Genomic DNA, 57,671 nt, shown 5'->3' with positions numbered 1-57,671 from the left:
AAAAAGAGAATGCGTTATCTATCTTTAACGACAGCGCAATACGTAACTTCAGTTACACCCTTAATGTGAAGAACAGCTACGGTGAAGCGGTGGATATCACTCTGCTCGACCAGATCCCAGTCAGTGCTAATAGTGATATTACGGTAGAAAAAATGCAGTACGGGCAGGCGCAGTTTGATGCGAAAACGGGTGAACTTACCTGGACGCTGAAACTGTCAGGCAAAGAGAACGTGAGTCTGCCATTCTCTTACAGCGTGAAGTATCCGAAAGGTATGCACCCTTCGGGAATGTGACCTTCGCCAGATGGCTGAATGTGCCATCTGGCAAAAGATTAATGACGGCGTTGCCAAATCCACAGCGCCGTTATTGCCAGCGCAAACAGTGCACCAAAGCCAATGCCTATGGGCACTACGGGGATGCCTACCATTACTGCCAGCGAGTAAATTCCCAACATCAGCAGCATGGCGCTGTTTTCGCCGAGATTTTGTACTGCAATCGCATTCCCCGCCCCGACGCTTTTTTTGCCTCGCTCCTGTAATAATGCATTGAGCGGTACGACAAAAAAGCCCCCAAGTACGCCAATCAACATCAGCAAGGCATAGGCTGGCAGCAGTTCGTGTTGCAGGGAGAAAATCAGCACCACCACGCCAATCAAAATGCCGGCTGGCATGCAGCGTGATACGGTTTCCAGGGTGACCAGTTTTGCTGCCGCCCCCGCACCAACCACGATGCCAATCGCCACCATCGCGTTGAGGTAGGTCGGGGTCGCGTTATCGGTAATGCCCAGCGCCACCGGCACCCACAGCACCAACAGGAAACGCAACGTAACCCCCGCGCCCCAGAATAAACTGGTTCCCACCAGCGAAAATCGTGTTTCACCGTTGTGCCATAATACAGCGCAAGCAGAGATAAAGCTGCGGGCCATGTTGATGAGATTCCACGACTGTCCCGGACGCGCCGCCGCCAGTTTCGGAATGTAGAGATTTGCGGCTACCGCGCCAGCATAAGCCAGCGCACAGGCCGCCAGCGCAGCAAGAACATGCCAGTCCGCCAGCACGCCACCGGCTACGGAACCGAGTAAAATCGCCGCAATGGTGGAGGCTTCCATCAAGCCGTTAGCTTTCACTAACTGATTACCGGTAGTTAACTCGCCAAGAATACCGTATTTCGCCGGAGAATAAGCCGCTGCACCGACGCCCACCAGCGTATAACCGAGAAACGGATTAATGCCAAAACAAATACTGGCAGCACCCAGCAACTTAAGGCCGTTGGCAAACATCATTACCCGGCCTTTCGCAAAGCTATCCGCCACCTGACCGACAAACGGCGCAAAAAGAATGTAAGCGCCCACAAACACCATTTGCAGGATTGGCTGACTCCAGTCCGGGTAGAACTGCGCTTTCAGTAGCGCCAGAGTGGCAAACAGCAGCGCGTTATCGCCAAACGCAGAGAGAAACTGCGCGGCAATAACTGCTTTCATTCCCTTCGACCATAGCGAAGTGTTAGTGTGCACTGACTCACTCATCGTGTTTTTCCGCTTCGTCTACCCAACTTTTCAACGTGACAAAGTCAGGCTTGCCGCTGCCCAGTAATGGCATCTGTTTCAGATAGCGAATGTCACGCGGTACGGCAAGTTCCGGTACGCCGTGCTCGCGGGCATATTGCTGTAGTTTATCGCGCGTCAGTTCGCTGTCTGTAGTGAACAATACCAGCGCCTCGCCTTTACTGCCGTCGCTCTTAATCGCGGTGGCATGGACTTTATCTGGAGAAACACCAAGTGCCAGTTGTTCCACCATTTCCAGTGAAACCATCTCTCCGGCAATTTTGGCGAAGCGTTTTGCCCGCCCCTGAATCTGCACAAATCCCTGTTCATCAAAACGCACGATATCGCCAGTGTCATACCAGCCGCGCTCCATCTCACCGTGGATGTTCTCAGCCGTTGGCACTTCCAGCACGCCTGGTTTCTCCACCCGCAGGTAGCCGTTCATTATGTTCGGCCCTTTTAGTTGCAGGCGACCACCTTCTTCAATCCCCGGAATCGCCAGCAGACGTGCATCCATCCCCGGCAAAATACGCCCGACGGTGCCGGGTTTCGCTGCCATCGGTACGTTGATGGACACCACTGGCGCACATTCAGTCACGCCGTAGCCTTCAAGAATACGCAGACCAAATTTATCCTGCCAAAGTCGTTTGGTGCTTTCTTGTAGTTTCTCCGCGCCAGCCACCACATAGCGTAGACGATAGAAGTCATACGGGTTGGCGAAGCGCGCGTAATGACCAAGGAAGGTCGAAGTGCCGAAAAGCACCGTACAACTGCGGTCGTACACCAGTTCAGGCACAATGCGGTAATGTAATGGACTGGGGTAAAGGAAGACTTCTGCGCCCGTCAGCAGGGGCGTAAACAAGCCAACAGTTAAACCAAAGGAGTGAAACAGCGGTAACGCCGACATAAAGCGATCGTTGGTGGTGAAATCGGCAATCGTTTTAATCTGCTCGACGTTCGCCAGAATGCTTTTATGGCTATGGACGACGCCTTTCGGATGGCCTTCAGAACCGGAGGTAAAGAGGATCAGCGCCTCTTCTTCTGGCTGCTGTTTTACCTGTGCCAGACGCGGCATCAACAGATGGGCGAAGATCCACACTTTGTCGGCAGTGGTGACATCCGCTTTTAAATCTTCCAGATACACCCAGCGTACCTGAGTCAGCTGCTCCGGCAGATGCCAGAGTTTGCCTTTGTCGAGGAACTGGCGGGAAGTGAATATAGTTTTGATTTCAGCCGCCGTAATGGCGCTGGTCAGCCCTTTTACCCCGGCGGTGTAGTTCATCATTGCCGGAATACGGCGGCGGGCGATGGCCCCAAAAATCACTGCCGCACTAATGCCCGCATTGGGCAGCATTAAGCCGATTCTTTCCCCTTCAACGCTATATTTTTCGAGGATGCGACCAACAAACAGTGTTTTAGTGAGCAACTTGCGATAGGTATCCGGGGTAAAGTTGACGTCTTCGACACACTTTTTCCTGGCCCCAAAACGGTACATTGCGCTCAGTAGTGATTCGTACAGCGTTTCACGTGGGCGTACCGCCATACGCGCTTCCATCATAATTTGGTGCAGCATTTCCCCCGCGATTTTACGGCGGTCACGGGCGCGCGGCGCATCTGGCATCGGCACCTGCGTGGGAGGCAAAATATGCAGATGAATTTGCGGGAACAAGCGCCGTTTAACCAGACCTTTCAGGCGACTGAAGTGCGTAAGCTCCGCCCCTTCAATTCGCACCGGAATAACCGTCGCGCCTGACTTCGCCGCCACAAAACCGGCGCCATCGTAAATTTTCATCAGCGAACCGGTGGTCGTGATACGCCCCTCCGGGAAAATCACTACCGGACGGCCTTGTTCCACCAAACGAACCAGATGTTTGATTGCCATCGGCTGTGTCGGATCGAGAGGAACGAAGTCGATAAATGATTTCAACCAACGCATATACCACTGCTGGCTGATGGAGGTGTAAACAGCAAACACTGGGCGAACAGGTAAAAATAGCGCCAGCAGAATGCCATCAATAAAAGAGACGTGATTGGGCGTGATAAGAACGCGCTCGCCCTTCAGCGCCTGGGTGTCACCTGTCACGCGAACGCGGTACAGAGCAAGGCACAAATTTCGAAAAAAGCTAAAAAGCATTTCAACTCCCTTTGCTCATTATTCATTAAATGCGAATGCGGTGAGATTACACGAGATGAAGGGCTCGAGCGACAGTAAAGTCGGTGCGAAAAAAAACCTGCGCATCCGCGCAGGTTGGTGCAAGAGACAGGGTACGAAGAGCGTACCGAATAATCTCACCAATCAATACCTCTGGGATCTTGATTGTGGTCCGCACGACGACGCTTCGCCAGCGAGAAAAAGCAAAGGAATGAAGGGAAATGCAACGAGGTGTGTAAATTGTCGGTTACTGTTACAGATTTGCGACAGGCAAAAAAAACCTGCGCATCTGCGCAGGCTGGTGTAATTCATGTGCTCAACCCGAAGTTGACTTCACCTATCAATACCTCTGGGATCACCACTTTATCAACCTGTAGACAAATGCCACCAGCAGTCAATCGCAACAGCGTTTCGCAAAGTGTAACCAAAGGTTTGCAATCTCTTTTTTTCCTTACGTATTCTCGTTTCGCGCACACTTCCCACGCTGAAATCACAACGCCCCTTGAACCAACGGGCGTTTTCCGTAACACTGACAGAATGTAAGCGTTTACCCACAAAGGTATTTTCATGGCGACCATTAAGGATGTAGCCCGACTGGCAGGCGTTTCAGTCGCCACCGTTTCCCGCGTCATTAATAACTCTCCAAAAGCCAGCGAAGCTTCTCGTCTGGCTGTGCATAGCGCAATGGAATCTCTGAGTTATCACCCGAACGCTAACGCCCGCGCGTTGGCGCAACAGACCACTGAAACGGTTGGCCTGGTCGTTGGTGATGTTTCCGATCCGTTTTTCGGTGCAATGGTGAAAGCGGTCGAACAGGTGGCTTACCATACCGGTAATTTCTTATTAATTGGCAACGGTTACCACAACGAACAAAAAGAGCGCCAGGCCATTGAGCAGTTGATTCGCCATCGCTGCGCCGCGCTGGTCGTCCATGCCAAAATGATCCCGGATGCCGATTTGTCCTCATTGATGAAGCAAATACCCGGCATGGTGTTAATCAACCGGATCCTTCCGGGTTTTGAGAGTCGTTGTATCGCTCTGGACGATCGCTACGGTGCCTGGCTGGCGACGCGCCATTTAATTCAGCAAGGTCATACGCGCATTGGTTATCTCTGCTCTAACCACTCTATTTCTGATGCCGAAGATCGTCTGCGAGGGTATTACGATGCCCTTGCCGAAAGCGGTATTCCGGCTAATGATCGGCTGGTGACTTTCGGCGAACCGGACGAAAGCGGTGGCGAACAGGCGATGACTGAACTGTTGGGAAGAGGCAGAAATTTCACCGCCGTGGCTTGTTATAACGACTCGATGGCGGCAGGCGCGATGGGCGTGCTCAATGACAATGGGATTGATGTACCGGGTGAAATTTCGCTGATTGGTTTTGATGATGTGCTGGTGTCACGTTATGTACGCCCACGGCTGACCACGGTCCGTTACCCAATAGTGACAATGGCGACCCAGGCTGCAGAGCTGGCATTGGCGCTGGCGGATAATCGCCCACTGCCAGAAATCACCAACGTCTTTAGTCCTACGCTGGTACGTCGCCATTCAGTTTCAACACCGTCGCTGGATGCAAGTCATAACGCAGCCAGCGACTAGCCGCGATTAAAGCAACTCGAGCGCCAGTAATTCCTCAATGGTCTGGCGGCGGCGAATCAACCGCGCCTGACCATTATCAAACAGAACTTCTGGCAACAGTGGGCGACTATTGTAGTTAGATGACATTGACGCACCATATGCGCCGGTATCATGCAGCACCAGATAATCGCCAGCCTTCACTTCCGGTAAGGCACGGGTTTCGACATTCCCCCCTTCCTGCTGGGTAAAGACATCGCCCGATTCACATAATGGCCCTGCGACAACGGTTTCCACCGTTGGCGCATGTTCAAGAGAGCGACCATCAGCCGCCAGCGCGCTAATATGGTGATAACTGCCATACATTGCCGGGCGCATCAGATCGTTAAATCCAGCGTCAACCAGCACAAAGTGGCGACTCCCCATTTGTTTGACGCTCCGCACCTGGGTAATTAACACACCAGACTGCGCTACCAGGAAGCGACCCGGTTCGATTTCCAGTTTCACAGGGTGACCGAGATGGCGGGCGATTTGCTCACGCGCGGCATGCCACAGACCATAATAATGTTCAGTATCAACCGCCTCTTCTCCCTGCTGATACGGAACAGAAAGCCCGCCCCCCGCAGAAATAGCCTGTAAATCCTGACCGAATTCGATGACCTGATGCACCATCGCGCCACACACCTGCTCCAGATGCGCATAATCAACACCAGAACCGATATGCATGTGAATGCCAACCAATTGCAGATAATGACGTTGTATGACTTCCAGCGCGGCCGGAAGATCGGTATACCAGATGCCGTGCTTGCTGTTTTCGCCACCGGTATTGGTTTTTTGGCTGTGTCCGTGACCAAACCCCGGGTTAACGCGCAGCCATACCCGATGTCCTGGCGAAACCTGACCCAGTTGCTCGAGCATATCAACAGACCCCGCATTCACCGGAATTTGCAATTCACTGACGCGCTCAAGCGTTGCCTGATCGATAACATCCGCGGTAAAGACGATGTCATCGGGATGCGTTTGTGAATTATATCCCGCCGCCAGCGCACGCTCGATTTCCCCCAATGAGACGGAATCTACTTTCACACCCTGCTCACGCATTAAGCGCAAAATATGAATATTGGAACAGGCTTTCTGCGCGAATCGCACCACATCAAACTGTTTCAGCGCTGCAATCTGCCGACGAATAATTTGCGCATCGTAGACCCACACCGGGCAGCCAAATTCTGAGGGCAAACGCAGTAGATTTTCGGCGGTGAGATCGGTATCGGTGCTGAACAGTGAATGTGGCATAACAAACTCCAGATAAGTGCTTTTTTATGATTACGCCACATCATAAAAAGAATAAAAAATATCGATTTATGTCGAGTCTATGCAAAAATGATATGGATTACCGGATTGCGAGAGAACGCCAATGGCCGCCGTTAACTTACGTCATATTGAAATTTTTCATGCGGTTATGACCGCCGGCAGCCTGACTGAGGCGGCACAACTGCTGCATACTTCACAGCCAACCGTCAGCCGCGAACTGGCGCGCTTTGAAAAGGTGATCGGGTTGAAACTGTTTGAACGCGTACGCGGTCGATTACACCCTACCGTTCAAGGGCTGCGTCTGTTTGAAGAGGTGCAGCGCTCCTGGTACGGGCTGGATCGCATCGTCAGCGCCGCCGAAAGTCTGCGCGAGTTTCGCCAGGGAGAACTGTCTATTGCCTGCCTGCCGGTCTTTTCGCAGTCTTTTTTGCCGCCGCTGCTACAACCGTTTCTGGCCCGTTATCCTGAAGTCAGCTTAAACATTGTCCCGCAGGAATCACCGCTACTTGAAGAGTGGCTTTCGGCACAGCGTCATGATCTCGGACTCACCGAAACGCTGCATACACCTGCGGGTACGGAACGCACCGAATTACTGTCTTTAGATGAAGTGTGTGTTTTACCGCCAGGTCATCCGCTGGCGGTAAAAAAGGTATTAACACCGGAAGATTTTCAGGGTGAGAACTACATCAGCCTTTCCCGTACAGACAGCTATCGCCAGCTGTTGGATCAGTTGTTTAGTGAGAATCAGGTTAAACGACGCATGATAGTAGAAACCCATAGCGCCGCGTCAGTTTGCGCGATGGTACGGGCGGGGGCGGGAGTTTCGGTAGTTAACCCGCTCACCGCTCTGGATTATGCGGCAAGCGGATTGGTGGTTCGGCGGTTCAGTATTGCGGTTCCCTTCACCGTCAGCCTGATTCGCCCCCTGCACCGCCCGTCATCAGCACTGGTGCAGGCATTCAGCAAGCATTTACAAACCGGTTTACCAAAACTGGTAGCCGCTCTTGAGGCTATTTTGTAGCGAATTACGACAGCATAAAGGCTACTGCATCCTCGGCATGAATAGCCGCAGTATCAAACACAGGCAGAACACTGCGCTCTTCTGGCACCAGTAAACCAATTTCCGTACAGCCAAAAATGACGCCCTGCGCGCCCTGTTCTGCGAGGCGAGCAATCACTTGCGCATAATAAGTGCGCGATGTTTCGCTAAATTGCCCCAGACACAGTTCTTCAAAAATAATCCGATTAATTTTCGCCCGTTCATCTGCTTCAGGGATCAGACAGTCGATGGAAAATTGCGCCGCCAGTCGCCCACGATAAAAATCCTGTTCCATGGTGTAGCGTGTCCCCAGCAGCGCCACGCGAGTCATTCCGGCACGGGTAATTGCACGTCCGGTGGCATCCGCAATATGTAAGAAAGGCAGTGAACAACGGGATTCGATAGCATCCGCTACTTTGTGCATCGTATTGGTACATAGCACAATGCCTTCAGCCCCCGCCCGCTGTAAGCCAAGCGCCGCTTCAGCCAGAATTTCTCCTGCTTTGTCCCACTCCCCGCGACGTTGACACTCTTCTATTTCATGAAAATCAACGCTATGTAGCAGCACTTGCGCAGAGTGAAGCCCACCAAGTCGCTGTTTAATGCCTTCATTTATCAGACGATAGTAAGGAATAGTGGATTCCCAGCTCATACCCCCTAGCAGACCAATTGTTTTCATTCCTTTCTCCTGACTTGTGAGTTAATGCAGCAAGGCTGAATAAGGAACTCAACGGCCTGGCGCCCGATCTCTATTAGCGAAAAAAAGGCCGGATGTACAGCACATCCGGCCAGAGACATCAGATGCCGATATTTCTCAATTTCTCGCCTGCCATCAGTTTGCGTTCGATATGCTCCAGCGTAACATTCTTGGTTTCCGGAATGAGCCAGAAGGTAATACCCACAAACGCAATGTTCAGCGCGGTGTAGAGCCAGAACGTACCGGCAGCACCAATGCTGTCGAGCAGCGTCAGGAAGGTCGCGCCGATAATCATGTTCGACACCCAGTTCGTGGTGGTCGAACAGGTAATACCAAAATCGCGGCATTTCAGCGGCTGAATTTCAGAGCACAGGATCCACACCACTGGCGCGGCGCTCATCGCATAACCGGCAATACACATCATCGTCATGCCAACAGAGAGCCAGGACAGGCCACTGGAAGCCGTACCGTTATCAAACTGCATCAGGCAATAGCCCAGCACCAGGGTGCCTAGCGCCATCACGCTGAAACCAATTTTCAGTGCCGGCTTACGCCCGGCTTTATCTACCGTAAACACCGCAATAAAAGTAGCAAACATAAAGGTTAGCCCTACGACCAGAGTCGCAATCATCTGCTGTTCGGTCGTCGTAAAGCCCGCCATTTTGAAGATGCGCGGCGCGTAGTACATGATGATGTTCATACCGGTAAATTGTTGCATCGCCTGCAACAACATACCGAGGAATACCGCACGACGTACGTTACGGTTGATTTTAAACAGCGCCCAACCGCCCTGTTTTAACTTCAGGCTTTCACGAATTTCGTTAAGTTCTTCTCGCGCTTTTTCTGATGTATCGCGCAGCATACGCAGCACTTCTTCCGCCTCGATATGACGCCCTTTCTCCGCCAGCCAGCGCGGGCTATTTGGCAGGAAAACAACCAGAATAATCAGCAGGACTGCCGGTAAGGCAAGAACACCTAACATTGCACGCCAGTTACCGCTATAGCTGAATGCAGTGTCGGATAAAAACGCCAGCACGATGCCCAGCGTTACCATCAACTGGTACATACTGATCATCTTGCCACGTACGTTTTCACTCGCCATTTCAGAGAGGTACAGTGGAGCTGTATAAGAGGCAATCCCCACGGCAATACCAAGCACCACACGAGCGGCGATTAACATTTCTACGCTGGTCGCAAAAGCCGACCCTATCGAACCGAGCACAAACAGGATAGCCCCTGCCATCAAACTGTATTTACGTCCCAGGCGGAACGACAGCCAACCATTGAACAGCGCACCAATTGCCGCGCCGAGCATCATGCTACTGACCACCCATTCCTGCAATCGACTGGTTAGCACAAAGTGATCGGTAATGAACGGCAACGCTCCGGCGATGACCCCGATATCAAGACCGAATAACAATCCTGCGACCGCAGCAGCTACCGAAACAAACATATTCATACGACGCGTATCTCGCAGAGGACGCGGTGTTAAAGCAGATTCCGTATTGATAGTCACCATTTTTTTCCTGCCAGCAGAGAATAAGACATAGTGAAAAAATACGTGAACAACTCATTCTGGTGTCAGGTCGGAATTAGTATAAATATGGATTAAATTGCTACGACATGCGGTTATGTGATGGACATTCCAATTTTCAAATTAAGTAAAATTATTAACATTATTATTAACTACCTAATTTTAAAGTAGATAAAACTCATAAAGTTCATTAATTGATAATTGATATGGATTATTTCATAACCGAGATATGGATTATGATGATCTGCAGGTATAAAAAACCCTGCCATACGGCAGGGTCATAAAAGTGAATTGAATAACTTAACGCGCCAGCCAGCCGCCATCTACAGCGATGGTATAACCATTCACATAGTCTGAAGCACTGGAGGCAAGGAACACCACTGGCCCCATCAGATCGCTCGGCAATCCCCAACGCCCTGCCGGGATGCGGTCAAGAATTTCCGCACTACGCTGTTCATCAGCCCGCAGTTGTTGGGTATTGTTGGTCGCCATATAGCCCGGAGCAATCGCATTAACGTTGATGTTATGTTTTGCCCATTCGTTCGCCATCAGACGGGTCACGCCCATCACGCCGCTTTTTGATGCGGTATACGAAGGTACGCGGATCCCGCCCTGGAATGAGAGCATGGACGCGATATTGATAATCTTGCCGCCGTTGCCCTGTGCGATGAAGTGTTTCGCCGCCGCCTGGGACATGAAGAATACACTTTTGATGTTCAGGTTCATCACATCGTCCCAGTCTTTTTCACTGAAATCGAGTGCATCTTCACGGCGAATCAATCCGGCGTTATTCACCAGGATATCAATATGGCCGAACTCTGCTACCGCACGATCCAGCAGTGCAGGAATGCCATCAATCTGACGTAGATCGGCGTTCAGGCTTAAAAAGCGACGCCCCAGCGCCGTGACCTGTTCAATGGTTTCTGTCGGTTCAACGATATTAATGCCGACGATATCACAGCCCGCTTGCGCCAGTCCCAGCGCCATCCCCTGCCCCAGTCCAGTGTCACAACCAGTGACTACCGCGACTTTACCATCAAGAGAAAATTCTTTTAAAATCATGATAATACCTTATTCATTTTGCCCGCAACTAGCGCAGGTCTTTAACGGCAACGTGGTCCATATCATCGAAGACCTGGTTTTCACCGACCATGCCCCAGATAAAGGTATAAGCTTTGGTCCCTACGCCGGAGTGGATAGACCAACTCGGGGAAATGACGGCCTGCTCGTTATGCATCACAATGTGACGCGTTTCTTGCGGTTGCCCCATCATGTGGAAAACGCAGGCGTCATCATCCATGTTGAAATAGAAGTAAACTTCCATCCGACGCTCGTGGGTGTGGCATGGCATGGTATTCCACAGGTTTCCCGGAGCCAGCTCCGTTAGCCCCATGCTCAACTGGCAGGTTTCCAGCACATCTGGCACAAAATATTTGTTAATTGTGCGACGATTACTGGTGATGTTATCGCCCAGCGTAACCGGAGCGACTTCAGCCGGGGTCACTTTTTTAGTGGGATACGTCGTATGAGCAGGTGCGCAGTTGTAATAAAACTTCGCCGGAGTGGCACTATCAATGCTGGCAAAGACCACTTCTTTTGCACCTTTGCCAACATAGAGAGCGTCGCGGTGATCGATTTCGTAGCATTGACCATCGACGGTAATCGTACCAGCGCCGCCAATATTAATAACGCCCAGCTCGCGACGCTCCAGGAAGTAGCTCACGCCCAGTTGTTTTCCAACTTCCCCGCCAACAGAAACCGTTTTTGCTACCGGCATAATGCCGCCAACAATAATGCGGTCAATGTGGCTGTAAACCATCGTGTACTCATCCGCGACGAATACCTTTTCAACCAAAAATTCATTGCGCAGCCCCTGTGTATCCAGCGTTTTTGCATGCGCACTGTGGATGCTCTGTCTTACGTCCACATCAACCTCCGATAATCATTGAACTGTAAAATTACAACGATTGTGAAACATCGTTTCGTTTTATTCTTTAAAGGATGATATGCCTGCACAGTGCGCTTTTCAATCAAAAATAAAACATTGTTTCATTTTTCGATAAGGGATTGAGAAAAGTGTCGCGTCGATCACGAATAAGTCAGGTGAAGGAAAAACTCAGAGTCTATGGGGTATGTGCGCAGACGTGCCAACCATCATCATGAAATGGCTTGATGGCGGCAGATGTTTAACGAATAGAAAGGAATTTAGATCGGGTCGTCACGTTCAATAGTTAACGCCACGCCCTGACCACCGCCAATACAAAGTGTAGCCAGCCCTTTACGCGCGTTGCGTTTTACCATTTCATGGACCAAAGAAACCAGAATACGGCAACCGGATGCGCCAATCGGGTGACCCAACGCAATTGCGCCACCGTTAACATTGACCCGACGTTCATCCCATTCGAGCATTTTGCCAACGGAAAGCGCCTGCGCGGCAAACGCTTCATTAGCCTCAATAAGATCGACATCAGAAAGCTGCCAGCCCACACGCTCGAGGCAACGGCGAGTCGCATATACCGGAGCAATCCCCATCAGCGCAGGATCAACACCAACACTGGCAAAGGCGCGAATACGTGCCAGCACGGGTAAATTCAATGCTCGCGCTTTGGCTTCGCTCATCATCATTACTGCAGCAGCACCATCATTAATAGATGAAGCATTACCCGCAGTAACAGAACCGTGGCTATCAAATGATGGGTTTAAGCTCGCCAGCCCTTCTGCACTGGCATCGGTACGCGGCTGTTCATCGGTATCAACAATCAGCAGCTGCCCATTGTTTTGCGTTCTCACCGGGACAATCTCATCGTTGAATCGTCCAGCGTCAATGGCCGCCCGCGCTTTTTGTTGTGAACTAAGTGCATAGGCATCTTGTAATTGACGGCTGATACCATATTCACGCGCCAGATTTTCGGCAGTGACACCAATATGGTAATCATTGAATGCATCCCATAAGCCATCATGCACCAAACTATCAACCAGTTGGCTATCGCCAAGCTGTGCTCCGGTACGGCTATCAGTCAGGACATGTGGTGCGCGACTCATGTTTTCCTGACCACCGGCGATGACAATATCAGCCTCGCCACACTGGATCGCTTGTGTGGCAAGATGCAGTGCTTTTAACCCGGAACCACAAACATCATTAATCGTAATTGCCGAAACACTGTTGGGTAGACCACCTTTAATGGCCGATTGCCGTGCTGGATTCTGCCCAGCCCCTGCGGTCAGAACCTGCCCCAGAATCACTTCATCCACCGCATGTGCAGGAACGCCAGTGCGTTCTAATAACGCTTTCACGACCAGGCTACCAAGTTCTACGGCAGAATGGCCAGCCAACGCTCCACGAAAGCAGCCGATAGGTGTTCGTAACGCACCGACAATCACAACGTCTTTCATCACAACCTCGCACAGATTAACAGCGCAATAGTAAATGATTGTTAATAAAAATTATTTTAAATGTTTAAAAATAGTGATTTTTATCACAAAGGAAATTCACCGGAATGAGGGATGGATACCCAACTGGCACGCAAGGTTTGCATCTACTAACCCATGAATCCATGAGCTGATATAGCGTTAATCTCCCATGTTTGACCTGGTTTATGGTAAATTGCCCTCCATTTTTCTTAATTTGTAGATGATACGTTCAAATAATGTCTAAAATTTGGTCAAAAGAAGAAACTCTCTGGAGCTTCGCACTTTACGGCACAGCCGTTGGCGCAGGCACGCTCTTTCTCCCTATTCAGCTAGGTTCAGCGGGAGCGGTAGTCCTGTTTATTACAGCACTGGTCGCATGGCCTTTAACATATTGGCCACATAAGGCCCTGTGCCAGTTCATCCTTTCTTCAAAAACATCCGCAGGCGAAGGGATTACTGGCGCAGTAACTCATTACTATGGCAAGAAGATCGGCAATCTGATTACCACTCTTTACTTCATTGCTTTTTTTGTCGTCGTGTTGATATATGCAGTGGCGATCACCAATTCGCTGACAGAACAACTGGCAAAGCATATGGTCATCGACCTGCGCATTCGTATGCTGGTGAGTCTGGGTGTTGTGTTAATTCTGAATCTCATCTTTCTGATGGGGCGCCATGCCACAATTCGGGTAATGGGATTTTTGGTGTTTCCACTAATTGCCTATTTCTTATTTCTTTCTTTCTACCTCGTCGGTAGCTGGCAACCCGCTCTATTAACTACCCAGGTAGAGTTCAATCAGAATACCCTTCACCAGATATGGATATCGATTCCCGTGATGGTTTTCGCCTTTAGCCATACGCCCATTATTTCTACGTTTGCTATTGATAGACGTGAAAAATATGGCGAACACGCTATGGATAAATGCAAAAAAATTATGAAAATCGCTTATCTCATCATTTGTGTGAGCGTGCTTTTCTTCGTCTTTAGCTGCCTGTTATCAATACCACCATCTTATATTGAAACAGCTAAAGAAGAGGGTGTTACCATTTTATCGGCACTTTCTATGCTGCCAAATGCCCCTGCATGGTTGTCGATTTCGGGAATAATTGTCGCGGTTGTAGCAATGTCTAAATCATTTTTAGGTACCTACTTTGGTGTTATTGAAGGTGCAACGGAATTAGTCAAAACAACGCTACAGCAGGCAGGGGTTAAAAAAAGCCGTGCATTTAACCGCGCGCTATCAATTATGTTAGTATCACTGATTACTTTCATCGTTTGCTGCATAAACCCTAATGCGATTTCGATGATTTATGCGATCAGTGGTCCACTTATTGCCATGATTCTTTTTATCATGCCAACGCTGTCAACATATCTCATCCCGGCACTTAAGCCCTGGCGCTCCATCGGAAATCTAATTACGTTGATCGTCGGTATCCTGTGCGTATCGGTAATGTTCTTTAGCTAATCACTGATGTGAATGGTTCAAAATAACCACTATTTTGAACCATTCCAATTCTTACAATGCGCATCTTGCATTGTTCACCCTCCCCAAATGCTCCATAACTTAAACGAACATTATCAAGCTGTTATCCTAAATAAAAATCTGAACATCTTAATTAAGACTATTTAAGATGCATCACTTAGATTTACAAGATATCTTCTGGTCATTCGAAAACAATTCGCAGTATAGATATTCTTAATACATTAGGCACTTGTCTGATTTGCAATAAGGTCAACATGATTAACTGAGTGAAATCCAATCACATTTAAAGCTTAATGATGCACGCTTAAATATGTCATTAAGAATAATATCAAATACGGATTAAACACAATTTTTCACAAAAAGCTTACTAAATCAGAGTGTATTGACATCATCAATAACCAATGAAATTATGCAATTATCTATGAATAGGGAGGTTATTAACATGAGGCTTTGTAGTCGCTATAAAAGTCTTACATGCAATAGTTGCTCAATGCATTGCCAAATAATGCCAGAAAAATCACCACGTTTGCAGTATTGTGCAAATGCATGTTTTTGTATGTGGCCCGAAGAGAGTTCGTATTTTAATCGTGGCGTGGTTGAAGGTATATTAAGTAAAAACCACAATGCGCGATTAAGCGGATATATTTTTGTAGATTTTTCAGTAAGCTTTTTACGCCTTTTTTTAGAGAGTGACTGGATCGACTATCTTACGAGTACTGAGATGGGAATAGTGTTAGTAAGCGATCGAAATATGCAATCTCTTGCTAATTACTGGAGGAAACACAACTCCTCGATATCAGCCATTATATATAATGATGATGGACTGGATATTGCCAACGAAAAGATCAGGCAACTATTCATTGGTCGTTATTTGTCATTTACCAGAGGCAATACGTTAACTCAAATGGAGTTCACCATTATGGGACATATGGTTTCTGGTTATAATCCATATCAGATTGCAGAGGTTCTTGATATGGATATCCGTAGCATCTACGCCTACAAGCAAAGAATTGAAAAAAGGATGGGTGGTAAAATAAACGAATTATTTATCCGTTCACACTCCGTTCAGCACTGAAACGTAACTGTCAATAATAATAAGCATTGTATATACGGGCACTTATAAAGATGCCCGTATTTTATCACATGAACTTTTAATTCGGTTTATTTGAGCGCTTATTTAATTATGTCACCTTACGCACCACCGCAAAAATGAAAAGATATTGCGAGAAGAAGGCATAAAGACAACGGTTAAGAGTGTTAAATTTGTTAATTCACATGGAATTTTAAGTTGCACTGATATGCTATAATTATAGTTTGCATGATAAATATAAAATTAATATATATTTATTCCATGAATACTAATATACTTATCAAACTATATTATTTCAATTTACTTAATTTTATGTTTCATTGACGTATGTACTGGATTATTAACGATAATATTGAGTTCTGGCCAGAGCACAGAAAATTAATTTCGGTACATGACGCCGAGCTTAACGCCGTTCTGACAACGCCAGCAAGCAGGTGCTTATCGCTGCTACTTGAAGCCTTTCCTGATGTGGTTGCACAACAGGATTTTTTCTCCAGAGTCTGGGAAGAAGAAGGCATGCGAGTACCGGTCAACACGTTATATCAAAATATATCGATTATCAGACGCGGGTTTCGCACGGTTGGTGAAACCAACCATTCGCTTATTGCAACCGTACCGAGAAAAGGTTTTAAGCTCAGTAATGATGTAAACATAGAAAACCATGTAATAATCCCTTCTGCAGATGCACAAAAGACCATATCTCCCCAATGCTTGAACGTTAAAGATGAGTTTAAAGAGACAAGTGGTCATCCAGATAATTATCTCAGAAATATAGTCAGGCTATCTAAAAATTATTTACCCATGCTAAGTGCATTTTCCGTAGGTTTGCTTACCGCATTTTTTCTCTGGCACAATAGTCAGCCCAAATCATTCTTTAAAGATTACAAAACTGTTGCACAAATAAATGGTTGTCATTTCAATGTTACAGAAGATAGCATTGATGGGTTGAAAGATCTCGATCAATATAAGAACCGTATATTAGGATCTGGAATTGATTGTAAAAAGTACCCCTGGCTATATTTCCCTCTCGATAAATCATCTCCCGGATTGATTGTTATGGCATGCAAAAAAAACCATAGTAATAACACAGTTGCAGACTGTTTAACTCTATCGTATCGCGGAGTTAACCATGATTCGTTATAAAAAAACGCTGTTTATTATTTTATGCTTTCTCAGTGGCTTCATTTTTTTTTATTGCCTATCATTATTCCAAAGAACAAATAGTATACAATGAGAAATGCACGGCCAATTGGATTATATTTAATGACCAGGGAAGGGCTAATCTCACTATTGACTTTATGTATAATAAAAATAAAAAGACAGGAACTGTTGCGCTTAGCGGCACCTGGAAACAAAACACGAACACTTATAAATCATTTCGCCGAGATATTGAATATACGTGGATCGAAAATTATGACACTTTGCATCTTACCTCTACCAAAATAAATAAATTTGATATTATCGATCAAATTTCAGATGATAATCTGGCACAACTCCTGCCTGATTTTTATATATTCCCGGGAAAAATGATAAGCTATAATGTTCAAAAACAGAACAATCATGATTTTCTTTTAAGCATTGGCAATAGAGCAATTATGTATTGCGCAAGGTAACAAAACAACTTGATGCTGCATCTGTAATTAAAAGTCAAAACAACAAATATAACATTTCAGGCATTGGAATATAATCTTTATATATTCTTTTAGCCATCTTCATCTCTGACGGTTCATGCGGCAATCCCCTCCCCCATTCAAATTACATCCGTCATTAAAAAATCCTTCCGCACTCCACTATGACAATAATGGTGTAAAAATAAACGCTGGTTCGCACAGAGATGTTTAATAGAGCACATAAACATAATAGCTATTAATAAATAAAATTACTCTTGCAATAATTCTTTCACACCAGATTGTCAGTCGACGAATAACTATTCCTCACAGCCTATCATTTTATCTTAAATGAACAATTACATTAAATTAAGAAATGTGATAAGCGGAACTTTATCAATGATTTTCAATAGGTTATATACTTACATGATTAACAAATCATTAATTAAGAATATTTCAGATTACAATCATATCAAGCTAATATAAATTAACTTAAACAATCATGATGAATTTCGTTAAATGAAATATATGAATATCAGTTATATCTGTTACTCATGCAGGATGCCAAAAACCACAAACTTAATAGAGGTGAGCTAATGGATTTAGAAAATAAGTTTTCATATCATTTCCCTGATGGAATCATACTTACAGAGGATGGCATTCTTACAAAAGGGAATGAGGAATTTTACATCCCGCCGAAAGAACTCGGTGTATTATTTGTATTGCTTGAATCGGCGGGAAATGTTGTATCCAAAGATGCGATCATCGAATCTGTATGGAAAAATGTAATTGTAAGTGACGAATCCCTTACACGATGCATCTATTCATTAAGATGTATTTTTGAAAGAATTGGCTACAACCGTTGCATTGAAACCATATATAGAAAAGGTTATCGATTCAGTGGGCAAGTATTCAAGATAAAAGAAAATCAAGATAATGCTCCAGGCAGCACTATTGCTTTATTTCCATTTACAATATCTCACAGTAGTCAGGATCCATTAGCGCTTAATCAGGAACTTGTACAACTAATCTCAAATAAAAAAACCGATGATCTCTATATATATCCAATGGCTGCAACCCAGTATTGCATAGATAATAAATCTCAGACAGCCTTCCTGGCCAGGTTCAAACCCGATTATTTTGTCACAGGAAGAATCAGCAAATATGATGCTTCAAATAGTTTATATATTGAAGTAATCGATGCAAAAAGTTTTTATCTTATTGCCAGTACACATCTTCAGGCAGATGACATACAAAAAATCTCACACTTTATAATTAGCAACTTATATCTGGCAATGAAGAAACCTAAAGTAGAACCAGGTTTTATGTCCCGACACGTACCTTCTGATGAAAATATTTTATCAGCCGAAATGTCTGCCGGGAAAAATGAACTGAATGAATTCACGCCTGAAAGCATTGCCAATGCAATAACTATATTTGAAAGTGTTAAAAATAAATCTAATGCTCAGTCAATAACCAATGAATGCTATTGCCTGTTGGCTGAATGTCATATGTCTATGGCACTTCATGGTCTATACGAACTTAAACATGCAACTCAAAAAGCATTGGCCTTTATAGATAAGGTATCTGATAAAAATATTTTCGATGGGAATATTTTAGGAATTATGGGACTGATAACCGGTCTTTCCGGACAAACGACTGCATCACGCATTTTTTTTGACCATGCACAGACACAAGTATTAGATGTAGCCTCCTTGTATTACTATAAGACACTGGTAAATATATATAACGAAAGAATTGAAGATGCTATCGCTTGTATAGACCAGTCACTGCTACTTGAACCCAAAAGACATAAAGCCGCTATAATAAAAAAATGCATTGATGTATATGTTTCTACAACACACAATGAAAGAAATGCGTTCTCTTATCACGGAACAGAGAAAGAATATCATTTAGTTATTATCAATAACATTCAAAAATTGAAGCAATTGACAAAAGTTAACAGCATTATTGATTTTAATGCTCAATATGAGGTCGCTTGATCTGCAATAAATATCATAAGCAGAATAGTGCTCTATATTTTGAGCTATACACTCTATTTTTATAGGGGATATTGGATTTATCTACATCTGACGTGAACGTATCAACAATAACGGAAGAATTCGATGACTACGGAAAAAACTGAGAAAGAGAAAAAGTAAGAAACTGGAGCGGGCGAAGGGAATCGAACCCTCGTATAGAGCTTGGGAAGCTCTCGTTCTACCATTGAACTACGCCCGCTTCGAGATGCGTAAGGCATTATAAACCTTACGCTCTCCTAAGCAAGTGCCTTGCTACTGACTGCTGATTAATTCGCCATCAGCACTTTGGCTTGCTACCCTGTGGCGGCAAGTAGCGCAAAGGATCTATTGCCGTAGCACGGTAGCGAATCTGGAAATGTAGCCGCACGGATTCCGCATCAGTACTTCCCATAGTTGCTATCTTTTGCCCAGCCTTAACACTTTGCCCATTGTTCACCAACATCGTGTCGTTATGGGCATAAGCAGTAATGTAATCTTCACTGTGTTTAATCATTATAAGATTACCGTAACCACGCAGCTGATTACCCACATATACCACTTTCCCGGCACCTGCAGCGTATATTGGCGTCCCGCGTGCCGCCGCAATATCAATCCCTTTATTGCCGCCATCTGCCATTGAGTAAGGCATAATAACCTTTCCGCTCGTTGGCCATAACCAGCAACGTTGCCCAACCGGCGGCCATGAAGATTTCGAAACGGCCGAAGACGGTGTCACTGACGCTGTTTTTGTCGTCGATTTGCCGGTGGTTTTACGCGTGCTGTTACTGCTTTTTTTCGCCCCACCCAGTTTCAGCTTTTGGCCGATTTCTATGGTATAGGGGGGGGAGATGTCGTTGAGTCGGGCTAGCTCTTTTACGCTGGTTCCCGTGGTGCGTGAAATACGATAAAGCGTATCCCCCCGTTTCACGGTGTAAACGGAGCCGGAATACGTTCCTGTATCTGATGATTTGCTACCCGAGCAGCCAGCCAGAAGCAGCCCTACCGATAACAGCATCACGATACCCAGAGTTTTTTTATTCAGGCGTCCTGCGCTCAAAATCTTTCCTCGCTAAAAAACAAGACGCTATATCATAGCAGCCCCCCGTCAGATCCCCAATCCATTGCGTGGGAACAGGCATGTACGAATCAATAACTGTTAAAGAATCAATTAGCACCGTTGGCAAACATCGGAACCATCCTGATTGACCTCTAATACTCATTTATCACAATGATTTTTATCACGCTCATATTGATAAACTGCACTCACTTTCTTTGCTGATAAAAATGCATCATCCGTAGCGTTTTTTTTAACGACATCACACTTCCCCCCTCCCCTCGTGTTTATAGTCGTTTCTGGCGTAATTCTTGCCTGCAAAGACTTAATCATTGCCATAAGAACCAAATGTTCAAATCAAGGGGATTTCTATGGAAGCGCGGGAAGCAACCGCTACAGGTGAATCATGCATGCGCGTCGATGCCATTGCGAAGGTCACCGGGCGGGCACGATATACTGACGATTATGTTATGGCGGGCATGTGTTACGCGAAATATGTACGTAGCCCAATAGCACATGGTTATGCGGTGAGCATTAACGATGAACAAGCCAGAAGTTTACCAGGCGTACTGGCCGTATTTACCTGGGAAGATGTCCCTGATATTTCCTTTGCCACGGCGGGCCATGCCTGGACTCTGGATGAAAATAAACGCGATACTGCCGATCGCACTCTGTTAACACGCCACGTCCGCCATCATGGAGATGCGGTTGCTATTGTCGTTGCCCGTGATGAACTCACAGCGGAAAAAGCAGCGCAACTTGTTCACATCGAATGGCAGGAATTACCCGTCATTACCACGCCAGAAGCGGCACTGGCAGAAGACGCTGCGCCAATCCATAGCGGCGGCAATTTACTGAAACAAAGCACGATGTCGACAGGGAATGTCCAGCAAGCAATCGACGCCGCCGATTATCAGGTGCAGGGGCATTATCAGACGCCGGTCATTCAACATTGTCATATGGAAAGCGTGACCTCATTGGCGTGGATGGAAGACGATTCACGAATTACCATCGTTTCCAGCACCCAAATCCCGCATATTGTCCGCCGCGTTGTCGGTCAGGCGCTGGATATTCCCTGGTCGTGCGTGCGGGTTATCAAGCCCTTTGTCGGCGGTGGTTTTGGTAATAAACAAGATGTACTGGAAGAGCCGATGGCGGCATTTCTGACCAGTAAACTCGGCGGCATTCCGGTGAAAGTTTCCCTAAGCCGCGAAGAGTGTTTTCTGGCGACCCGCACTCGCCACGCTTTTACCATTGACGGACAAATGGGCGTCAACCGCGATGGTACGCTGAAAGGCTATAGCCTGGATGTTCTGTCTAACACCGGCGCTTATGCTTCACACGGTCATTCCATCGCTTCTGCAGGCGGCAATAAAGTTGCTTATCTCTACCCGCGCTGTGCCTATTCTTATAGCTCAAAGACTTGCTATACCAATCTACCCTCAGCGGGTGCGATGCGTGGCTATGGCGCACCGCAGGTGGTTTTTGCTGTTGAATCTATGCTGGATGACGCTGCTGAAGCGCTGGGCATTGACCCGGTTGAAATTCGTTTACGCAATGCCGCCCGCGAAGGCGATACAAATCCACTCACAGGCAAACGCATCTACAGTGCCGGATTGCCAGAGTGTCTGGAAAAAGGGCGGGAAATCTTTGAATGGGAAAAACGCCGTGCAGAGTGCCAGAACCCGCAGGGCAATCTGCGCCGCGGCATTGGCGTCGCCTGTTTTAGCTACACCTCTAACACCTGGCCTGTCGGTGTAGAAATCGCTGGCGCGCGCCTGTTGATGAATCAGGATGGAACCATCAACGTGCAAAGCGGCGCGACGGAAATCGGTCAGGGTGCCGACACGGTGTTCTCGCAAATGGTAGCTGAAAGCGTGGGCGTTCCGGTCAGTGATGTACGCGTAATTTCGACGCAAGATACCGATATTACGCCATTCGATCCAGGCGCATTTGCCTCACGTCAGAGCTATGTTGCCGCGCCTGCGCTGCGCAGTGCGGCACTGTTATTAAAAGAGAAAATCATCGCTCACGCCGCAGTAATGCTGCATCTGTCGGCGATGAATCTAACCCTGATAAAAGGCCATATCGTACTGGTTGAAAGACCGGAAGAGGCGTTACTGTCGTTAAAAGATCTGGCAATGGATGCGTTTTATCATCCTGAACGTGGCGGGCAACTTTCTGCAGAAAGCTCAATCAAAACCACCACGAACCCACCGGCGTTTGGCTGTACCTTTGTTGATCTGACAGTCGATATCGCGCTGTGTAAGGTCACCATCAACCGCATCCTCAACGTTCATGATTCGGGCCATATTCTTAATCCGCTGCTGGCTGAAGGTCAGGTTCACGGCGGGATGGGGATGGGCATCGGCTGGGCGCTTTTTGAAGAGATGATCATCGACGCGAAAAGTGGCGTGGTGCGTAACCCAAATTTACTGGATTACAAAATGCCGACCATGCCGGATCTGCCACAACTGGAAAGTGCGTTTGTCGAAATTAATGAACCACAATCTGCATATGGACATAAGTCACTGGGTGAGCCGCCAATTATTCCTGTTGCCGCTGCAATTCGTAATGCGGTGAAGATGGCTACCGGTGTCGCAATCAATACGCTGCCGCTGACACCAAAACGGTTATATGAAGAGTTCCATCTGGCAGGATTGATTTGAGGATAACATCATGTTTGATTTTGCTTCTTACCATCGCGCAACGACCGTTGCCGATGCAACCAACCTGCTGACTCAAAATCCGCAGGCCAAACTGCTCGCCGGTGGCACTGACGTACTGATTCAACTCCACCATCACAATGATCGCTATCGCCATATTGTTGATATCCACAATCTGGCGGAGCTTCAGGGAATTACGCTGGCGGAAGATGGTGCACTACGCATCGGCTCTGCGACGACCTTTACTCAGTTAATAGAAAATCAGTTAACGCAACATCATCTCCCGGCATTATGCGCTGCGGCTTCGTCTATTGCCGGCCCGCAAATCCGTAACGTCGCGACCTACGGCGGAAATATTTGCAACGGCGCCACCAGCGCTGATTCAGCAACGCCAACACTGATTTATGATGCGAAGCTGGAAATTCATTCACCGCGAGGGGTCCGTTTCGTCTCGATTAATGGTTTTCATACCGGACCAGGTAAGGTTTCCCTTGAGCATGATGAAATTCTGGTCGCGTTTCATTTTCCTCCGCAGCCAAAAGAACACGCAGGTAGCGCACATTATAAATATGCCATGCGCGATGCGATGGATATTTCAACAATCGGGTGTGCCGCTCACTGTCGATTGAACAACGGCTACTTCAGCGAGTTGCGTCTGGCATTTGGTGTTGCCGCACCAACGCCGATTCGCTGCCAACATGCCGAACAGGCTGCACAAAATGCGCCATTAAACCAGCAAACACTGGAGGCCATCTGCGAATCTGTCCTACAGGATGTCGCACCGCGTTCTTCATGGCGAGCAAGTAAAGAGTTCCGTCTGCATCTCATTCAGACGATGACCAAAAAAGTGATTAGCGAAGCCGTCGCTGCGGCGGGGGGAAAATTGCAATGAATCACAGCGAAAGTATTACTATTGAATGCATCATTAACGATATGCCTTTTCAGCTTCACGCCGCGCCAGGCATGCCGCTTTCGGAACTGCTCCGCGAACAAGGGCTGCTTAGTGTCAAACAAGGATGCTGCGTTGGTGAATGCGGTGCCTGTACGGTGTTGGTTGACGGAACCGCGATAGACAGCTGCTTATACCTGGCCGCATGGGCTGAAGGAAAACAGATCCGCACGCTGGAAGGCGAAGCGAAAGGCGGCAAACTTTCTCATGTACAACAGGCTTATGCGAAATCTGGCGCTGTACAGTGTGGTTTTTGTACGCCGGGGCTTATTATGGCCACTACGGCAATGCTGGCAAAACCTCGAGAGAAACCGTTAACCATTACGGAAATTCGCCGTGGCTTGGCCGGGAATCTGTGTCGCTGTACCGGATATCAAATGATTGTGAATACTGTTCTGGACTGTGAAGAAACGAAGTAAAACGCAATCCGGCCTGAATTCAGGCCGGATTTTTTGATGACTATGCGCTTAACAATTCATATTTCTTAATTTTACGATAAAGCGTGGCGATGCCAATTCCCAACTCATCAGCGACTTGCTTCTTACTGTTATGCCGTGAGAGCGCTTCGCGAATCATCTGCTTTTCCATCTCCTCCAGCGCTGTGCCGCCAGCATCATCAAGAGCCAAATGTGCCTCGCTGGCTTCTGGCATCTCACTTTGCTCCGTCGTACCGTTATTAACCAGATTTGGTGGTAGTAGCGTACTGTCGATGACTTCGCCCGAAGGAACGACGTTGACCAGATACTCCATCAAATTACTTAACTCTCGCAGGTTCCCTGGCCAACGATGCTTACGCAGTAACTCAACAACATCGGGAGCAATACCCGGGTAAACCGATCCCAGGCGACGGGTATGGAGATGTAAAAAGTAATGCACCAGCAGTTCAATATCTTCCTGACGCTCACGTAGCGGTGGCAGAGTGATAGGAATAACGTTAAGTCGGTAGAAAAGATCTTCGCGGAATTTACCTTCGGCTATGAACTGAGCCAGATTCTGGTTTGTTGCAGAAATGATGCGGATGTCGACCTGTATTGGGCTACTGGCGCCAATAGGCAGGATCTCACGCGCTTCAATCGCCCGCAGCAGTTTTGCCTGAAGCATTAAAGGCATATCGCCAATTTCATCAAGAAACAGCGTTCCCGTGTTTGCTGCCTGAATCAGCCCTGTTTTACCGTTGGCAGAAGCGCCAGTAAATGCGCCTTTAACATAACCGAACAGCTCACTCTCCAGAAGCTGCTCCGGAATCGCCGCGCAGTTGATAGCGATAAAGGGTTTGTTCCGTCGCCCACTCAACTTATGAATAGCACGGGCCACCACTTCTTTTCCGGTCCCGCTTTCACCAACGACCATGACGCTGGAGGGGCTAGGTGCGATGCGGCTAATCAGCCGTTTTAATTGCCGCATAACACGGCACTCGCCAACCAATTGTTCAATATGCGGTTCATCAGATGCATTTGCCACGGAAAAACTGGTATGGGATTGGTGAAACGCCATTAAAAATAGCTGTCGTCCCTGAATGTTATGCAACTGACCAATTATCAATTCACTTTTATCATCCCACGAGACAATATGTTGCATATGTCCATGAGTAAAATTACTCTCAAATGTTAATGGCCTGAAACGGATAAGTTTCCCAACCATATTATTTTGCACAACGCCAAGTGTTTTTAATGCAGTCTGATTAACGAACTGAACACGATTTTCCTCATCAATAACTAATACACCTTGATCCATATTATCGATCATGGTAGCAAATATTTTACTGATGTTATCTCCCGGCCCCTGATCTTCCAGGAGTTTCGAGACAAAAATAGTCGATATATGGCGAACGTAATCTGAAAATTCGCGTAAATTATCACTGATATGTTCTTGTTGCTCATGAGTAACAGCAATCAAACTTATCACTCCGACACAACGATCCTGCAGAATAACGGGCGTCCCCAGGAACGCCTTCTCACGACAACTCTCTTTACTGTCGCAGCCTTCACAAAGGGGATCGAAGCGAGAATGTGTCACGACCTTTTCGGTTTTCGTTTCGAGGACATAGCGGAGCAAGCGTGAGTTGCCACTCAACTGGCGACCAAGAAATTTCCCGTATGCGCCGGTTCCAGCGACGCGACACAAGTTTTCATCAACGATCTCAACCTCAAGCTGCAAAACGCTGGCTAGCATTCTGGCAAAACGCTGAATTGTTGGTTGAATTTGCATCAAAACTGACTGCGTATTAGCAAGCTCCATAGCTTTACCTTCCAGAATCACTTAAAAGTCGATCATTGAAGACGTTGATGGTTCACAGATCATAACGATATTAACTCAGGCAAAAATCGCTTTGCTAAAAACATAAGATTTTTATCACTTTCTAATGAAATTATGGAAGTGATATCACATTTCTATATCAATATGAGAATTACGGGAGTGAGTTTATCAAACTGACGAGCTTTCACCTGTCCCTTTATCTTATTTCTGATACTTAGCAGCAAATAAATAACTGCGTTAAAAAAGCCAAACGTTTCCGTATATTTTTAACTTCCGTAGTGTGGCGATAATTTGTGATCAATCCCACATATCCCCTGTCAGATTAGCGTTTCGTGACCGCGTAGATAATTCTGGCATGTTTATTGTTAGTCCCTGGTATAGCTGTGAAAACACCAATCACTTTGGCAAGTCACAGTGAAATAAACCACTTTGCCTGTCATTCCACTACCGGGACTTTATGATGAAAACTGTTAATGAGCTGATTAAGGATATCAATTCGCTGACCTCTCACCTGCACGAGAAAGATTTTTTGTTAACGTGGGAACAGACGCCAGATGAACTGAAACAAGTACTGGACGTTGCCGCAGCATTAAAAGCACTGCGTGCTGAAAACATCTCTACCAAAGTCTTTAATAGTGGATTAGGTATTTCCGTATTCCGCGACAACTCCACTCGTACCCGCTTCTCTTATGCTTCTGCGCTTAACCTGCTCGGCCTTGCACAGCAGGATCTTGATGAAGGTAAATCACAGATTGCGCACGGCGAAACTGTCCGTGAAACCGCTAATATGATCTCCTTCTGCGCTGACGCTATCGGTATTCGTGACGATATGTATCTGGGCGCGGGTAACGCCTATATGCGTGAAGTTGGCGCGGCACTCGACGATGGCTACAAGCAAGGCGTACTGCCGCAGCGCCCGGCTTTAGTTAACCTGCAATGCGATATTGACCATCCGACTCAATCAATGGCTGACCTGGCATGGTTACGTGAACACTTTGGTTCGCTGGAAAACCTGAAAGGTAAAAAAATCGCCATGACCTGGGCCTACTCCCCAAGCTACGGTAAACCGCTGTCTGTACCACAAGGCATCATCGGTCTGATGACCCGCTTCGGTATGGATGTCACCCTTGCCCATCCAGAAGGTTACGACCTGATCCCAGATGTCGTTGAAGTCGCTAAAAACAATGCTAAAGCCTCCGGCGGCAGCTTCCGTCAGGTAACAAGCATGGAAGAAGCATTCAAAGACGCTGACATCGTTTATCCGAAGTCCTGGGCACCTTACAAAGTGATGGAAGAGCGTACTGAACTGCTGCGCGCTAACGATCACGAAGGACTGAAAGCGCTGGAAAAACAGTGTCTGGCACAGAACGCACAGCACAAAGACTGGCATTGTACTGAAGAGATGATGGAGCTGACCCGTGATGGCGAAGCTCTGTATATGCACTGCCTGCCAGCCGATATCAGCGGCGTATCCTGCAAAGAAGGTGAAGTCACTGAAGGCGTATTCGAAAAATACCGTATCGCGACCTACAAAGAAGCCAGCTGGAAGCCATACATCATCGCAGCGATGATCCTGTCCCGTAAATATTCCAAACCAGGCGCACTGCTCGAACAACTGCTTAAAGAAGCGCAAGAACGCGTGAAATAACCCCCTCGGGCCGATCGACAGGTCGGCTCTCTATTTCCAGAGGCCAAAAGGATAGGATATGTCCGTTTTCTCATTGAAGATTGATATCGCCGATAACAAATTTTTCAACGGCGAAACATCACCGCTCTTTTCGCAAAGCCAGGCAAAACTGGCGCGCCAGTTCCACCAGAAAATTGCTGGCTATCGCCCAACACCGCTTTGCGCGCTGGACGATCTCGCAAACCTTTTTGGTGTGAAGAAAATTCTCGTTAAGGACGAATCAAAACGATTCGGTCTGAACGCCTTCAAAATGCTCGGCGGTGCGTACGCCATCGCTCAATTATTGTGCGAAAAATATCATCTTGATATCGAAACGCTGTCATTCGAGCATCTGAAAAATGCCATCGGCGAAAAAATGACATTCGCTACAACGACCGACGGCAACCACGGGCGCGGTGTTGCCTGGGCAGCACAGCAACTCGGTCAGAACGCGGTAATTTACATGCCGAAAGGTTCCGCTCAGGAACGCGTTGACGCCATTCTGAACCTCGGAGCCGAGTGCATCGTCACTGATATGAACTATGACGATACCGTTCGCCTGACCATGCAACACGCGCAGCAACACGGCTGGGAAGTGGTGCAAGATACTGCCTGGGAAGGTTACACCAAAATCCCAACCTGGATCATGCAAGGCTACGCAACCCTGGCAGATGAAGCCGTCGAGCAAATGCGTGAAATGGGCGTAACCCCGACGCACGTTCTGCTGCAAGCCGGTGTCGGTGCAATGGCCGGTGGTGTGCTGGGTTATCTGGTCGACGTCTATAGCCCGCAAAATCTGCACAGCATTATTGTTGAACCTGACAAAGCTGACTGTATTTATCGCTCCGGCGTCAAAGGCGACATCGTCAACGTTGGCGGTGATATGGCCACCATCATGGCGGGCCTGGCTTGCGGCGAACCTAACCCTCTGGGCTGGGAAATCTTACGTAACTGTGCCACCCAATTTATCTCCTGTCAGGACAGCGTTGCCGCATTAGGTATGCGTGTGCTGGGTAATCCGTACGGCAACGATCCACGCATCATTTCTGGTGAATCTGGCGCTGTCGGTTTGGGCGTTCTCGCGGCGGTTCATTATCACCCGCAACGTCAAAGCCTGATGGAAAAACTGGCGCTGAACAAAGATGCCGTCGTCCTGGTTATCAGCACCGAAGGCGACACCGACGTGAAGCACTACCGCGAAGTTGTCTGGGAAGGCAAACACGCTGTAGCACCTTAATCACCCTATTGGAACAACTCCCCGCCAAACGGGGAGTAAAAAATCTGGAGAAAAATAATGGCTAAGAATATTCCATTCAAACTGATTCTTGAAAAAGCAAAAGATTACCAGGCAGACATGACTCGCTTCCTGCGCGATATGGTTGCTATTCCCAGTGAAAGCTGCGACGAAAAACGTGTAGTACATCGTATTAAAGAAGAGATGGAAAAAGTCGGCTTCGATAAAGTTGAAATCGATCCGATGGGTAACGTTCTCGGCTATATCGGCCACGGTCCGCGTCTGGTTGCGATGGACGCTCACATCGACACCGTAGGCATTGGTAACATCAAAAACTGGGAATTCGACCCGTACGAAGGCATGGAAACCGACGAGCTGATCGGTGGCCGTGGTACTTCCGACCAGGAAGGCGGCATGGCATCAATGGTTTATGCCGGTAAGATCATTAAAGACCTCGGTCTGGAAGATGAATACACCTTGCTCGTTACCGGTACGGTACAGGAAGAAGACTGCGACGGTCTGTGCTGGCAGTACATTATTGAACAATCCGGCATTCGCCCGGAATTTGTGGTCAGTACCGAACCAACCGACTGCCAGGTATATCGTGGTCAGCGCGGTCGTATGGAAATTCGCATTGATGTTCAGGGCGTTAGCTGCCATGGTTCAGCACCAGAACGCGGTGATAACGCCATTTTCAAAATGGGTCCGATTCTTGGCGAATTACAAGAACTGTCCCAACGTCTGGGCTATGACGAATTCCTCGGCAAAGGTACTCTGACTGTTTCCGAAATTTTCTTCACCTCACCAAGTCGTTGCGCAGTAGCAGACAGCTGTGCCGTTTCCATCGACCGTCGCCTGACCTGGGGCGAAACCTGGGAAGGCGCGCTGGATGAAATCCGCGCCCTGCCTGCGGTACAGAAAGCCAATGCTGTCGTTTCTATGTACAACTACGACCGTCCGTCCTGGACTGGCCTGGTTTACCCAACCGAATGCTACTTCCCGACCTGGAAAGTGGAAGAAGATCATTTCACCGTTAAAACGCTGGTGAATGCCTACGAAGGTCTGTTTGGCAAAGCACCGGTCGTTGATAAGTGGACGTTCTCAACTAACGGCGTATCCATCATGGGCCGTCACGGCATTCCGGTCATCGGCTTTGGACCGGGTAAAGAACCTGAAGCACACGCGCCAAACGAAAAAACCTGGAAATCTCACCTGGTGACCTGTGCCGCTATGTACGCTGCAATCCCGTTAAGCTGGCTGGCAACAGAATAATTACTCTTCACCTATTTCCCTCCGGTTCGCCGGAGGGTTTTTTGGAGTTTGCTATGCGCGTATTGATCAAAAACGGCACTGTCGTTAACGCAGATGGACAAGCCAAACAGGACTTGCTGATTGAAAGCGGTATTGTCCGCCAGTTAGGCAAAGATATTTCGCCGCAACTCCCCTGTGAAGAAATTGATGCCACTGGCTGTTACGTTTTCCCTGGCGGCGTAGATGTCCATACACATTTCAATATTGATGTCGGCATCGCGCGCAGTTGTGATGATTTTTTTACCGGTACCCGCGCAGCCGCGTGTGGCGGTACAACAACCATTATTGATCATATGGGATTTGGCCCGAATGGCTGCCGATTACGCCATCAACTGGAAGTTTATCGTGGTTATGCCGCCCATAAAGCGGTCATCGACTACAGCTTCCACGGTGTTATCCAGCATATTAATCACGCCATCCTCGACGAAATTCCGATGATGGTCGAAGAAGGGCTGAGCAGTTTTAAACTCTATTTAACCTATCAATACAAACTCAACGATGATGAAGTCCTACAGGCATTACGCCGCCTGCATGAATCCGGCGCGCTGACCACTGTACACCCAGAAAATGACGCCGCAATCGCCAGTAAGCGAGCAGAGTTTATCGCAGCTGGGTTAACCGCGCCGCGCTACCACGCCTTGAGCCGACCTCTGGAATGCGAAGCCGAAGCCATCGCCAGAATGATTAACCTGGCACAAATTGCCGGTAACGCCCCGCTCTATATCGTGCACTTGTCTAACGGCTTAGGTCTGGATTATCTGCGCCTTGCTCGCGCGAATCACCAGCCAGTCTGGGTTGAAACCTGCCCGCAATATCTCCTGCTGGACGAACGCAGTTACGATACAGAAGATGGCATGAAGTTCATTCTTAGCCCACCGCTGCGCAACGCTCGCGAGCAGGACAAGCTGTGGTGTGGCATCAGCGATGGTGCGATTGACGTGGTGGCGACCGATCACTGCACCTTCTCGATGGCCCAGCGCCAGCAAATTTCTAAAGGCGATTTCAGCCGCTGCCCAAATGGCTTGCCCGGTGTGGAAAATCGCATGCAGTTGCTGTTCTCCAGTGGCGTAATGACGGGACGTATCACACCGGAGCGTTTTGTTGAATTAACCAGTGCGATGCCCGCAAGGCTGTTTGGCCTGTGGCCACAAAAAGGATTATTAGCACCCGGTTCCGATGGCGACGTAGTGATTATCGACCCACGCCAGAGCCAACAAATTCAGCATCGCCATCTCCACGACAACGCCGACTACTCTCCCTGGGAGGGCTTTACCTGTCAGGGCGCGATTGTCAGAACCTTATCCCGTGGTGAAACGATTTTCTGTGACGGCACCTTTACAGGCAAAGCCGGACGAGGACGTTTCCTGCGACGCAAACCGTTTGTCCCTCCCGTGCTCTAACCACTGCCAGGGATCTATACACAATCAAGAATGATGAGTGAGGAAAAATGAGTAAGAAAATTGTTCTCGCCCTCGGCGGGAATGCGCTGGGCGACGATCTGGCCGGACAAATGAAAGCGGTAAAAATTACGTCTCAGGCAATTGTTGATTTAATTGCCCAGGGACATGAAGTTATCGTCACTCATGGTAATGGACCGCAGGTAGGCATGATTAACCAGGCATTCGAAGCCGCTGCAAAAACTGAAGCGCATTCACCGATGCTGCCAATGTCTGTCTGTGTTGCGTTGAGTCAGGGATATATTGGTTACGATCTGCAAAACGCCTTAAGAGAAGAACTGCTTTCTCGTGGCATTAATAAACCCGTTGCAACGCTGGTTACCCAGGTCGAAGTCGACGCTAACGATCCGGCCTTCCTCAACCCAACCAAACCGATCGGTTCGTTCTTTACCGAGCAGGAAGCAGAGCAACTGACAAAACAGGGCTATACCCTGAAAGAAGATGCGGGTCGCGGCTATCGTCGTGTCGTTGCTTCGCCTAAGCCGGTAGATATTGTTGAAAAAGAGACAGTTAAAGCGCTGGTAGATGCAGGACAGGTTGTGATCACCGTTGGCGGTGGCGGTATTCCTGTGATTCGAGAAGGTAACCATCTGCGCGGCGCCAGTGCGGTTATCGATAAAGACTGGGCCAGCGCCCGTTTAGCAGAAATGATCGATGCCGATATGCTGATCATTCTGACTGCGGTAGAAAAAGTGGCGATTAACTTCGGTAAAGAGAATGAGCAGTGGCTCGATCGCCTGTCATTGGCCGATGCAGAACGCTTTATCGAAGAAGGGCATTTTGCAAAAGGTTCTATGCTGCCGAAAGTGGAAGCCGCCGCATCATTTGCCCGCTCTCGCGCAGGTCGCGAAGCACTGATTACCGTGTTGAGCAAAGCGAAAGAAGGGATTGAAGGCAAAACCGGAACGGTGATTTCTCAGTAATTTATTGGCCGGGTGGCGATGCTATTCGGCCAAAGATTGTTAACAAAGTGCGCGTTATTGATGCCGGATGCGGCGTGAACGCCTTACTCAGTCTATAAAACATCTAATATTCAATTAATTGCAAAGCACTTGTAGGCCTGATAAGCGCAGCGCATCAGGCAATTTAGCGTTTATCATCAGTCTCAAGGCCGGGCGGTAATACCATCCGGCCATTTTCATTTAAGCTACTTCCAGCACTTCTTTCGTCGCTTTAACGCCCTGATGCATCAACATCATTAACGCCTCAAGTACGCCACCACCAATCGCTCGGGCTTTGTCAGAAACGCTGGTGAAATCAGCCGTTTCACCACGAGGATCGATATCACCGATTTTAAAGCCACCGACCACCGCCAGCCCGTCGTTAAGTAAACCACGCACCATTCCCGCCAACGGCGCTTTTATTTCATGCTCGCCAATCCAGGCAATAACATCGCCCTCTTGCACCAGATCGCCTAACTTCACGTTGGAACGCATGATACCTGCCGCCGGAGCGCGAATAACTCGCCGGGTGGTATGCCCCATAATATTGCCAGGAACGCCAGTGTTCTCCTGTGCGCAACCTGAGTAAATAACCTGTCCCAACCAATGCCCACGATTTGTTTCAATCACTGCATGGCAATCTTTTCCTGCGGTAAAACCCGGCCCAAGCGCAATTGTCACCGGAGCCATATCCATACGCGTACCTAAATTCTGTTTCGCCAGAATAGCGTCCACCACACAAAGTGGTTTCAGCTCATCAAGCAGTAAACAGTCGGGGTCTACCATCACGGGAATAAATCCGCGCTCAGTCAGTTTCATCGCCTCTGCAGAGCTGGTTGCCAGTCGGGCGGTGACGCCTTCAACCGTCATTTCGTCATCGAACACGGCCTGGGCAAACGCCACGGTACAACGAATCACCGTCGGTTTTTCCACTTCCAGCATGATCACTTTAAAACCCGCATGATACAGACGTAGCGCCACACCACTGGCGATATCCCCCGCACCGCGAATCACCACCAGCTGGTGTCCGGAAGGATGAGAAGGTTTCATCATCAGCCCACCCGGCGCGTTATTTTTCACCTGTAATATTTCTGCCAGAACGCTGATAGCGATCTCCTGCGGCGTTTCCGCACCTATGTTGTAACCAACGGGCGCATGTAAACGGGCAATATGTTCTTCAGCCACGCCTTTCTCACGCAATTGACGCAAGAAAAGCTGAACCTTGCGGCGACTGGCCAGTAAACCCAGCCATGCAATGGGCTGTTCAATGAGTTTATCGAGGGCTTCACGATCCTGATTATTCGTGGCAATCAGGACAAAATTATCAGGGCGAATCTCCAGTGCTTCCACTGCTGCACCAAACGAATCGGCATGAACAAGCGCAGTTGATGGCGGGAAAAGTTCAGGATTCAGGCTTTCGCGATAAATATCGGCAACAGCAATATCAAACCCCAGCAGTGCTGCGCTTTGGGCTATCGCCCGGTTAACATGCCCCGCGCCGATCAACACCAGCCGGGGTCGCATACCATGTACGCTGATAAACACTGACATTGCGCCTCCGCAATCTGACCCGACGGCATCCGCGCCGTTACGCGCCATGCGACCATGGAATAATCGCGGCTTACGTTCCTGCAATGCCTGTAGTGACTCTTCAATCACCTTACGCTCAACCATTCCGCCACCAATTGTACCGACGATAGAACCATCGGCGCGCACTAACATTTGTGCAGAATGGCGGGGAGTAGAGCCTCGGCTATCTACAATTTGCGCCATCGCAAACGGACAATTTTGCTCTTCGAGTTTTGCAGCCTCTGTGAAAATATTCATACCAACCTCAATGGATATCCTTTCAGTAACCCGGAATATCCGGGCCGCTAATTCACAAATCTGCGCGCGATTGCAGGATGTTCTTGTATATCGCCCAGCCAGATTGCCTCTACGTCATGTTGTTGCAGCGGCTGAAGTAGCTCGCTTTGCGCAATCGCATTCTCACATTGAGAAAAACGGTTAATGAACCAGATTCGCCGACAGCCTTGCGGTACGTTTTTAAACGCGCCCTGCGGGTGACGAACCAGCGCAATGAGATCGCTCAGTTGCAAGGTCGTCCCTGACGTCAGCCCAGTAATATCGGCAAACTGCGACCAGCGATGGACATTTTCCGCACCAACTTTCGCGCCCAAAACATGCCCGCCCATCACAGCAATCACGCAGCAACTGCTTTTCGGTATGCAAGGTTCGTGCTCATCCGGCGCTTTTAACGGCATTCCACGTGAGCCATCTGCCTCAATGAGAATTACGTCACACTCTGGTCGTTGCACCAGTGCATCGATCGCTTCTGGCGTAAATCCCTGCACTTTTCCCTGGTTCGCTTTCCAGCGGTGAAAACAAAATGAAATGGGGGATGTAAGAGACGCATGAGGAAGCATGGCGGGATCACGGCAGAAAACCACGGGCCAGTGTGAATCTGGCATAAACATATGTGTGGTCGTAGTGATCAACACGCGCCTACCGATGGACTGAAATAACTGCGCCAGCCAAAAAAGCAGACTGGTTTTCCCCCCGGCGCCAACAACAGAAATCACAGTGGGGTGTTTCTGCGCGCCTAAATCAATGAATAACGCCGATGGGTCAATTATACTTTTCACGAGTCTTCATGGACCTCTCTGGGGTAAGTACGCATTAATCAGGGAGTAACACATTTCCAGGCGTTATTAGCCCATATAATAATGGAACCACTATGTCAGCCATCGACTGTATAATTACCGCGGCCGGATTATCATCAAGAATGGGGCAATGGAAAATGATGTTACCCTGGCAACAGGGAACAATTCTTGACGCGAGTATCAAAAATGCGTTGCAGTTTTGTAGCCGAATTATTTTAGTCACTGGTTATCGCGGTAATGAACTGCATAATCGCTACGCAAGCCATAGCAACATTACTATTATCTACAATCCAGATTATGCGCAGGGGTTACTGACTTCGGTAAAGGCCGCAGCGCCAGCGGTACAAACAGAACATTGTTTTCTCACTCATGGTGATATGCCAACCATCAATAGAGATATTTTCCTAAAAATCTGGAAGTTACGAAACAACGGAGCCATACTCCCGCTCCATAATGGTACACCTGGCCATCCGATTTTAGTGTCAAAATCCTGCCTGATGCAGGCGGTCAAACAACCCAATGTTACCCATATGCGCCAGGCATTACTCATGGGCGAACATTATTTCGTCGAAATGGAAAATGAAGAAATAATTTTAGATATAGATACTCCAAATGACTTTATTAATGCGCAAAAAAAGCATACTAAAATTTAGAAAAGCCAGTTAAACGATTGCGTTCAAATATTAAATCCACTCAGTACGTCTTTATCATAATGATACAGAATCACTGATTTTGAGAAATGAGAAAAAGTGATAAAACTCCTGACAACAATAATACCCAGGAGTGATTTTAATTCTCATTTGACACCTGTGAGATCATTCACAAAAGTCCCTTAAGTTTCGAGGCGCTTCACATTTTTTTATATTTCCTGGCGAACATGGCAAGAGTGGTGTGATTGTTGCTCTATCCCCCTAAACCACCGGATTTCTCAATACCGGTCACTCAATGATATCTGTGTAAGCTAAGGAGAGGGTTATGGGGGATATTATGCGTCCCATTCCGTTTGAGGAACTTTTGACGCGCATATTTGATGAATACCAACAACAACGCTCAATCTTTGGTATTCCCGAGCAACAGTTTTACTCACCCGCAAAAGGTAAATCTGTCGGTGTTTTCGGTGAAACCTGTGCGACACCAGTCGGCCCCGCCGCAGGTCCGCACACGCAACTCGCACAAAACATCGTCACTTCCTGGCTGACTGGCGGACGCTTCATCGAACTTAAAACAGTACAAATCCTCGATCGTCTGGAGCTGGAAAAGCCCTGTATCGACGCCGAAGACGAGTGTTTTAACACCGAATGGTCCACCGAATTTACCCTGCTTAAAGCGTGGGATGAATACCTCAAAGCCTGGTTCGCCCTGCATCTTCTCGAAGCTATGTTCCAGCCGTCCGAGTCCGGTAAATCATTCATCTTTAATATGAGCGTCGGTTACAACCTCGAAGGCATTAAACAACCACCCATGCAGCAGTTCATCGATAATATGATGGACGCGTCTGCACATCCGAAGTTTGCACAATACCGCGATACGCTTCATAAACTACTCCAGGATGACGCATTTTTAGCCCGCCACGGTTTGCAGGAAAAACGTGAAAGCTTGCTGGCCTTATCGGCACGTATCCCCACCAGCATGGTACAAGGAGTTACCCTCTCCACGATGCACGGCTGCCCTCCACATGAAATCGAAGCCATTTGCCGTTACATGCTGGAAGAAAAAGAGCTCAATACCTTCGTGAAACTCAACCCGACTTTATTGGGTTACGCGCGAGTGCGCGAGATTCTCGATAGCTGTGGTTTCGATTACATTGGCTTAAAAGAAGAGTCATTTGATCACGATCTCAAGCTAACCCAGGCGCTGGAAATGCTGGAACGCCTGATGGCGCTGGCGAAAGAAAAATCGCTCGGCTTTGGCGTCAAACTGACTAACACCCTCGGCACCATCAACAATAAAGGCGCACTGCCTGGCGAAGAGATGTATATGTCCGGGCGTGCGCTGTTCCCGCTCTCCATCAATGTCGCTGCAGTTCTTTCCCGCGCCTTTGACGGCAAACTGCCTATCTCTTATTCCGGTGGCGCCAGCCAGTTAACTATCCGCGATATTTTCGATACCGGTATTCGCCCGATAACCATGGCAACTGACCTGCTGAAACCTGGTGGCTATCTGCGCTTAAGCGCTTGCATGCGCGAACTGGAAGGGTCAGACGCCTGGGAGCTTAACCGTGTTGACGTCGAACGGCTAAACAGGCTGGCAGCAGATGCGCTAACTATGGAATACACCCAGAAACACTGGAAGCCAGAAGAGCGTATTGAAGTAGCAGAAGACCTGCCACTGACCGACTGCTACGTTGCCCCCTGTGTTACTGCTTGTGCCATCAAACAGGATATTCCGGAATATATTCGCCTGCTGGGCGAACATCGCTATGCCGACGCGCTGGAACTTATCTACCAACGCAACGCCCTGCCCGCGATTACCGGCCATATTTGCGATCACCAGTGCCAGTACAACTGTACTCGTCTGGATTACGACAGTGCGTTGAATATCCGCGAACTGAAAAAAGTCGCCCTGGAAAAAGGCTGGGATGAATATAAGCAACGCTGGCACAAACCAGCCGGTTCTGGTTCTCGTCATCCGGTTGCTGTAATTGGCGCCGGTCCGGCGGGTCTGGCTGCAGGTTACTTCCTTGCCAGAGCAGGCCATCCGGTCACGCTGTTTGAACGCGAAGCTAACGCGGGCGGCGTGGTGAAAAATATTATTCCTCAGTTCCGTATCCCGGCTGAGTTAATTCAGCACGATATCGATTTTGTTGCCGATCACGGCGTGAAATTTGAGTACGGTTGCTCGCCGGACCTGACCGTCGAACAGTTAAAAAATCAGGGCTTCCACTACGTTCTGATTGCCACAGGTACTGATAAAAATAGCGGTGTGAAACTGGCGGGCGACAACCAGAATGTCTGGAAATCTCTCCCCTTCCTGCGCGAGTACAACAAGGGTACTGCGCTCAAGCTTGGCAAACATGTGGTGGTTGTCGGGGCGGGTAACACCGCAATGGACTGCGCCCGTGCGGCATTACGCGTGCCTGGCGTTGAAAAAGCAACCGTCGTTTACCGTCGTTCACTGCAAGAGATGCCAGCATGGCGCGAAGAGTATGAAGAAGCACTGCACGATGGCGTGGAGTTCCGTTTCCTGAACAATCCTGAACGTTTCGATGCTGATGGCACCTTAACGTTGCGCGTCATGTCACTTGGCGAACCTGATGAGAAAGGTCGCCGCCGCCCGGTAGAAACCAACGAAACAGTAACACTGCACGTAGACAGTTTGATTACCGCCATTGGCGAACAACAGGATACTGAAGCCCTGAATGCGATGGGCGTGCCGCTGGACAACAACGGCTGGCCAGACGTCGACCATAACGGTGAAACCCGCCTGACTAATGTCTTTATGATCGGTGACGTACAGCGCGGACCTTCCTCCATTGTCGCGGCTGTCGGCACCGCGCGTCGGGCGACCGATGCCATTCTTAGCCGGGAAAATATCCGTTCTCACCAGAGCGATAAATACTGGAACAACGTCAACCCAGCGGAAATCTACCAACGTAAAGGCGATATCTCTGTCACCCAGGTCGACAGCGATGATCGTGACGCGTTTGTCGCTCAGGAAGCCGCCCGTTGTCTTGAATGTAACTACGTTTGCAGCAAGTGTGTGGATGTCTGCCCGAACCGCGCCAACGTGTCAATTGCGGTCCCTGGATTCCAGAACCGTTTCCAGACACTGCACCTGGACGCCTACTGCAACGAATGCGGCAACTGCGCCCAGTTCTGTCCGTGGAACGGTAAACCGTACAAAGACAAAATCACCGTCTTTAGCCTGTCGCAAGACTTTGATAACAGCAGCAACCCAGGCTTCCTGGTGGAAGATTGCCGAGTACGCGTGCGTCTGAATAACCAAAGCTGGGTGTTAAACATCGACAGCGAAGGTCAGTTCAACAACGTACCGCCAGAGCTGAACGATATGTGCCGCATCATTAGCCATGTCCACCAGCATCATCATTATCTGCTGGGCCGCGTGGAGGTGTAATCATGTTGATTCTGAAGAATGTCACCGCAGTACAGCTACACCCGGCGAAAGTGCAGGAAGGCGTCGATATCGCCATCGAAAATGATGTGATTATCGCTATCGGCAACGCCCTGACACGCCGCTACCCTGAAGCCAGCTACAAAGAGATGCATGGTCGGATTGTAATGCCGGGGATTGTCTGCTCGCACAACCATTTTTACTCGGGGCTTTCCCGCGGAATTATGGCAAACATCGCCCCCTGCCCGGACTTCATCTCGACGCTGAAAAACCTGTGGTGGCGGCTCGATCGCGCCCTTGATGAAGAATCTCTCTACTACAGCGGACTGATTTGTTCCCTGGAAGCGATTAAGAGCGGATGTACATCGGTTATCGATCACCATGCCTCTCCGGCGTATATCGGCGGGTCGCTCTCCACATTGCGCAACGCATTTTTAAAAGTTGGCCTGCGCGCGATGACCTGTTTTGAAACTACCGACCGTAACAACGGCATCAAAGAGCTGCAGGAAGGGGTAGAGGAAAATATCCGCTTCGCCCGTCAGATTGATGAGGCGAAGAAAGCGGCAACCGAGCCGTATCTGGTGGAAGCTCATATCGGTGCTCACGCGCCATTTACCGTGCCGGATGCCGGTCTGGAAATGCTGCGTGAAGCCGTGAAAGCCACAGGCCGTGGTTTGCATATTCACGCCGCTGAAGACCTTTACGACGTTTCTCACAGTCACCACTGGTACGGCAAAGACCTGCTGGTACGGCTGGAAGAATACGATCTCATCGACAGCAAAACGCTGGTTGCTCACGGACTTTATTTGTCGAAAGAAGATATTGCTCTGCTCAATCAGCGCGATGCATTCCTGGTGCATAACGCCCGTTCCAACATGAACAACCACGTCGGCTACAACCATCACCTTAGCGACATCCGCAATCTGGCGTTGGGAACCGACGGCATTGGTTCAGACATGTTTGAAGAGATGAAATTTGCCTTCTTTAAACATCGCGATGCGGGTGGTCCGCTATGGCCTGACAGTTTTGCCAAAGCCCTGACTAACGGCAACGAACTGATAAGCCGCAACTTTGGCGCGAAATTTGGCCTCCTGGAAGCCGGTTATAAAGCAGATTTAACCATTTGCGATTACAACTCGCCGACGCCGCTGCTGGCAGAAAATATTGCCGGACATATCGCCTTTGGTATGGGGTCAGGCAGCGTTCACAGCGTGATGGTCAACGGCGTGATGGTCTATGAAGATCGTCAGTTTAACTTCGATTGCGATTCCATTTATGCGCAAGCCAGAAAAGCCGCTGCCAGTATGTGGCGTCGTATGGATGCATTGGCATAAATGACAAAAACCCTCTTCCTTCCGGGAAGAGGGTTAAATAAGGAAAGAAGATGATTGAACAATTTTTCAGGCCCGACTCTGTCGAACAGGCGCTGGAACTGAAGCGCCGCTACCAGGATGAAGCCGTCTGGTTTGCCGGCGGCAGCAAACTTAACGCCACGCCAACCCGCACCGATAAAAAGATTGCCATTTCCTTACAGGATCTGGAACTGGACTGGGTTGACTGGGATAACGGCGCACTGCGTATTGGTGCAATGTCTCGCTTACAGCCACTGCGTGATGCGCGCTTTATTCCTGCGGCACTGCGCGAAGCACTCGGTTTTGTTTACTCTCGCCATGTTCGTAATCAGTCGACTATTGGTGGCGAAATCGCCGCCCAGCAGGAAGAATCAGTGTTGCTTCCCGTTCTGCTGGCTCTGGATGCTGAACTGGTTTTTGGCAATGGTGAAACACTGTCCATCGAAGAGTACCTGGCCTGCCCATGCGATCGCCTGCTAACCGAAATCATCATTAAAGATCCGTACCGCACCTGTGCGACTCGCAAAATTAGCCGTTCCCAGGCTGGATTAACGGTAGTGACGGCAGCCGTAGCGTTAACCGACCACGACGGTATGCGAATTGCGCTGGATGGCGTCACCAGTAAAGCACTGCGTCTGCACGATGTCGAAAAACAAAATCTGGAAGGCTATGCACTTGAACAGGCTGTCGCCAACGCCATTTTCCCGCAGGAAGATTTGCGGGGCAGCGTAGCCTATAAACGCTATATCACGGGAGTTCTGGTAGCCGACCTGTATGCCGACTGCCAACAGGCTGGGGAGGAAGCCGTATGAATATCCACTTTACTTTAAATGGTGCGCCCCAGGAGCTAAAGGCCAATCCTGGTGAGAATGTGCAAAAGCTGTTGTTTGGCATGGGTATGCACTCTGTGCGCAACAGTGATGATGGCTTCGGTTTTGCCGGTTCTGACGCGATTCTTTTTAACGGTAATATCCTTAACGCCTCCCTGTTGATAGCAGCACAGTTAGAAAACGCAGACATTCTCACCACTGAATCCTTAGGCAAATGGAATGAATTAAGTCTGGTTCAACAGGCAATGGTTGATGTCGGCGTGGTGCAGTCCGGTTATAACGATCCGGCTGCGGCTCTGATTATCACCGATCTTCTCGATCGCATCGCCACACCAACCCGCGAAGAGATCGACGACGCGCTTTCTGGTCTGTTCAGCCGCGATGCTGGCTGGCAGCAATACTACCAGGTCATTGAACTGGCGGTTGCACGTAAAAATAACCCACAGGCTACGATTGATATCGCCCCAACTTTCCGCGATGACCTTGAAGTTATTGGTAAACATTACCCGAAAACCGACGCTGCCAAAATGGTGCAGGCGAAACCCTGCTATGTTGAAGACCGCGTAACCGCTGACGCCTGCGTCATTAAAATGTTACGTAGCCCACACGCTCACGCACTGATTACTCATCTGGATGTCAGTAAAGCCGAGGCTTTACCGGGCGTTGTTCACGTTATTACTCACCTGAATTGCCCGGATATCTACTACACACCTGGTGGTCAGAGCGCACCGGAACCGTCACCGCTTGACCGCCGTATGTTCGGCAAGAAAATGCGTCACGTCGGCGATCGCGTGGCTGCGGTCGTCGCTGAAAGTGAAGAAATTGCGCTCGAAGCACTGAAGCTCATCGACGTTGAATATGAGGTGCTTAAGCCAGTAATGTCGATTGACGAGGCAATGGCGGAAGATGCGCCTGTCGTACACGATGAACCGGTGGTGTATGTTGCTGGTGCGCCAGATACTCTGGAAGACGATAACAGCCATGCAGCCCAGCGCGGCGAGCATATGATCATCAACTTCCCTATCGGTTCTCGCCCTCGCAAAAATATCGCCGCCAGTATTCATGGTCATATTGGTGATATGGACAAAGGCTTTGCCGACGCCGATGTGATCATTGAGCGGACCTATAACTCAACTCAGGCGCAGCAGTGCCCGACTGAAACACATATCTGCTTTACCCGAATGGATGGCGATCGGCTGGTTATTCATGCCTCCACCCAAGTACCGTGGCACTTACGCCGCCAGGTTGCGCGCCTTGTAGGCATGAAACAACATAAAGTTCATGTCATTAAAGAACGCGTAGGTGGCGGTTTTGGTTCTAAGCAAGACATCCTGCTGGAAGAAGTGTGCGCCTGGGCAACCTGCGTGACCGGACGTCCGGTACTGTTCCGCTACACCCGCGAAGAAGAGTTTATTGCTAACACCTCTCGTCACGTCGCGAAAGTTACCGTCAAACTGGGGGCCAAAAAAGATGGTCGCCTGACGGCAGTGAAGATGGATTTCCGCGCCAACACAGGTCCTTACGGCAACCACTCACTCACCGTACCGTGTAACGGACCGGCGCTGTCGCTGCCGTTATATCCGTGCGATAACGTCGATTTCCAGGTCACCACCTACTACAGCAACATCTGCCCAAATGGTGCTTATCAGGGTTATGGCGCACCGAAAGGTAACTTCGCTATCACTATGGCATTAGCAGAACTGGCTGAACAGTTGCAGATCGACCAGCTGGAAATTATCGAACGTAACCGGGTACACGAAGGGCAAGAGCTGAAGATTCTCGGCGCAATTGGCGAAGGTAAAGCGCCGACCTCCGTTCCTTCTGCTGCCAGCTGCGCACTGGAAGAGATCCTGCGTCAGGGGCGTGAGATGATCCAATGGTCTTCACCTAAAGCGCAGGAAGGTGACTGGTGCGTGGGTCGTGGCGTCGCCATTATTATGCAGAAATCAGGCATCCCTGATATCGATCAGGCTAACTGCATGATCAAACTGGAATCAGACGGTACATTTATCGTCCATTCTGGTGGTGCTGACATCGGTACGGGTCTGGATACTGTAGTAACTAAACTGGCGGCCGAAGTGCTGCATTGTCCACCGCAGGACGTGCATGTTATCTCCGGTGATACCGATCATGCGTTGTTTGATAAAGGCGCGTATGCCTCGTCCGGCACTTGCTTCTCAGGCAACGCCGCACGTATGGCAGCGGAAAATTTACGCGAGAAAATCCTTTTCCACGGCGCGCAAATGTTGGGGGAGCCATTGGAAGATGTTCAACTGGCAACGCCGGGCGTTGTGCGCGGCAAGAAAGGTGAAGTCAGTTTCGGGGATATTGCCCATAAAGGCGAAACCGGTACTGGCTTTGGTTCACTGGTGGGAACAGCCAGTTACATCACGCCTGATTTCGCCTTCCCGTATGGGGCAAACTTCGCTGAAGTGGCCGTCAATACACGTACCGGTGAAATCCGCCTGGATAAATTCTACGCCTTGCTGGACTGCGGTACACCGGTCAATCCAGAGTTAGCGTTGGGACAAATCTACGGTGCCACCCTGCGTGCTATCGGCCACAGTATGAGCGAAGAAATCATTTATGACGCCAAAGGACACCCGTTAACGCGTGATTTACGCAGTTACGGCGCACCGAAAATTGGTGACATTCCGCGTGATTTCCGTGCCGTGCTGGTACCGAGCGACGATAAAGTCGGCCCATTCGGGGCGAAATCGATATCGGAGATCGGCGTGAACGGTGCAGCACCGGCAATTGCTACCGCAATTCACGATGCTTGCGGCATTTGGTTACGCGAATGGCATTTCACACCGGAGAAAATACTCACCGCACTGAAAAAAATATAAATAATAAATGGCCGCTTCGGCGGCCAGTTTCCCTTGTATTAAAGATAACTAATTAGTAACTGCGAAAATGAGATAAGCCGTTCTCAAGGCGTCCTGCGCCCCAAATTCGTGGGAATTTATTTTACTGATTCAGATGATCAAATTTACTTTATAAAGGAGTGAAGGGATGTCTGATATGAACCATGCAGGTTCTGACCTTATATTTGAACTGGAGGATCGCCCTCCTTTTCATCAGGCTATCGTTGGTGCCATTACTCATCTATTGGCAATTTTCGTCCCAATGGTAACACCCGCGCTGATTGTGGGGGCGGCCTTACAACTTTCCGCAGAAACCACTGCCTACCTGGTTTCTATGGCGATGATCGCTTCTGGTATCGGTACCTGGTTGCAGGTAAATCGCTATGGAATTATAGGTTCAGGTTTACTCTCTATTCAGTCAGTCAATTTTTCATTTGTGACAGTCATGATTGCGCTGGGTAGCAGCATGAAAAGCGACGGTTTTCATGAAGAGTTAATCATGTCGTCACTCCTCGGCGTCTCCTTCGTTGGCGCCTTTCTGGTGGTCGGAGCCTCTTTTATTCTTCCTTATTTACGCAGAGTAATTACTCCCACTGTCAGTGGTATTGTTGTACTGATGATCGGCTTAAGCCTGATTAAAGTTGGCATTATTGATTTTGGCGGTGGTTTTGCCGCCAAGAGCAGTGGCACGTTCGGCAACTACGAGCACCTTGGCGTTGGTTTACTGGTGCTGATTGTGGTTATTGGCTTTAACTGTTGTCGCAGTCCGCTACTACGTATGGGCGGAATCGCCATTGGTTTGTGCGTGGGTTATGCGGTTTCATTATGCCTTGGCATGGTGGACTTCAGCAGTTTACGCAATCTCCCCCTCATTACTATTCCCCATCCTTTCAAATACGGATTTAATTTCAACCTCCATCAGTTCCTGGTGGTCGGCACCATTTATCTGCTTAGTGTACTGGAAGCAGTAGGGGATATCACCGCCACAGCAATGGTTTCCCGCCGCCCTATCCAGGGAGAAGAATATCAGTCACGCCTGAAAGGCGGCGTGCTGGCAGATGGTCTGGTTTCGGTTATCGCCTCCGCCGTCGGTTCACTACCATTAACCACGTTTGCACAAAATAACGGTGTTATTCAGATGACCGGTGTCGCCTCACGTTATGTCGGGCGAACCATCGCGGTAATGCTGGTTATCCTCGGATTATTTCCGGTGATCGGTGGCTTCTTCACCACTATTCCCTCGGCAGTTCTGGGTGGTGCAATGACGTTGATGTTTTCCATGATTGCCATTGCGGGTATCCGCATCATTATTACCAACGGATTAAAGCGCCGTGAAACACTTATTGTCGCCACTTCTTTAGGTTTAGGACTTGGTGTTTCTTATGACCCCGAAATTTTTAAAATATTACCCGCCTCAATATATGTATTAGTTGAAAATCCTATTTGTGCCGGAGGCCTAACTGCGATTTTATTAAATATTATCCTCCCTGGTGGCTACCGACAGGAAAACGTTCTGCTGGGTATTACCTCAGTGGAAGAAATGGATTAACAGTAAAGGAGTCAATGATGTCAGGGGAACACACGTTAAAAGCAGTACGAGGCAGTTTTATTGATGTCATCCGTACGGTCGATAATCCAGAAGAGATCGCTTCTGCGCTGCGATTTATTGAGGATGGTTTATTACTCATTAAACAGGGGAAAGTGGAATGGTTTGGTGAATGGGAACAGGGCAAGCATCAAATCCCGGACACCATTCGCGTCCGTGATTATCGTGGCAAACTGATTGTACCGGGCTTTGTCGATACGCATATCCATTATCCGCAGAGTGAAATGGTCGGTGCCTATGGCGAGCAGTTACTGGAATGGCTGAATAAACACACCTTCCCTACTGAGCGCCGTTATGAGGATTTAGAGTACGCCCGCGAAATGTCGGCGTTCTTCATCAAGCAGCTTTTACGTAACGGAACCACCACGGCGCTGGTGTTTGGTACCGTCCATCCGCAATCCGTTGATGCGCTGTTTGAAGCCGCCAGTCATATCAATATGCGCATGATTGCCGGTAAGGTGATGATGGACCGCAACGCACCGGATTATCTGCTCGATACTGCCGAAAGCAGCTATCACCAAAGCAAAGAATTGATCGAACGCTGGCACAAAAATGGTCGTCTGTTATATGCCATTACGCCACGCTTCGCACCAACATCTTCACCTGAACAGATGGCGATGGCACAACGCCTGAAAGAAGAGTATCCAGACACGTGGGTACATACCCATCTCTGTGAAAACAAAGATGAAATTGCCTGGGTGAAATCACTCTATCCTGAACATGATGGTTATCTGGATGTTTACCATCAGTACGGGCTGACAGGGAAAAACTGCGTCTTTGCTCACTGCGTCCATCTCGAAGAAAAAGAGTGGGATCGTCTCAGCGAAACCAAATCCAGCATCGCTTTCTGCCCAACCTCCAACCTTTACCTCGGCAGCGGCTTATTCAACTTGAAAAAAGCATGGCAGAAGAAAGTCAAAGTGGGCATGGGAACGGATATCGGTGCCGGAACAACTTTCAACATGCTGCAAACGCTGAACGAAGCCTACAAAGTGTTGCAATTACAAGGCTATCGCCTCTCGGCATATGAAGCGTTTTACCTGGCCACGCTCGGCGGAGCGAAATCTCTGGGCCTTGACGATTTGATTGGCAACTTTTTACCTGGCAAAGAGGCTGATTTCGTGGTGATGGAACCCACCGCCACGCCGCTACAGCAGCTGCGCTATGACAACTCTGTTTCTTTAGTCGACAAATTGTTCGTGATGATGACGTTGGGCGATGACCGTTCGATCTACCGCACCTACGTTGATGGTCGTCTGGTGTACGAACGCAACTAATAATAAAACCTTAAACATCCTCGTGAGGACATCATTATGTCTGGAGACATCCTACAAACACCGGACGCACCAAAGCCACAGGGCGCGCTGGATAGCTATTTTAAGATTACCGCTCGTGGCAGTACCGTTCGCCAGGAAGTTCTGGCAGGCTTAACCACATTTCTGGCGATGGTTTACTCCGTTATTGTCGTACCGGGAATGCTGGGTAAAGCAGGCTTTCCTCCCGCCGCGGTGTTTGTCGCCACCTGTCTGGTTGCGGGCTTCGGTTCCTTGCTGATGGGATTGTGGGCCAATTTGCCAATGGCGATCGGCTGCGCCATCTCCTTGACGGCATTTACCGCATTCAGTCTGGTTCTCGGACAACAAATTAGCGTTCCTGTCGCACTGGGCGCGGTCTTCCTGATGGGCCTCATCTTCACCGCCATCTCCGTAACCGGTATACGAACCTGGATCTTACGCAATTTACCAATGGGTATCGCCCACGGAACAGGCATCGGTATCGGCCTGTTCCTGCTGCTGATTGCAGCTAACGGCGTTGGTATGGTTATCAAAAACCCGATTGAAGGTTTACCGGTAGCGCTCGGGGCATTTACCTCTTTCCCTGTGATGATGAGCTTGCTGGGATTAGCGGTAATTTTTGGTCTGGAGAAGTGCCGCGTACCTGGAGGGATCTTACTGGTAATTATCGCCATCTCGATAATCGGCTTAATCTTTGATCCCGCGGTGAAATACCACGGTCTGGTGGCGATGCCGAGCCTGACTGGAGAAGATGGTAAGTCGCTAATTTTCAGCCTCGACATTATGGGTGCACTCCAACCAACAGTTCTCCCGAGTGTACTGGCACTGGTGATGACCGCCGTATTTGATGCCACCGGCACCATCCGCGCAGTAGCCGGTCAGGCGAATCTCCTGGATAAAGACAACCAGATAATCAACGGTGGTAAAGCCCTGACCAGCGATTCCGTCAGCTCGATATTTTCTGGGCTGGTGGGTGCTGCGCCTGCGGCGGTCTATATCGAATCTGCTGCAGGAACCGCAGCGGGTGGCAAAACAGGTCTGACAGCGACTATTGTTGGCTTACTGTTCCTGTTGATTCTGTTTTTATCACCGTTATCGTTTCTGATCCCCGGTTATGCCACAGCTCCCGCACTGATGTACGTGGGTCTGCTGATGCTAAGTAACGTCTCAAAACTAGACTTCAATGACTTTATTGATGCGATGGCGGGCCTGGTTTGCGCTGTCTTTATCGTCCTGACCTGTAATATCGTCACCGGCATTATGCTGGGCTTTGTAACTCTCGTAGTGGGTCGTGTTTTTGCTCGCGAATGGAACAAACTCAATATTGGTACTGTCATCATAACTGTCGCCCTGGTCGCGTTTTACGCGGGTGGCTGGGCTATCTAGAAGAACCTCCGCGCCATACAGCGCGGAGTTTTGTCAGAGTGGATTCTTGCCGCTGGCAGCAATACGCTGCAGGCGGACTCGCCTGAGTTCTCCTTCGGTTAACAACTGCAACGCCTGCGTCGGGCAAGATGCAACGCAAGCCGGTCCCTCTTCCCGCTGTTCACAAAGGTCACATTTCACGATTTCTGGCCGCACATTTCCCGGCCACATTTGAATTGTGATCATCCCAAACGGACACGCGCTGACGCAACTCTGGCAGCCGATACAACGGGCAGAATTTGCCTGCACCACCTGCTCACCCATCGTCAGCGCCTGCACGGGGCAGGCCCCAACGCAAGGCGCGTTTTCGCACTGGTGACACATCACCGGAGCACTAATTCGATCCAAACGCTGCACCTTTAAGCGAGGCAAAAAGAAGCTGGTATTTAAAGTCTGCTCTGACGGATGGGCGACAACACAGGCTACTTCACAAGTACGGCAGCCAATACAGTCAGCCGGATTAACGATAATTAACGATTTCATCACGATGCCTTCGTATCAAACAGAGTTAACATATCGCGCGCTGCCTGCCTTCCTGCGGCCATTGCAGTGACAACCAGATCCGCGCCATGAACCGCATCACCACCAGCAAAGACTTTTTTCAGATGCGTCTGGGTAGGTAAATACCCGACGTCACCGGTTTGAATCAGGCCCCATTTATCGAGTTTTATTCCACTCCCCTGTAACCACGGCATTACATGTGCCTGAAAACCAAACGCCATAATCAGAACATCGGCGGGCAGTTCAAACTCAGAGCCCGCCACCGGACGTGGACGACGGCGCCCATCTGGTCCCGGCTCTCCCATTGCGGTACGAATCAGGCCCACCGCAGTTAAACGCCCATCATCGTCACAAGCAATATATTGCGGCTGAACATTGAACTGAAACTCAACGCCTTCCTCGCGCGCGTTGACTACCTCTTTACGCGAACCGGGCATACTGACTTCATCACGGCGATACGCGCAGGTCACGCTGGCAGCATTGAGGCGGATGGAAGTGCGCAAACAATCCATTGTCGTATCGCCGCCACCTAAAACCACGACGCGTTTACCTTCAACATCCGTCAGCGGATACTCTTCAGACTCCGGCAGTCCCATAAGCTGGCGGGTATGGGCAGTCAGGAACGGGAGCGCCTGAATGACGCCCGGCGCATCTTCATGCGGCAGATCTGCACGCATCATGCCGTAAGTCCCCACGCCGAGGAAAACAGCATCGTATTCCGCCGTTAATTCGTTGAAAGAGATATCACGGCCAATTTCACAATTGAGATGAAAGTCGATTCCCATTGCGGTGAATATCTCCCGCCGCTGGCTTAATACCATTTTATCGAGCTTGAACGGAGGAATGCCAAAAGTCAGCATACCGCCAATTTCTGGATGGCGATCAAAGACATCAACATGAACACCCGCCCTCGCCAGAATGTCGGCACATCCCAGTCCCGCGGGTCCTGCGCCAATCACCGCCACTTTTTCTATGCGGGGAACAACCTGGCTGACATCAGGACGCCAGCCCATCGCCAGCGCAGTATCAGTAATATAGCGTTCCAGATTACCGATAGAGACTGCGCCAGAGTGATCTTTTAAAGTACATGCGCCTTCACAAAGCCGGTCCTGCGGACATACCCTACCGCAAATTTCCGGTAATGAACTGGTCTGGTGGCAGAGTTCTGCCGCTTCAATAATCTTCCCTTCCTGCACCAGGCGGACGTAATCAGGGATAGCGTTATGCAGCGGGCAATGCCAGTTACAGTTGGCTTTTTCTGCGCAATAGACACAACGGTCGCTTTCATACGCCGCTTGTTTTTGATCAAGGCCGCAATAAATTTCGCCAAAGTGGGTCTTCCGCTCGCTTGCTGTAACTTTATCCGCCCCTTTGCGTGGAGTGACAGGGAGCAATGCCTCGCGACGCGATGATTGTGGTTTTTCCGATGCTTTTCCCTCCGCCGTCCTGCGCTGTCGCAGCGTTTTCATCTGCTGCAAGCCGTTCTCATCCATCAGCCGCAACGCCTGGGTTGGGCAGACTTCAATACAGGCTTGCGCGCCGGAATTGCGCTGGTTACAAAGGTCACATTTCTGCGCAATAGCATCGACCATCTCAATTACCCCAAAGGGGCAAGCGATTGCGCATCTTTTACAACCAATGCATTTTTGTTCGTCCAGTTGCACGCTATCGGGCTGGAAAGTCAGGGCATTTACCGGGCAAGCCGTAACGCAGGGGGCATTGTTGCAATGATGGCAAGCCACTGGATTTGCAGCCAGACCTTTCCCAACAACGTGGATACGGGGTCGAAAATCACCATGACTCTGCGGCCAGTTTTCTTGATTATGAGCCACCGCACAGGCAATTTCACAGGCATGACAGCCTATACATTCCGCAGCATCAGCAGCGATAAACTTGTTCATTTGCATCCCTTTCATTTGATGAGTTATGTCTTCTCAAATGTCGCAATGCAATAAACGGGCATATATGAGGAAACGAGTCAGTTTTAATTATAATTTTGTGAGAGATATCAAATTATCGCCCCTCAATCTGTGCCGTTTTCAAGATTTAAACATCGCCGTTCAAAAAAATGCCATCCGGATAAAAAGTATTAAATACGAGAGTGCGACATGCCAGAATGATTAATGAAATATCAATATGAGAAAATTAAAGATAATTTCATTGTCTATTTTTATTCTCATTTTCTCGGTTTAATCCCGATTATGTGATTGCCCCCGCATTTCCATCTTGTAACGTCCCCTCCTTGTGAAAACTGGCATCCCACGAGCATGTCATTAAAGAGTTTTAGTGAACGTAAACGGTTGCTTTTTACTCTGGCGAGCGAAAGGAGAAAGACTGATGAGCGCCATAGATTCTCAAATTCCCTCATCTTCAGGGCAAGACCGCCCAACGGATGAGGTGGACCGCATATTATCACCAGGAAAGCTGATCATACTCGGTCTGCAACACGTCCTTGTTATGTACGCAGGCGCAGTCGCCGTCCCACTGATGATTGGTGACAGACTCGGACTCTCGAAAGAAGCTATCGCAATGCTGATTAGCTCCGATCTCTTTTGCTGCGGTATCGTCACATTATTGCAATGTATCGGCATTGGTCGCTTTATGGGAATTCGCCTGCCGGTGATTATGTCGGTGACCTTTGCGGCTGTAACGCCAATGATTGCCATTGGGATGAACCCGGATATCGGTCTACTGGGGATTTTTGGCGCGACCATTGCGGCCGGTTTTATCACCACGCTATTAGCACCACTTATTGGTCGCTTAATGCCTTTATTCCCACCGTTAGTTACCGGTGTGGTTATTACCTCTATCGGACTGAGTATTATTCAGGTAGGCATTGACTGGGCTGCTGGCGGTAAAGGCAATCCACAATATGGCAATCCGGTTTATTTAACCATTTCCTTCGCCGTCTTAATTTTCATCTTGCTTATCACCCGTTACGCCAAAGGATTTATGTCCAATGTCGCCGTATTACTGGGGATTGTATTTGGCTTCTTGTTGTCGTGGATGATGAATGAAGTGAATCTGTCTGGGCTGAATGATGCTTCGTGGTTCGCAATTGTCACGCCAATGTCGTTTGGTACGCCAGTTTTCGATCCGGTTTCCATTCTGACCATGACCGCTGTGTTAATCATCGTATTTATTGAGTCGATGGGGATGTTCCTGGCCTTGGGGGAAATTGTCGGTAGAAAACTTTCTTCACAAGACATTATTCGCGGGCTACGCGTAGATGGCATAGGGACAATGATCGGCGGCACGTTTAACAGCTTCCCGCATACTTCCTTTTCGCAAAACGTTGGCCTGGTCAGCGTGACGCGCGTTCACAGTCGCTGGGTGTGTATCTCTTCCGGGATTATATTAATCATGTTCGGGATGGTGCCCAAAATGGCGGTGCTGGTAGCTTCCATTCCGCAATTTGTACTAGGCGGTGCAGGATTAGTAATGTTCGGTATGGTGCTGGCGACGGGGATCCGCATTCTGTCGCGCTGTAACTACACCACCAACCGCTACAACCTGTATATCGTGGCTATTAGCCTTGGCGTGGGTATGACCCCGACGCTTTCTCATGATTTCTTTTCTAAGTTACCGGCGGTACTGCAACCGTTGTTACATAGCGGCATTATGTTGGCGACTATCAGCGCGGTGGTGCTGAATGTCTTTTTCAATGGTTATCAGCATCATGCCGATCTGGTGAAGGAATCTGTCTCTGATAAAGATTTAAAAGTCAGAACAGTGCGTATGTGGCTTTTGATGCGCAAGCTAAAGAAAAATGAGCATGGTGAATGATATGAACCTATTAATACGCACTATATTCAGTCTGTTATTACTCTTAATGATCTCCATTCCTGTCATTTCTGACTGCGTGGCAATGGCTATTGAAAGTCGCTTCAAATATATGATGCTGCTTTTTTAAATGACCTTTCTCTGTCAGCATCCGTTCAAAACGGGCGGATGCCGATAAACACTCACTTGGTTAATCATTTGACTCTTCAGTTATCTATAATGACGAGTGATTAGAATTACATGTGAGAAATTATGCAAACGGAACACGTCATTTTACTAAATGCACAGGGAGTCCCCTCGGGTACGCTGGAAAAATATGCCGCACACACGGCAGACACCCCATTACATCTCGCGTTCTCCTGCTGGCTATTTAATGCTAAGGGACAACTGCTGGTTACCCGCCGCGCACTAAGCAAAAAAGCGTGGCCAGGCGTGTGGACTAACTCGGTGTGCGGTCATCCACAACAGGGTGAAAGCAATGAAGAGGCGGTAATCCGCCGTTGCCGCTATGAACTGGGCGTGGAAATAACGTCACCCGAATCGGTTTATCCAGACTTCCACTATCGCGCCACTGACCCGAATGGCATTGTCGAAAATGAAATGTGTCCAGTCTTTGCCGCACGAATTACCAGCGCGTTACAGCCCAACGGTGATGAAGTGATGGATTATCAATGGTGTGATTTAGCAGATGTATTACACGGTATTGATGCCACATCGTGGGCGTTCAGTCCGTGGATGGTGATGCAGGCGACAAATCGCGAAGCCAGAAAACGATTGTCTGCATTTACACAGATTAAATAAAAAACTCCGACGGTTGCCGAGGTAACAGATTGCTGACAATGTGCTCGCTGTTTTATGCCGGATGCGGCGTGAACGCCTTATCCGGCCTACAAAGTCGTGAAAATGCAATATATTGCAGAGGCGATGTAGGCCTGATAAGCGTAGCGCATCAGGCAATTTTGCATTTGCCAAAAGTCATAACCCCGACATTTGCCGGGGTTGTGAGCATAACGTAATGCTTATTTTACCGGACGCATTGCCGGGAACAGAATAACGTCGCGGATGGTATGGCTGTTGGTGAACAGCATTACCATACGGTCGATACCAATACCCAGACCTGCTGTCGGCGGCAAACCATGTTCCAGTGCGGTGACGTAATCTTCGTCGTAGAACATCGCTTCGTCGTCGCCCGCATCTTTCGCGGCAACCTGATCCAGGAAGCGCTGCGCCTGATCTTCTGCATCGTTCAGCTCGCTAAAGCCGTTACCGATTTCACGACCACCGATAAAGAATTCAAAGCGGTCAGTGATTTCCGGGTTAACGTCGTTACGACGCGCCAGCGGAGAAACTTCTGCCGGATATTCAGTAATGAAGGTCGGCTGAATCAGATGTGCTTCTGCCACTTCTTCGAAGATCTCGGTAACGATACGGCCCAGACCCCAGCTCTTCTCAACGTGGATGCCGATAGATTCAGCAATCGCTTTTGCAGAGTCGAAGTTGTCCAGAGCCGCCATATCGGTTTCCGGGCGATATTTCTTGATCGCTTCACGCATGGTCAGTTTTTCGAACGGTTTACCGAAGTCCAGCGTCACGTCGCCGTAGGTCACTTCCGTCTTACCGAGAATATCCTGTGCCAGAGTACGGAACAGCGATTCGGTCAGCTCGATCAGATCTTTGTAATCCGCGTAAGCCATATAGAGTTCCATCATGGTGAACTCTGGGTTATGACGTACGGAAATACCTTCGTTACGGAAGTTACGGTTGATTTCGAATACACGCTCGAAGCCACCGACCACCAGACGCTTGAGGTACAGTTCCGGCGCGATACGCAGGTACATGTCGAGATCCAGCGCGTTATGGTGGGTGATGAACGGACGCGCAGCGGCACCGCCAGGGATCACCTGCATCATCGGCGTTTCAACTTCCATAAAGCCGCGGTTCACCATGAACTGGCGAATACCGGACAGAATTTGCGAACGCACTTTAAAGGTGTTACGGGATTCATCGTTAGAGATGAGATCCAAATAACGCTGACGATAGCGCGCTTCCTGATCCTGCAAGCCGTGGAATTTATCCGGCAGCGGACGCAGTGCTTTGGTCAGCAGACGCAGCTCGGTACAGTGGATAGACAGTTCGCCGGTTTTGGTTTTGAACAGCTTACCTTTCGCGCCGAGGATGTCGCCGAGGTCCCATTTTTTGAACTGCTCGTTGTAAACGCCTTCCGGCAGATCGTCACGGGCAACGTACAGCTGAATGCGACCGCCAACGTCCTGCAGGGTAACGAAAGACGCTTTACCCATAATACGGCGGGTCATCATGCGGCCAGCAACGGCAACTTCGATGTTCAGCGCTTCCAGTTCTTCGTTCTCTTTACCGTCGAATTCTGCGTGCAATTGGTCAGAGGTATGATCGCGACGGAAATCGTTCGGGAAGGCAATCCCCTGCTCGCGCAGGTTCGCCAGCTTCTCACGACGCGTTTTCAGTTCATTGTTAAGATCGACTACCGCGTCAGCGCCCTGTGCGTTTTGTTCAGACATGTTGGTTCCTCATAACCCTGCTTTCAAACTTGCTTCGATAAATTGATCCAGACTGCCGTCCAGCACGGCCTGCGTGTTGCGGGTTTCTACCCCAGTGCGCAGATCTTTAATGCGGGAGTCATCAAGGACATAAGAACGAATCTGGCTGCCCCAGCCGATGTCGGACTTGGTGTCTTCCATCGCCTGTTTCTCGGCATTCTTCTTCTGCATCTCCAGTTCATAAAGCTTCGCTTTCATCTGCTTCATGGCCTGGTCTTTGTTCTTGTGCTGGGAACGGTCGTTCTGGCACTGGGTCACGATCCCGGTCGGGATGTGAGTAATACGCACCGCAGATTCGGTACGGTTAACGTGCTGACCGCCCGCGCCGGACGCGCGATAAACGTCAATGCGCAGATCCGCCGGGTTGATTTCGATATCAATATCATCATCAACTTCCGGGTAAACAAACGCGGAGCTGAACGACGTGTGGCGACGACCGCCGGAGTCAAACGGGCTCTTACGCACCAGGCGGTGAACGCCGGTTTCTGTACGCAGCCAGCCGTAAGCGTAATCGCCGGAGATTTTGATAGTCACGGATTTAATACCCGCCACTTCACCTTCCGACTCTTCGATGATTTCAGTTTTGAAACCGCGCGATTCCGCCCAGCGCAGATACATACGCTCAAGCATGCTCGCCCAGTCTTGCGCTTCCGTACCGCCAGACCCCGCCTGAATATCGAGGTAGCAGTCGGCGCTGTCATATTCGCCAGAGAACATACGGCGGAACTCAAGCTGCGCCAGTTTTTCTTCCAGGGCGTCCAGTTCAGCAACGGCTTCGTTAAAGGTTTCTTCGTCGTCAGCTTCTACAGCCAGTTCCAGCAGACCAGAAACATCTTCCAGCCCCTGTTTCATTTGGTCGAGGGTGTCGACAACGGCTTCGAGGGAGGAACGCTCTTTACCCAGCGCCTGTGCGCGTTCGGGTTCGTTCCAGACATCCGGCTGTTCCAGCTCGGCGTTTACTTCTTCCAGACGCTCTTTCTTGGCGTCATAGTCAAAGATACCCCCTAAGAACGTCGGAGCGTTCCGTGAGGTCCTGAATGCGATTATTTACCGGATTAATTTCAAACATGGTCTGATTTCTTTTATTGAGCTAGTCAAAATGCGGTGATAAGAGCGGGATTGTACCGAATCCACGCTCTTTTTTATAGAGAAGATGACGCTAAATTGGCCAGATATTGTCGATGATAATTTGCAGGCTGCGGTTGCCACGAAACTCGTTGATATCGAGCTTGTACGCAAGTTGCACTTCGCGCACGCCGTTATCCGGCCAGAGGGCGGTATCGACATTAAAAGCAATACCATCCAGCAGTGGACCGCCGCCGACCGGTTCGACCATCACCTTCAAATGACGCTCGCCTACCAACCGCTGTTGCAGCAGGCGGAAATGGCCATCAAACAGTGGTTCCGGGAACATCTGCCCCCACGGGCCAGCATCACGTAGCAGCTGCGCCACTTCCATGGTCATCTCTTCAGCGCTTAACGGGCCGTCGGAGACGACTTCACCCTGTAATAATGCGGGGTCCAGCCACTCGGTAACCAGTTCGCCAAAGCGTTGCTGAAAAAGTTCGAATTTATCCTCTTCCAGCGACAGGCCTGCCGCCATCGCATGGCCGCCAAACTTGAGCATCATGCCCGGATAGAGCGTGTCTAAGCGCTCCAGCGCATCGCGCATATGCAGCCCCTGAATGGAGCGTCCAGAACCTT

The 57,671-nt window shown here is 49.1% G+C and carries 43 protein-coding genes, 1 tRNA gene and 1 pseudogene (2 of these 45 cut by a window edge); 27 read left to right on the top strand and 18 right to left on the bottom strand.

Features of this window, described 5'->3' with window-relative positions; genetic code table 11:
- Window positions 1-293, top strand: the end of a protein-coding gene (locus AACU94_RS01930) for a DUF4139 domain-containing protein (protein WP_135488835.1). It extends 1,372 nt beyond the left edge of the window; 293 of the gene's 1,665 nt are visible here — the last part of the coding sequence; its start codon lies off the left edge, out of view; it ends in the stop codon at window positions 291-293.
- A gap of 38 nt (window positions 294-331) precedes the next feature.
- Here AACU94_RS01930 and lplT read toward each other — a convergent pair whose 3' ends face one another.
- The gene (gene lplT, locus AACU94_RS01925) at window positions 332-1,525 is read right to left on the bottom strand and encodes a lysophospholipid transporter LplT (protein ID WP_130221486.1); all 1,194 of its coding nucleotides are present in this window, start codon (window positions 1,523-1,525) and stop codon (window positions 332-334) included.
- A complete protein-coding gene (gene aas / locus AACU94_RS01920; protein WP_135488834.1) occupies window positions 1,518-3,677 on the bottom strand; it encodes a bifunctional acyl-ACP--phospholipid O-acyltransferase/long-chain-fatty-acid--ACP ligase in 2,160 nt (719 codons plus the stop codon). Before aas ends, lplT begins: the two co-directional genes overlap by 8 nt.
- Window positions 3,678-4,262: 585 nt before the next feature.
- On the opposite strand from aas, the gene galR reads away from it, so the two are divergent.
- Window positions 4,263-5,294: an HTH-type transcriptional regulator GalR gene (galR, locus tag AACU94_RS01915; RefSeq protein ID WP_130207752.1), complete on the top strand. Its 1,032-nt coding sequence runs from the start codon at window positions 4,263-4,265 to the stop codon at window positions 5,292-5,294.
- Between the two features lie 6 nt (window positions 5,295-5,300).
- Here galR and lysA read toward each other — a convergent pair whose 3' ends face one another.
- Window positions 5,301-6,563 (bottom strand): diaminopimelate decarboxylase, encoded by a 1,263-nt coding sequence (gene lysA / locus AACU94_RS01910; RefSeq protein WP_135488833.1) that lies wholly within the window; start codon window positions 6,561-6,563, stop codon window positions 5,301-5,303.
- Between the two features lie 121 nt (window positions 6,564-6,684).
- On the opposite strand from lysA, the gene lysR reads away from it, so the two are divergent.
- Window positions 6,685-7,602: a DNA-binding transcriptional regulator LysR gene (gene lysR, locus AACU94_RS01905; protein ID WP_135488832.1), complete on the top strand. Its 918-nt coding sequence runs from the start codon at window positions 6,685-6,687 to the stop codon at window positions 7,600-7,602.
- Between the two features lie 4 nt (window positions 7,603-7,606).
- Here the strand turns inward: lysR and ygeA are convergent, their stop codons facing one another.
- The 5 genes from ygeA to AACU94_RS01880 form a co-directional block, all read right to left on the bottom strand.
- On the bottom strand, window positions 7,607-8,299 hold the full coding sequence (gene ygeA / locus AACU94_RS01900; protein ID WP_130217896.1) for an amino acid racemase: 693 nt from the start codon (window positions 8,297-8,299) through the stop codon (window positions 7,607-7,609).
- A gap of 118 nt (window positions 8,300-8,417) precedes the next feature.
- Window positions 8,418-9,836 carry an arabinose-proton symporter AraE gene (gene araE / locus AACU94_RS01895; RefSeq protein WP_130207760.1) on the bottom strand — a complete coding sequence of 473 codons (1,419 nt, stop codon included), beginning with the start codon at window positions 9,834-9,836 and terminating at the stop codon, window positions 8,418-8,420.
- 315 nt (window positions 9,837-10,151) lie between these two features.
- Window positions 10,152-10,913, bottom strand: a complete 762-nt coding sequence (gene kduD, locus AACU94_RS01890) for a 2-dehydro-3-deoxy-D-gluconate 5-dehydrogenase KduD (protein ID WP_130207762.1) — start codon at window positions 10,911-10,913, stop codon at window positions 10,152-10,154.
- Window positions 10,914-10,941: 28 nt separating this feature from the next.
- Window positions 10,942-11,778: a 5-dehydro-4-deoxy-D-glucuronate isomerase gene (kduI, locus tag AACU94_RS01885; protein WP_135385569.1), complete on the bottom strand. Its 837-nt coding sequence runs from the start codon at window positions 11,776-11,778 to the stop codon at window positions 10,942-10,944.
- Between the two features lie 278 nt (window positions 11,779-12,056).
- The gene (locus tag AACU94_RS01880) at window positions 12,057-13,244 is read right to left on the bottom strand and encodes an acetyl-CoA C-acetyltransferase (RefSeq protein WP_135488831.1); all 1,188 of its coding nucleotides are present in this window, start codon (window positions 13,242-13,244) and stop codon (window positions 12,057-12,059) included.
- 254 nt (window positions 13,245-13,498) lie between these two features.
- Here AACU94_RS01880 and AACU94_RS01875 point away from each other — a divergent pair, with 254 nt between their 5' ends.
- From AACU94_RS01875 to AACU94_RS01855, 5 genes and pseudogenes are all read left to right on the top strand, one after another.
- Complete coding sequence (locus tag AACU94_RS01875) at window positions 13,499-14,728, top strand: amino acid permease (RefSeq protein WP_135488830.1); 1,230 nt, start codon at window positions 13,499-13,501, stop codon at window positions 14,726-14,728.
- Window positions 14,729-15,188: 460 nt separating this feature from the next.
- The gene (locus tag AACU94_RS01870) at window positions 15,189-15,821 is read left to right on the top strand and encodes a helix-turn-helix transcriptional regulator (protein ID WP_135488829.1); all 633 of its coding nucleotides are present in this window, start codon (window positions 15,189-15,191) and stop codon (window positions 15,819-15,821) included.
- Window positions 15,822-16,163: 342 nt separating this feature from the next.
- Complete coding sequence (locus AACU94_RS01865; protein WP_135488828.1) at window positions 16,164-16,979, top strand: winged helix-turn-helix domain-containing protein; 816 nt, start codon at window positions 16,164-16,166, stop codon at window positions 16,977-16,979.
- Window positions 16,966-17,449, top strand: a pseudogene (locus AACU94_RS01860) (hypothetical protein). Before AACU94_RS01865 ends, AACU94_RS01860 begins: the two are co-directional and overlap by 14 nt.
- Before the next feature lie 590 nt (window positions 17,450-18,039).
- Window positions 18,040-19,446, top strand: coding sequence for a winged helix-turn-helix domain-containing protein (locus AACU94_RS01855; RefSeq protein ID WP_135488827.1), 1,407 nt, complete (start codon window positions 18,040-18,042; stop codon window positions 19,444-19,446).
- A gap of 164 nt (window positions 19,447-19,610) precedes the next feature.
- Here the strand turns inward: AACU94_RS01855 and AACU94_RS01850 are convergent.
- Both AACU94_RS01850 and actS read right to left on the bottom strand, forming a co-directional pair.
- A tRNA-Gly gene (locus tag AACU94_RS01850) sits at window positions 19,611-19,684 on the bottom strand.
- Between the two features lie 78 nt (window positions 19,685-19,762).
- Window positions 19,763-20,521, bottom strand: coding sequence for an amidase activator ActS (gene actS, locus AACU94_RS01845; protein WP_135488826.1), 759 nt, complete (start codon window positions 20,519-20,521; stop codon window positions 19,763-19,765).
- A 368-nt stretch (window positions 20,522-20,889) separates the two neighbouring features.
- On the opposite strand from actS, the gene xdhA reads away from it, so the two are divergent.
- The 3 genes from xdhA to xdhC are packed head-to-tail and all read left to right on the top strand — an operon-like array spanning window position 20,890 to window position 24,552.
- Entirely contained in the window at window positions 20,890-23,187 is a 2,298-nt protein-coding gene (gene xdhA, locus AACU94_RS01840) for a xanthine dehydrogenase molybdenum-binding subunit XdhA (RefSeq protein ID WP_135488825.1), read from the top strand.
- A gap of 10 nt (window positions 23,188-23,197) precedes the next feature.
- Window positions 23,198-24,076: a xanthine dehydrogenase FAD-binding subunit XdhB gene (gene xdhB, locus AACU94_RS01835; protein ID WP_135488824.1), complete on the top strand. Its 879-nt coding sequence runs from the start codon at window positions 23,198-23,200 to the stop codon at window positions 24,074-24,076.
- Entirely contained in the window at window positions 24,073-24,552 is a 480-nt protein-coding gene (gene xdhC, locus AACU94_RS01830) for a xanthine dehydrogenase iron sulfur-binding subunit XdhC (protein WP_130207784.1), read from the top strand. Before xdhB ends, xdhC begins: the two co-directional genes overlap by 4 nt.
- A gap of 40 nt (window positions 24,553-24,592) precedes the next feature.
- Here the strand turns inward: xdhC and AACU94_RS01825 are convergent, their stop codons facing one another.
- Entirely contained in the window at window positions 24,593-26,371 is a 1,779-nt protein-coding gene (locus tag AACU94_RS01825) for a sigma-54 interaction domain-containing protein (protein WP_135385564.1), read from the bottom strand.
- Window positions 26,372-26,849: 478 nt separating this feature from the next.
- On the opposite strand from AACU94_RS01825, the gene ygeW reads away from it, so the two are divergent.
- From ygeW to arcC, 5 genes are read left to right on the top strand one after another with little or no spacing between them, the layout of a single operon-like run.
- Entirely contained in the window at window positions 26,850-28,037 is a 1,188-nt protein-coding gene (gene ygeW / locus AACU94_RS01820; protein WP_001360948.1) for a knotted carbamoyltransferase YgeW, read from the top strand.
- A 58-nt stretch (window positions 28,038-28,095) separates the two neighbouring features.
- Window positions 28,096-29,292, top strand: coding sequence for a diaminopropionate ammonia-lyase (gene dpaL, locus AACU94_RS01815; protein WP_000110493.1), 1,197 nt, complete (start codon window positions 28,096-28,098; stop codon window positions 29,290-29,292).
- 57 nt (window positions 29,293-29,349) lie between these two features.
- Entirely contained in the window at window positions 29,350-30,561 is a 1,212-nt protein-coding gene (locus tag AACU94_RS01810) for a YgeY family selenium metabolism-linked hydrolase (protein ID WP_064529812.1), read from the top strand.
- Between the two features lie 53 nt (window positions 30,562-30,614).
- On the top strand, window positions 30,615-32,000 hold the full coding sequence (hyuA, locus tag AACU94_RS01805) for a D-phenylhydantoinase (RefSeq protein WP_135385562.1): 1,386 nt from the start codon (window positions 30,615-30,617) through the stop codon (window positions 31,998-32,000).
- A 47-nt stretch (window positions 32,001-32,047) separates the two neighbouring features.
- On the top strand, window positions 32,048-32,980 hold the full coding sequence (gene arcC, locus AACU94_RS01800; protein WP_130207792.1) for a carbamate kinase: 933 nt from the start codon (window positions 32,048-32,050) through the stop codon (window positions 32,978-32,980).
- Between the two features lie 219 nt (window positions 32,981-33,199).
- Here arcC and yqeB read toward each other — a convergent pair whose 3' ends face one another.
- Together yqeB and yqeC are read right to left on the bottom strand one after the other, a co-directional pair.
- On the bottom strand, window positions 33,200-34,825 hold the full coding sequence (gene yqeB / locus AACU94_RS01795) for a selenium-dependent molybdenum cofactor biosynthesis protein YqeB (RefSeq protein ID WP_135385560.1): 1,626 nt from the start codon (window positions 34,823-34,825) through the stop codon (window positions 33,200-33,202).
- A 47-nt stretch (window positions 34,826-34,872) separates the two neighbouring features.
- On the bottom strand, window positions 34,873-35,643 hold the full coding sequence (gene yqeC, locus AACU94_RS01790) for a selenium cofactor biosynthesis protein YqeC (protein WP_130217920.1): 771 nt from the start codon (window positions 35,641-35,643) through the stop codon (window positions 34,873-34,875).
- A gap of 92 nt (window positions 35,644-35,735) precedes the next feature.
- Between yqeC and mocA the strand changes: the two genes are divergently transcribed.
- The 8 genes from mocA (at window position 35,736) to ghxQ (ending at window position 49,068) form a co-directional block, all read left to right on the top strand.
- On the top strand, window positions 35,736-36,314 hold the full coding sequence (gene mocA / locus AACU94_RS01785) for a molybdenum cofactor cytidylyltransferase (protein ID WP_135488823.1): 579 nt from the start codon (window positions 35,736-35,738) through the stop codon (window positions 36,312-36,314).
- Between the two features lie 322 nt (window positions 36,315-36,636).
- Window positions 36,637-39,735 (top strand): putative selenate reductase subunit YgfK, encoded by a 3,099-nt coding sequence (ygfK, locus tag AACU94_RS01780; protein ID WP_135488822.1) that lies wholly within the window; start codon window positions 36,637-36,639, stop codon window positions 39,733-39,735.
- A gap of 2 nt (window positions 39,736-39,737) precedes the next feature.
- Complete coding sequence (ssnA, locus tag AACU94_RS01775) at window positions 39,738-41,066, top strand: putative aminohydrolase SsnA (protein ID WP_135488821.1); 1,329 nt, start codon at window positions 39,738-39,740, stop codon at window positions 41,064-41,066.
- Window positions 41,067-41,116: 50 nt separating this feature from the next.
- Window positions 41,117-41,896 (top strand): molybdopterin-dependent oxidoreductase FAD-binding subunit, encoded by a 780-nt coding sequence (gene ygfM / locus AACU94_RS01770; RefSeq protein WP_130259390.1) that lies wholly within the window; start codon window positions 41,117-41,119, stop codon window positions 41,894-41,896.
- A complete protein-coding gene (locus tag AACU94_RS01765) occupies window positions 41,893-44,763 on the top strand; it encodes a molybdopterin-dependent oxidoreductase Mo/Fe-S-binding subunit (RefSeq protein WP_130221468.1) in 2,871 nt (956 codons plus the stop codon). Before ygfM ends, AACU94_RS01765 begins: the two co-directional genes overlap by 4 nt.
- A gap of 166 nt (window positions 44,764-44,929) precedes the next feature.
- On the top strand, window positions 44,930-46,330 hold the full coding sequence (gene xanQ / locus AACU94_RS01760; RefSeq protein WP_135488820.1) for a xanthine/proton symporter XanQ: 1,401 nt from the start codon (window positions 44,930-44,932) through the stop codon (window positions 46,328-46,330).
- A 17-nt stretch (window positions 46,331-46,347) separates the two neighbouring features.
- Window positions 46,348-47,664 carry a guanine deaminase gene (gene guaD, locus AACU94_RS01755; RefSeq protein ID WP_135488891.1) on the top strand — a complete coding sequence of 439 codons (1,317 nt, stop codon included), beginning with the start codon at window positions 46,348-46,350 and terminating at the stop codon, window positions 47,662-47,664.
- Window positions 47,665-47,700: 36 nt separating this feature from the next.
- Complete coding sequence (gene ghxQ, locus AACU94_RS01750) at window positions 47,701-49,068, top strand: guanine/hypoxanthine transporter GhxQ (RefSeq protein WP_130258063.1); 1,368 nt, start codon at window positions 47,701-47,703, stop codon at window positions 49,066-49,068.
- Window positions 49,069-49,101: 33 nt separating this feature from the next.
- Here ghxQ and AACU94_RS01745 read toward each other — a convergent pair whose 3' ends face one another.
- Together AACU94_RS01745 and ygfT are read right to left on the bottom strand one after the other, a co-directional pair.
- Window positions 49,102-49,590 (bottom strand): 4Fe-4S dicluster domain-containing protein, encoded by a 489-nt coding sequence (locus AACU94_RS01745; protein WP_135405584.1) that lies wholly within the window; start codon window positions 49,588-49,590, stop codon window positions 49,102-49,104.
- Window positions 49,590-51,509: a formate-dependent uric acid utilization protein YgfT gene (gene ygfT / locus AACU94_RS01740; RefSeq protein ID WP_135488819.1), complete on the bottom strand. Its 1,920-nt coding sequence runs from the start codon at window positions 51,507-51,509 to the stop codon at window positions 49,590-49,592. Before ygfT ends, AACU94_RS01745 begins: the two co-directional genes overlap by 1 nt.
- A gap of 436 nt (window positions 51,510-51,945) precedes the next feature.
- Between ygfT and uacT the strand changes: the two genes are divergently transcribed.
- The 3 genes from uacT (at window position 51,946) to idi (ending at window position 54,192) form a co-directional block, all read left to right on the top strand.
- A complete protein-coding gene (gene uacT / locus AACU94_RS01735) occupies window positions 51,946-53,394 on the top strand; it encodes a urate/proton symporter UacT (RefSeq protein WP_130207816.1) in 1,449 nt (482 codons plus the stop codon).
- Between the two features lies 1 nt (window position 53,395).
- A complete protein-coding gene (locus AACU94_RS01730) occupies window positions 53,396-53,521 on the top strand; it encodes a hypothetical protein (RefSeq protein WP_130217940.1) in 126 nt (41 codons plus the stop codon).
- 122 nt (window positions 53,522-53,643) lie between these two features.
- Entirely contained in the window at window positions 53,644-54,192 is a 549-nt protein-coding gene (idi, locus tag AACU94_RS01725; protein WP_135488818.1) for an isopentenyl-diphosphate Delta-isomerase, read from the top strand.
- Window positions 54,193-54,410: 218 nt separating this feature from the next.
- Here the strand turns inward: idi and lysS are convergent, their stop codons facing one another.
- The 3 genes from lysS to recJ all read right to left on the bottom strand — a co-directional run.
- Entirely contained in the window at window positions 54,411-55,928 is a 1,518-nt protein-coding gene (lysS, locus tag AACU94_RS01715) for a lysine--tRNA ligase (RefSeq protein ID WP_135488817.1), read from the bottom strand.
- A gap of 9 nt (window positions 55,929-55,937) precedes the next feature.
- Window positions 55,938-57,036 (bottom strand): peptide chain release factor 2 gene (gene prfB, locus AACU94_RS01710; RefSeq protein WP_096179399.1). Its coding sequence is split into 2 segments (ribosomal slippage): window positions 55,938-56,960 and window positions 56,962-57,036, totalling 1,098 coding nucleotides; the frame shifts between segments, so codons are not numbered across the junction.
- 90 nt (window positions 57,037-57,126) lie between these two features.
- Window positions 57,127-57,671, bottom strand: the final stretch of a protein-coding gene (gene recJ / locus AACU94_RS01705) for a single-stranded-DNA-specific exonuclease RecJ (RefSeq protein WP_130217944.1). The gene runs 1,189 nt beyond the window's last position; only the last 545 of its 1,734 coding nucleotides appear in the window; its start codon lies beyond the right edge, outside the window; the stop codon is at window positions 57,127-57,129.

Source organism: Escherichia sp. E4702 (assembly GCF_963883545.1).
Lineage (GTDB): Bacteria > Pseudomonadota > Gammaproteobacteria > Enterobacterales > Enterobacteriaceae > Escherichia.
This window is presented reverse-complemented; position numbering and strand designations above follow the sequence as displayed.

Excerpts from the sequence above, each read along its gene's own strand:
- AACU94_RS01825 (WP_135385564.1), bottom strand. The coding sequence starts at position 26,371 with ATGGAGCTTGCTAATACGCAGTCAGTTTTGATGCAAATTCAACCAACA.
- AACU94_RS01870 (WP_135488829.1), top strand. The coding sequence starts at position 15,189 with ATGAGGCTTTGTAGTCGCTATAAAAGTCTTACATGCAATAGTTGCTCA.
- ygfM (WP_130259390.1), top strand. The coding sequence starts at position 41,117 with ATGATTGAACAATTTTTCAGGCCCGACTCTGTCGAACAGGCGCTGGAA.
- ygeA (WP_130217896.1), bottom strand. The coding sequence starts at position 8,299 with ATGAAAACAATTGGTCTGCTAGGGGGTATGAGCTGGGAATCCACTATT.
- kduD (WP_130207762.1), bottom strand. The coding sequence starts at position 10,913 with ATGATTTTAAAAGAATTTTCTCTTGATGGTAAAGTCGCGGTAGTCACT.
- AACU94_RS01865 (WP_135488828.1), top strand. The coding sequence starts at position 16,164 with ATGTACTGGATTATTAACGATAATATTGAGTTCTGGCCAGAGCACAGA.
- AACU94_RS01745 (WP_135405584.1), bottom strand. The coding sequence starts at position 49,590 with ATGAAATCGTTAATTATCGTTAATCCGGCTGACTGTATTGGCTGCCGT.
- AACU94_RS01880 (WP_135488831.1), bottom strand. The coding sequence starts at position 13,244 with ATGAAAGACGTTGTGATTGTCGGTGCGTTACGAACACCTATCGGCTGC.
- guaD (WP_135488891.1), top strand. The coding sequence starts at position 46,348 with ATGTCAGGGGAACACACGTTAAAAGCAGTACGAGGCAGTTTTATTGAT.
- ssnA (WP_135488821.1), top strand. The coding sequence starts at position 39,738 with ATGTTGATTCTGAAGAATGTCACCGCAGTACAGCTACACCCGGCGAAA.
- lysR (WP_135488832.1), top strand. The coding sequence starts at position 6,685 with ATGGCCGCCGTTAACTTACGTCATATTGAAATTTTTCATGCGGTTATG.
- arcC (WP_130207792.1), top strand. The coding sequence starts at position 32,048 with ATGAGTAAGAAAATTGTTCTCGCCCTCGGCGGGAATGCGCTGGGCGAC.
- ygfK (WP_135488822.1), top strand. The coding sequence starts at position 36,637 with ATGGGGGATATTATGCGTCCCATTCCGTTTGAGGAACTTTTGACGCGC.
- araE (WP_130207760.1), bottom strand. The coding sequence starts at position 9,836 with ATGGTGACTATCAATACGGAATCTGCTTTAACACCGCGTCCTCTGCGA.
- galR (WP_130207752.1), top strand. The coding sequence starts at position 4,263 with ATGGCGACCATTAAGGATGTAGCCCGACTGGCAGGCGTTTCAGTCGCC.
- lplT (WP_130221486.1), bottom strand. The coding sequence starts at position 1,525 with ATGAGTGAGTCAGTGCACACTAACACTTCGCTATGGTCGAAGGGAATG.
- AACU94_RS01810 (WP_064529812.1), top strand. The coding sequence starts at position 29,350 with ATGGCTAAGAATATTCCATTCAAACTGATTCTTGAAAAAGCAAAAGAT.
- lysA (WP_135488833.1), bottom strand. The coding sequence starts at position 6,563 with ATGCCACATTCACTGTTCAGCACCGATACCGATCTCACCGCCGAAAAT.
- aas (WP_135488834.1), bottom strand. The coding sequence starts at position 3,677 with ATGCTTTTTAGCTTTTTTCGAAATTTGTGCCTTGCTCTGTACCGCGTT.
- AACU94_RS01765 (WP_130221468.1), top strand. The coding sequence starts at position 41,893 with ATGAATATCCACTTTACTTTAAATGGTGCGCCCCAGGAGCTAAAGGCC.
- lysS (WP_135488817.1), bottom strand. The coding sequence starts at position 55,928 with ATGTCTGAACAAAACGCACAGGGCGCTGACGCGGTAGTCGATCTTAAC.
- ygeW (WP_001360948.1), top strand. The coding sequence starts at position 26,850 with ATGAAAACTGTTAATGAGCTGATTAAGGATATCAATTCGCTGACCTCT.
- xdhC (WP_130207784.1), top strand. The coding sequence starts at position 24,073 with ATGAATCACAGCGAAAGTATTACTATTGAATGCATCATTAACGATATG.
- mocA (WP_135488823.1), top strand. The coding sequence starts at position 35,736 with ATGTCAGCCATCGACTGTATAATTACCGCGGCCGGATTATCATCAAGA.
- yqeB (WP_135385560.1), bottom strand. The coding sequence starts at position 34,825 with ATGAATATTTTCACAGAGGCTGCAAAACTCGAAGAGCAAAATTGTCCG.
- AACU94_RS01730 (WP_130217940.1), top strand. The coding sequence starts at position 53,396 with ATGAACCTATTAATACGCACTATATTCAGTCTGTTATTACTCTTAATG.
- hyuA (WP_135385562.1), top strand. The coding sequence starts at position 30,615 with ATGCGCGTATTGATCAAAAACGGCACTGTCGTTAACGCAGATGGACAA.
- idi (WP_135488818.1), top strand. The coding sequence starts at position 53,644 with ATGCAAACGGAACACGTCATTTTACTAAATGCACAGGGAGTCCCCTCG.
- uacT (WP_130207816.1), top strand. The coding sequence starts at position 51,946 with ATGAGCGCCATAGATTCTCAAATTCCCTCATCTTCAGGGCAAGACCGC.
- ygfT (WP_135488819.1), bottom strand. The coding sequence starts at position 51,509 with ATGAACAAGTTTATCGCTGCTGATGCTGCGGAATGTATAGGCTGTCAT.
- dpaL (WP_000110493.1), top strand. The coding sequence starts at position 28,096 with ATGTCCGTTTTCTCATTGAAGATTGATATCGCCGATAACAAATTTTTC.
- xdhA (WP_135488825.1), top strand. The coding sequence starts at position 20,890 with ATGGAAGCGCGGGAAGCAACCGCTACAGGTGAATCATGCATGCGCGTC.
- xanQ (WP_135488820.1), top strand. The coding sequence starts at position 44,930 with ATGTCTGATATGAACCATGCAGGTTCTGACCTTATATTTGAACTGGAG.
- ghxQ (WP_130258063.1), top strand. The coding sequence starts at position 47,701 with ATGTCTGGAGACATCCTACAAACACCGGACGCACCAAAGCCACAGGGC.
- AACU94_RS01875 (WP_135488830.1), top strand. The coding sequence starts at position 13,499 with ATGTCTAAAATTTGGTCAAAAGAAGAAACTCTCTGGAGCTTCGCACTT.
- AACU94_RS01855 (WP_135488827.1), top strand. The coding sequence starts at position 18,040 with ATGGATTTAGAAAATAAGTTTTCATATCATTTCCCTGATGGAATCATA.
- xdhB (WP_135488824.1), top strand. The coding sequence starts at position 23,198 with ATGTTTGATTTTGCTTCTTACCATCGCGCAACGACCGTTGCCGATGCA.